Annotated in this window: 44 protein-coding genes, 1 rRNA gene and 2 pseudogenes (1 of these 47 running past the window's edge); 9 read left to right on the top strand and 38 right to left on the bottom strand. The window is 29.4% G+C overall.

Going from position 1 to position 57,671, the window contains the following annotated elements:
* The 3 genes in view from mtaB to prmA are tightly spaced (at most 18 nt apart) and all read right to left on the bottom strand, a layout consistent with a single transcriptional unit that may run on beyond the window.
* Positions 1-86 carry the 5' portion of a tRNA (N(6)-L-threonylcarbamoyladenosine(37)-C(2))-methylthiotransferase MtaB gene (gene mtaB, locus KGF48_RS03015; RefSeq protein ID WP_227861031.1) on the bottom strand. It extends 1,213 nt beyond the left edge of the window, so the window shows 86 of its 1,299 coding nt (coding positions 1-86); the start codon lies at positions 84-86; its stop codon lies off the left edge, out of view.
* Between the two features lie 4 nt (positions 87-90).
* Entirely contained in the window at positions 91-846 is a 756-nt protein-coding gene (locus KGF48_RS03010; RefSeq protein ID WP_227840727.1) for a 16S rRNA (uracil(1498)-N(3))-methyltransferase, read from the bottom strand.
* Between the two features lie 18 nt (positions 847-864).
* On the bottom strand, positions 865-1,812 hold the full coding sequence (gene prmA, locus KGF48_RS03005; protein WP_227867735.1) for a 50S ribosomal protein L11 methyltransferase: 948 nt from the start codon (positions 1,810-1,812) through the stop codon (positions 865-867).
* Between the two features lie 338 nt (positions 1,813-2,150).
* Here prmA and KGF48_RS03000 point away from each other — a divergent pair, with 338 nt between their 5' ends.
* Complete coding sequence (locus tag KGF48_RS03000) at positions 2,151-3,260, top strand: sn-glycerol-3-phosphate ABC transporter ATP-binding protein UgpC (protein WP_227840725.1); 1,110 nt, start codon at positions 2,151-2,153, stop codon at positions 3,258-3,260.
* A gap of 29 nt (positions 3,261-3,289) precedes the next feature.
* Positions 3,290-4,057 carry a PucR family transcriptional regulator gene (locus KGF48_RS02995; RefSeq protein ID WP_227842142.1) on the top strand — a complete coding sequence of 256 codons (768 nt, stop codon included), beginning with the start codon at positions 3,290-3,292 and terminating at the stop codon, positions 4,055-4,057.
* Positions 4,058-4,317: 260 nt separating this feature from the next.
* Here KGF48_RS02995 and tnpB read toward each other — a convergent pair whose 3' ends face one another.
* The 4 genes and pseudogenes from tnpB to KGF48_RS02975 all read right to left on the bottom strand — a co-directional run bounded on the left by tnpB (position 4,318) and on the right by KGF48_RS02975 (position 7,864).
* Entirely contained in the window at positions 4,318-5,406 is a 1,089-nt protein-coding gene (tnpB, locus tag KGF48_RS02990; protein WP_227867734.1) for an IS200/IS605 family element RNA-guided endonuclease TnpB, read from the bottom strand.
* Positions 5,407-5,413: 7 nt separating this feature from the next.
* A pseudogene (tnpA, locus tag KGF48_RS02985) lies at positions 5,414-5,793 on the bottom strand (IS200/IS605 family transposase).
* A 468-nt stretch (positions 5,794-6,261) separates the two neighbouring features.
* Entirely contained in the window at positions 6,262-7,212 is a 951-nt protein-coding gene (locus tag KGF48_RS02980) for an SDR family NAD(P)-dependent oxidoreductase (RefSeq protein ID WP_227867733.1), read from the bottom strand.
* A gap of 1 nt (position 7,213) precedes the next feature.
* The gene (locus KGF48_RS02975) at positions 7,214-7,864 is read right to left on the bottom strand and encodes a PadR family transcriptional regulator (protein WP_227840424.1); all 651 of its coding nucleotides are present in this window, start codon (positions 7,862-7,864) and stop codon (positions 7,214-7,216) included.
* Positions 7,865-8,217: 353 nt separating this feature from the next.
* Here KGF48_RS02975 and KGF48_RS02970 point away from each other — a divergent pair, with 353 nt between their 5' ends.
* Positions 8,218-8,826, top strand: a complete 609-nt coding sequence (locus tag KGF48_RS02970) for a TetR/AcrR family transcriptional regulator (protein ID WP_227840425.1) — start codon at positions 8,218-8,220, stop codon at positions 8,824-8,826.
* Positions 8,827-8,852: 26 nt separating this feature from the next.
* The gene (locus KGF48_RS02965; RefSeq protein ID WP_227867732.1) at positions 8,853-9,986 is read left to right on the top strand and encodes a macrolide family glycosyltransferase; all 1,134 of its coding nucleotides are present in this window, start codon (positions 8,853-8,855) and stop codon (positions 9,984-9,986) included.
* A gap of 161 nt (positions 9,987-10,147) precedes the next feature.
* Here KGF48_RS02965 and KGF48_RS02960 read toward each other — a convergent pair whose 3' ends face one another.
* From KGF48_RS02960 to KGF48_RS02940, 5 genes are all read right to left on the bottom strand, one after another.
* Positions 10,148-11,527 carry an MATE family efflux transporter gene (locus KGF48_RS02960; RefSeq protein ID WP_227840427.1) on the bottom strand — a complete coding sequence of 460 codons (1,380 nt, stop codon included), beginning with the start codon at positions 11,525-11,527 and terminating at the stop codon, positions 10,148-10,150.
* A 216-nt stretch (positions 11,528-11,743) separates the two neighbouring features.
* A complete protein-coding gene (locus KGF48_RS02955) occupies positions 11,744-12,310 on the bottom strand; it encodes a CDP-alcohol phosphatidyltransferase family protein (RefSeq protein WP_227867731.1) in 567 nt (188 codons plus the stop codon).
* Between the two features lie 28 nt (positions 12,311-12,338).
* Positions 12,339-13,130, bottom strand: a complete 792-nt coding sequence (locus KGF48_RS02950; protein WP_227840429.1) for an ABC-2 family transporter protein — start codon at positions 13,128-13,130, stop codon at positions 12,339-12,341.
* Positions 13,130-13,984, bottom strand: coding sequence for an ABC-2 family transporter protein (locus KGF48_RS02945; protein ID WP_227867730.1), 855 nt, complete (start codon positions 13,982-13,984; stop codon positions 13,130-13,132). The genes KGF48_RS02950 and KGF48_RS02945 overlap by 1 nt, the downstream gene beginning before the upstream one ends.
* Positions 13,971-14,966: an ATP-binding cassette domain-containing protein gene (locus KGF48_RS02940; protein WP_227840431.1), complete on the bottom strand. Its 996-nt coding sequence runs from the start codon at positions 14,964-14,966 to the stop codon at positions 13,971-13,973. Before KGF48_RS02940 ends, KGF48_RS02945 begins: the two co-directional genes overlap by 14 nt.
* 711 nt (positions 14,967-15,677) lie before the next feature.
* Between KGF48_RS02940 and KGF48_RS02935 the strand changes: the two genes are divergently transcribed.
* On the top strand, positions 15,678-16,634 hold the full coding sequence (locus KGF48_RS02935; protein ID WP_227830020.1) for a diguanylate cyclase domain-containing protein: 957 nt from the start codon (positions 15,678-15,680) through the stop codon (positions 16,632-16,634).
* 521 nt (positions 16,635-17,155) lie between these two features.
* Here the strand turns inward: KGF48_RS02935 and rsgA are convergent.
* The 15 genes and pseudogenes from rsgA to KGF48_RS02860 all read right to left on the bottom strand — a co-directional run bounded on the left by rsgA (position 17,156) and on the right by KGF48_RS02860 (position 35,272).
* A pseudogene (rsgA, locus tag KGF48_RS02930) lies at positions 17,156-17,878 on the bottom strand (ribosome small subunit-dependent GTPase A).
* A gap of 221 nt (positions 17,879-18,099) precedes the next feature.
* The gene (locus tag KGF48_RS02925) at positions 18,100-18,501 is read right to left on the bottom strand and encodes an RNHCP domain-containing protein (RefSeq protein WP_227840432.1); all 402 of its coding nucleotides are present in this window, start codon (positions 18,499-18,501) and stop codon (positions 18,100-18,102) included.
* A gap of 618 nt (positions 18,502-19,119) precedes the next feature.
* Positions 19,120-20,064, bottom strand: coding sequence for an alpha/beta fold hydrolase (locus KGF48_RS02920; protein ID WP_227867729.1), 945 nt, complete (start codon positions 20,062-20,064; stop codon positions 19,120-19,122).
* A gap of 56 nt (positions 20,065-20,120) precedes the next feature.
* Positions 20,121-20,699, bottom strand: coding sequence for a TetR/AcrR family transcriptional regulator (locus KGF48_RS02915; RefSeq protein WP_227840434.1), 579 nt, complete (start codon positions 20,697-20,699; stop codon positions 20,121-20,123).
* Between the two features lie 172 nt (positions 20,700-20,871).
* On the bottom strand, positions 20,872-22,230 hold the full coding sequence (gene rlmD / locus KGF48_RS02910; protein ID WP_227867728.1) for a 23S rRNA (uracil(1939)-C(5))-methyltransferase RlmD: 1,359 nt from the start codon (positions 22,228-22,230) through the stop codon (positions 20,872-20,874).
* Positions 22,231-22,404: 174 nt separating this feature from the next.
* The gene (gene pyk / locus KGF48_RS02905) at positions 22,405-24,165 is read right to left on the bottom strand and encodes a pyruvate kinase (protein ID WP_227830026.1); all 1,761 of its coding nucleotides are present in this window, start codon (positions 24,163-24,165) and stop codon (positions 22,405-22,407) included.
* A 51-nt stretch (positions 24,166-24,216) separates the two neighbouring features.
* The gene (gene pfkA, locus KGF48_RS02900; protein WP_227830027.1) at positions 24,217-25,176 is read right to left on the bottom strand and encodes a 6-phosphofructokinase; all 960 of its coding nucleotides are present in this window, start codon (positions 25,174-25,176) and stop codon (positions 24,217-24,219) included.
* Positions 25,177-25,384: 208 nt separating this feature from the next.
* Entirely contained in the window at positions 25,385-28,954 is a 3,570-nt protein-coding gene (locus KGF48_RS02895) for a DNA polymerase III subunit alpha (RefSeq protein ID WP_227830028.1), read from the bottom strand.
* A gap of 153 nt (positions 28,955-29,107) precedes the next feature.
* Positions 29,108-30,058: a DNA-binding protein WhiA gene (gene whiA / locus KGF48_RS02890; protein WP_227840770.1), complete on the bottom strand. Its 951-nt coding sequence runs from the start codon at positions 30,056-30,058 to the stop codon at positions 29,108-29,110.
* Between the two features lie 16 nt (positions 30,059-30,074).
* Entirely contained in the window at positions 30,075-30,500 is a 426-nt protein-coding gene (locus KGF48_RS02885; RefSeq protein ID WP_003416968.1) for an NUDIX hydrolase, read from the bottom strand.
* 68 nt (positions 30,501-30,568) lie between these two features.
* Positions 30,569-31,675 carry a gluconeogenesis factor YvcK family protein gene (locus tag KGF48_RS02880; RefSeq protein WP_227830030.1) on the bottom strand — a complete coding sequence of 369 codons (1,107 nt, stop codon included), beginning with the start codon at positions 31,673-31,675 and terminating at the stop codon, positions 30,569-30,571.
* 11 nt (positions 31,676-31,686) lie between these two features.
* Entirely contained in the window at positions 31,687-32,544 is an 858-nt protein-coding gene (gene rapZ / locus KGF48_RS02875) for an RNase adapter RapZ (protein ID WP_227830031.1), read from the bottom strand.
* Between the two features lie 52 nt (positions 32,545-32,596).
* Entirely contained in the window at positions 32,597-33,310 is a 714-nt protein-coding gene (locus tag KGF48_RS02870; RefSeq protein ID WP_227840771.1) for a PHP domain-containing protein, read from the bottom strand.
* 3 nt (positions 33,311-33,313) lie between these two features.
* Positions 33,314-34,228: a UDP-N-acetylmuramate dehydrogenase gene (gene murB / locus KGF48_RS02865; RefSeq protein ID WP_227840772.1), complete on the bottom strand. Its 915-nt coding sequence runs from the start codon at positions 34,226-34,228 to the stop codon at positions 33,314-33,316.
* A 273-nt stretch (positions 34,229-34,501) separates the two neighbouring features.
* Positions 34,502-35,272, bottom strand: coding sequence for a formate/nitrite transporter family protein (locus KGF48_RS02860; RefSeq protein ID WP_227840587.1), 771 nt, complete (start codon positions 35,270-35,272; stop codon positions 34,502-34,504).
* Positions 35,273-35,590: 318 nt separating this feature from the next.
* Between KGF48_RS02860 and cls the strand changes: the two genes are divergently transcribed.
* From cls to KGF48_RS02840, 4 genes are all read left to right on the top strand, one after another.
* Positions 35,591-37,072 carry a cardiolipin synthase gene (gene cls / locus KGF48_RS02855; protein WP_227840588.1) on the top strand — a complete coding sequence of 494 codons (1,482 nt, stop codon included), beginning with the start codon at positions 35,591-35,593 and terminating at the stop codon, positions 37,070-37,072.
* Positions 37,073-37,387: 315 nt separating this feature from the next.
* Entirely contained in the window at positions 37,388-37,885 is a 498-nt protein-coding gene (locus tag KGF48_RS02850) for a complex I 24 kDa subunit family protein (protein ID WP_227435580.1), read from the top strand.
* A gap of 16 nt (positions 37,886-37,901) precedes the next feature.
* Complete coding sequence (locus KGF48_RS02845; protein WP_227840589.1) at positions 37,902-39,788, top strand: NADH-quinone oxidoreductase subunit NuoF; 1,887 nt, start codon at positions 37,902-37,904, stop codon at positions 39,786-39,788.
* Between the two features lie 22 nt (positions 39,789-39,810).
* Positions 39,811-41,592 (top strand): NADH-dependent [FeFe] hydrogenase, group A6, encoded by a 1,782-nt coding sequence (locus tag KGF48_RS02840; protein ID WP_227830037.1) that lies wholly within the window; start codon positions 39,811-39,813, stop codon positions 41,590-41,592.
* A 124-nt stretch (positions 41,593-41,716) separates the two neighbouring features.
* Here the strand turns inward: KGF48_RS02840 and KGF48_RS02835 are convergent, their stop codons facing one another.
* The 11 genes from KGF48_RS02835 to rrf form a co-directional block, all read right to left on the bottom strand.
* Positions 41,717-43,513 (bottom strand): MutS-related protein, encoded by a 1,797-nt coding sequence (locus KGF48_RS02835; RefSeq protein WP_227840590.1) that lies wholly within the window; start codon positions 43,511-43,513, stop codon positions 41,717-41,719.
* 145 nt (positions 43,514-43,658) lie between these two features.
* Positions 43,659-44,588 (bottom strand): HPr(Ser) kinase/phosphatase, encoded by a 930-nt coding sequence (hprK, locus tag KGF48_RS02830; RefSeq protein WP_227435572.1) that lies wholly within the window; start codon positions 44,586-44,588, stop codon positions 43,659-43,661.
* Positions 44,588-46,405, bottom strand: a complete 1,818-nt coding sequence (gene uvrC, locus KGF48_RS02825) for an excinuclease ABC subunit UvrC (RefSeq protein WP_227840591.1) — start codon at positions 46,403-46,405, stop codon at positions 44,588-44,590. The genes hprK and uvrC overlap by 1 nt, the downstream gene beginning before the upstream one ends.
* A 228-nt stretch (positions 46,406-46,633) precedes the next feature.
* Positions 46,634-49,459: an excinuclease ABC subunit UvrA gene (uvrA, locus tag KGF48_RS02820; protein WP_227840592.1), complete on the bottom strand. Its 2,826-nt coding sequence runs from the start codon at positions 49,457-49,459 to the stop codon at positions 46,634-46,636.
* An 18-nt stretch (positions 49,460-49,477) separates the two neighbouring features.
* Positions 49,478-51,448 (bottom strand): excinuclease ABC subunit UvrB, encoded by a 1,971-nt coding sequence (gene uvrB / locus KGF48_RS02815; protein ID WP_227830041.1) that lies wholly within the window; start codon positions 51,446-51,448, stop codon positions 49,478-49,480.
* A 187-nt stretch (positions 51,449-51,635) separates the two neighbouring features.
* Complete coding sequence (locus KGF48_RS02810; protein ID WP_227840593.1) at positions 51,636-52,898, bottom strand: ectonucleotide pyrophosphatase/phosphodiesterase; 1,263 nt, start codon at positions 52,896-52,898, stop codon at positions 51,636-51,638.
* A 103-nt stretch (positions 52,899-53,001) separates the two neighbouring features.
* A complete protein-coding gene (locus KGF48_RS02805) occupies positions 53,002-54,306 on the bottom strand; it encodes an extracellular solute-binding protein (protein ID WP_227840594.1) in 1,305 nt (434 codons plus the stop codon).
* 30 nt (positions 54,307-54,336) lie between these two features.
* Positions 54,337-55,197, bottom strand: a complete 861-nt coding sequence (locus KGF48_RS02800; RefSeq protein WP_227840595.1) for a carbohydrate ABC transporter permease — start codon at positions 55,195-55,197, stop codon at positions 54,337-54,339.
* 42 nt (positions 55,198-55,239) lie between these two features.
* Positions 55,240-56,109 carry a carbohydrate ABC transporter permease gene (locus KGF48_RS02795; protein ID WP_227840596.1) on the bottom strand — a complete coding sequence of 290 codons (870 nt, stop codon included), beginning with the start codon at positions 56,107-56,109 and terminating at the stop codon, positions 55,240-55,242.
* A complete protein-coding gene (locus KGF48_RS02790; protein WP_227840597.1) occupies positions 56,093-57,163 on the bottom strand; it encodes an ATP-binding cassette domain-containing protein in 1,071 nt (356 codons plus the stop codon). The genes KGF48_RS02795 and KGF48_RS02790 overlap by 17 nt, the downstream gene beginning before the upstream one ends.
* 393 nt (positions 57,164-57,556) lie before the next feature.
* Positions 57,557-57,671, bottom strand: a 5S ribosomal RNA gene (gene rrf, locus KGF48_RS02785); the annotation flags it as partial.

Below are 57,671 nucleotides of genomic sequence, written 5' to 3'. Positions count from 1 at the left end.
CCATCTTTTTCAAATAGTTCTAGCATAGCTTCAGTTTCGTATTGATTGACTTTACACCCAAGTGTATAAAAAGCTACTTTTTTCAATTTATTATTCTCCTCCTAAGTCACTTAGCTCATACAAAGCTATTGTTGATGCTACAACAGAAGCTGTCTCAGTTCTCAATATTCTAGGTCCTAATGATACAATGCTGCAATTATTTTTTTGAACTTGTTCTATTTCTTCCTCAGCAAAACCACCCTCTGGACCTACAAAAATTCCAACCCTATCTATATTAGAATCACAATTTTTAAGTGCCTGTTTTATTGAGACAGTTCTTTCATTTTCATAAGGGCAGATATTTACATCATTTTTTTTCATATCTTCTAAAGCTTCTTTGAAACTTAAAACACCTCTTAAATTTGGGATTTTACCTCTTTTACTTTGCTTTGCGGCTTCATAAATTATTCTTTCCCAACGCTCAAATTTTTTATCTTCTTTTTTATCATCAACTTTAGCAACACTTCTCTTAGTTTGAACTAATATTATTTCATCTACACCAACTTCAGTTAATTTTTGAAGTATCATTTCCATCTTTGGAGCTTTTGGAAGACCTTGATATAACTTTACCCTAAGTTTAGATTCTCTATTTATATCAACTTCTTCTAAAATTTTTAAATTAACCATATTTTTTTCTATATTTGTTATCTCACAAATGTACTCATTATTATCTTTATCACATATCTCAAGTTTTTCCCCTAGTTTACACCTTAAAACTTTTGAAATATGTTTTACATCTTCACCTTCTATAATGCAGGCTTTGTCTTGTAAATTTATTTTTTTTTTTTCAACAAAAAATCTATCCATTACACTTCACCCTGCCTTTTACTTTTTAAGTTTAGAAACTATTGCTGACCATTCGCCTAGTTTTTGAACCTCAACTATTTCAAATCCATTTTCGATTAAACTTTCTTTAACTTCCTCTACTTTGTCCAAAATTATCCCTGAAGATATAAATATAGCGTCTTCTTTCATAAAATTTTGTACATCTTTTGCAAGTATTTTTATTATATCAGCTATTATATTTGCAACTATAATATCAGCTTTATCCTTTATTACATCTGTTAAATTACCATGCATTACAGATACATTCTCTTCAACTTTATTTTCAAGCACATTTTCTTTTGCAACTTTTACTGCAACTTCGTCTAAATCTACAGCCACAACTTCTTTTGCCCCTAATTTAGCTGCTGCTATTGCAAGAATTCCGCTACCACAGCCAATATCAAATACTTTAGAATCTTTATTTACATATTTCTCTAATTCTCTAATACACATACTAGTAGTCTCATGTGTTCCTGTACCAAAAGCCATACCAGGGTCAAGTTCTATTATCAAATCCCCTTCTTGCATATCATAATCTTCCCATGTAGGTTTTACTACTACCCTTTGTCCTACTTTTGTTGGTTTATAGTATGCTTTCCATGCATTTGCCCAATCAGCTTCATTTACTTGGTCTAGTGACACACTTCCTTCACCTATATCTATACCAAAATCTCTTAATCCTAAAACTTTTTGTTTTATAATTTCGACAAATTCCATCACATTTTTTTCTTCTGACACATAAGTCTTTATTAATACATCTTCTTCTTCGTTCTTTTTAAATACTTCTTCTTCTACATAATCCCAATCTAATTCATTTTTCTTTTGAAATAAGAAATCTTTTGGGTCTTCTATTACAGCTCCTCCAGCTCCTTGTTCATATAGTATATTTGTTATTGCTTCAACTGCTTCTGTTGTTGTTTTTATAGTTACCTCTATCCAATTATTCATAAGTTTACCTCTCTTTTCTATATTAATTTTCCTATTTTTCCATAACTTTTATTATATCATAAATATCATACTTTTTTGTTTTATAAATTTTTTATTAGTTTATATCTATATTATAGTAAATTTACTTAATTTATAATAAATTGTCTAGCTTATTTTTAGCACTTTATTTGATTATACTTTTTCCTTAATGCATTTTAAACAGTGAACATTATATTTATTATATACAAATCACCAAAATGTACATTTTAAACAAAAATTTTTAGTTATTTTATATGTTTCCTACAATAAAATCATCTGATATTATATAATTAAAATTTAAATTATTAAGGAGAACTATAATGTCAGAAGTAATATTAAAAGATATATCAAAACTTTATTCTAATGGATTTAATGCAGTAAAAAATATAAATATAGATATTAAAGACAAGGAATTTATCGTTTTAGTGGGTCCATCTGGTTGTGGTAAATCGACAACGCTTAGAATGATTGCTGGTCTTGAAGAAATATCTTCTGGAGAATTATATATAGGAGATAAACTTGTCAATGATATAGAACCAAAGGATAGAGATATAGCAATGGTTTTTCAAAACTATGCTTTATACCCTCACTTATCTGTTTATGAAAATATGGCATTTGCACTTAAACTTAGAAAAATGCCAAAAGATGAAATAGATAAAAAAGTTAAAGAAGCTGCTAAAATATTGGATTTAGTTCCTCTTTTAGATAAAAAACCTAAAACATTATCTGGAGGTCAGAGACAAAGGGTTGCTCTAGGACGTGCAATAGTTAGAAACCCTAAGGTATTCTTAATGGATGAACCTCTATCTAACTTGGATGCAAAACTTAGAACTGCCATGAGAACAGAAATAACTAAATTACATCAACAACTTGGAACTACATTTATCTATGTAACACATGACCAAGTTGAAGCTATGACTATGGCCGATAGAATAGTGGTAATGAAAGATGGAGTGGTACAACAGATTGCAACTCCACAAGATGTATACGACTATCCAGCTAATGTGTTTGTTGCAGGATTTATTGGAGCTCCACAGATGAATTTTATTGATGTGACATTGATAGAAGAGAATGAAGAAATATATGCTAAAAACGAATACATTAGGATAAAATTAAATAGAGAAAAACACTATGATTTAATAAAAGACAACTATATTGGAAAAGAAGTTATTATGGGTATTAGACCAGAGGATATACATATAGAAGATACTTTTATTAAAGCTAATCAAGATACTTGCTTTAAGTCAACAGTTGAAATAAAAGAACTTATGGGAGCAGAGACTTATGCTCATTTAAAATTAGATGTAAATACAATAACAATTCGATTTGACAGCAAAAATAGAGTTGATGTTGGTGATAACTTAACACTTTCAGTTGATAATAATAGAATACACTTATTTGACAAAGAAACTGACTTAGCTATAAGATAAGAGTATAATCTTATTTCTAAGGAGACTTTATGGAAGACTTGAAAAGTTTTTTTGAAAAACAACTCAATAAAAAAATAAATATTTACCCTTATAAAAATCAAAGTTTAGATGCCAATAGTCATTTAGTTACTTTTAATGATACTGTTTATGTTATTGATTTTTTAGATGAAAATAACTTAGATAATCTAAATGGTCACTTTTATTTAATTTATCAGCCACATATAGATTTTGAATATTTAAAAGGTATTTTTTATAACTTATATGATGATATAAATATAATGCAACATAGTAGTTTTTTTGTAGTAAACTCTAAATATAACTTAGATATTAATGTAACTACACAAAATATAATTGAAACTGAAACTTATCAAAGTACTTATATTTTTTATCTTGGTGAGTTAGATAACAAATCTGATTTTAATTTTAGATTACAGTTATGCTCTGATTTACTATCTCATATTGTAAAAGATAATGCTAAAGATAAATTTTTAAATTTATTTGACCTTATTAGGTATAAAACTTTAGACTTAATTAACAAGGATGATGTACTTAATAGACTGATAGACTTCAATAAGATAAAATCTATTGATGAAGAGCTTCTATCTACAGGAATAAAATTTATAAATAATGACTTAAACATCTCTAAAACATCTAGTGATATGTTTTTACATAGAAATACACTGGTGTATAGGCTGGAAAAAATTAATGAAATACTCAACCTTGATTTAAAAAACTTTGAGAATGCAATGATTTTTTATCTAAGTGTAAAATCTTATTTTCTATATAAAAAAATTTAACTACTAAATTAAGCAGAAATTTTGTATATTAGTTCAAATTTCTGCTTAATTTTAATTCAAAATATTGTATACCTATAAAGTATTCTGTACTTCAAGTTTATGAATATCCAATCAGTCATATTTTGCAAATAGTATTTGTGAACTACCATCCACTTAACTACCTACGGTAATGTTTGAAGTGGTGGCTTCTTGGTCAAGATAACTATTGTTATCAGTATCTCCAAGCTATTAGGCTAGTTCCTAACCCTTATGATTACCATTTATATGGCTAAGTTTAGTAGATTGATACTTGCATTGATATCTCTATCGTGGAATGCTCCACACTCTGGACATTCCCATTCTCTTAGTCCTAAGTTCTTCACTAATGGATTTTTATATCCACATTTAGAACATAATTGACTAGATGCGAAATTCTTATCTGCTACTATTATTTCTCTACCATACCAATTAGCTTTATATTCTAACATTCTTCTGAACTCCGACCAACTTGCTTCGCTTATAGCTTTCGCTAACTTATGATTTTTCACCATATTTTTTACCTTCAAGTCCTCAATAACTATAACTTGGTTTTCGTGTATTAGTTTAGTTGATAACTTATTTAGGAAATCTGCTCTTTGGTCTGATATCTTTTGATGCAACCTTGCTACCTTCAATCTTGCTTTATATCTATTATTGCTTCCTTTTTGTTTTCTTGATAAGTCCTTTTGTAGTTTAGTTAATCTTTTCTCTGATTTTCTAAAGTGTTTAGGATTATCTACTCTAAATCCATCGCTACATATTGCAAATTCCTTCAATCCAACATCTACACCTATTTTCTTATCAATAGTTTTTAGTTTCTCTATTTCAGTTTCTGCTAATATAGAAATATAATATCTATTACCTGGTGTTTTCGATATAGTACAATTCTTTATTTCTCCATCAAACATTCTATGTTGTTTTATCCTAACCATCGATTTTAGTTTAGGTAATTTTATATATCCATTTTCAATCCTTACAGTACCTTTTTGGTTGTTAGTAGTATAACTATGATAGTTTATTTTCTTAGATTTGAATTTAGGAAAACCTACTGATTTATCTCTAAAAAAGTTTTTGTAGGCTTTATCTAAATTCATTTGTTCATTTGCTAGTGCTAAACTATCAACTTCTTTTAGGAACTCATATTCCTTTTTGTACTGTGCAGGTGTAGGATATTTTATTTTCTTAATATCTAAGTCCTTGTTTTCCTCATATGCTTTAATCCTATCGGATAACATAAGATTATATATAAGTCTGCTACATCCAAAAGTTTTAGCAAAATATTCTTTTTGTTCGCTATTTGGATATAATCTATATTTATATGCTCTTAGCATATTATCCCTACTTTCCTTGATTTTCTATGTATTGTTTTACAACATCCAATGGAGCTCCACAAGTTGTTACTAGACAATAACTTTTGCTCCAAAAGTATTCTTTCCATAAGGACTTACGAATACTTGGAAATTCATTCTTTATTCTTCTACTTGATGCTGATTTATAAGCATTTAGCAGTTTAGATATCTCTGTATTTGGTTTTTCTTTGAATAACAAGTGCACATGGTCAATATCATGATTCCATTCTAGCAACTCCACTCCATAATTTTGGGAGATATCTACAAATATATCTTTTAGTCTATCTGATATAGAGTTATCTATTTTATACACATAACTAAGTGATAGTGTAACAAAAATACTGAATGATTATTACTATCTAATTTCATTGTAATTACTTCATTTCAGTTTTTACTACTGTTTTTATAATACAATACATTTTTTGAAAATCAAGTAAAATAAATAACCTATTGGTTAGGCTTACATCCTCCACCTCCTATGGCGAGGAAGAGGAATTTCACCATTATAGGTTAAATTTATTATATCTTTTTCATCATCAACAAGTAATATTTTCTTATTAAAGTATGTTTCCATAGTAAAATCACTCCTAATAAAGAGTTATTATCTTTTATTTATCAATTCTTTAACTCTGTGTATTCTGCTTAAAGTATATTCAAATAATTAAATAAAATCAAGTATATATCAATTATAAATTAAATTATAGTTAATTGTAATTTTTCTCATATTAATTCAAACAATAAAATAAAAACTGAACAGAATTAGCAAAAATACTATATCCTTTTAGCAATATCAATAAGATTATGTTGTTGATATAATAACCTCATGAATTATATGTGTTATGCTAGCAAATTATATTTAGCATTTTCAACATATTGTTTACATATAGCCCACACTTTCTCTATTGTCTCTTTGTTATTGACATAAGGTGGATAAACCTCTATGCTTGTAATGCTTTTTATAAATGATATTGAGTTATTAGCCATTTTAACAATCTTTCCTTGGTGATTTATTAGTTTTCCAGTAATACCTGTATAAACATTAGAAGTGCAAATCGAAAAATAAGCCTCTCCAATAATTTCTGATTTTGGTATAATAATGTTTTGTAAAAATGCAAGTACTTTCCAATACGAATTAAATTTCTTAATTGTTTTTTTACTCATTTTTGTTGCTGGAACCATAATTGCATTTACACTTATATTATAAGGCTTGTATTCTTGTTTCATCATACTTGTAACCATAAGTAAAGCTATTTTGGAATCTCCATAAATTTTATAGGAATTATATTCTTTATCTTCTACAGTTTCACCACTTAAAACTCCAAAATTAATTTTTCTTCTTTCATCAAAAAAATGCTTTATATTTCTACTACATACATTTAGAATTTTAGGATTTTTTGATTTAGCAAGTACATCCAATAATAAATCGGTCATAAAAACTGGCCCAAATAGATTGGTAGCAAATGTTAATTCTATACCATCAATACTTCGTTGAAAGTTTTTTTCTCCATGTTTAAAATGTCCAGCATTATGGATTAAGATATCCAATATACCGTATTTTTTCTTATATGTCTCACAAAAACTACAAATTGATTGCCTCGATGAAATATCCAGTTGAAGCAAATCCACATTAATATTTTTAGTTTTGACTATGATTTCCTGACACACGGGTTCACTAATCTGAATATTACGACATGCCATTATAACTCTATAACCCTCTGATGCAAACTTAAATGCTGCTGCCTTTCCTATCCCTGAATTAGCTCCTGTTATTATTACAGTTCCTTTCATGTTAGCTACCCCCTTTTTCTTGATTCTGACTATTGTTTAGGTACTCATTAATTAGCTTCTTATTTAAATTTTCAAACCATGCTATTTCAAAATTTGTCCTATCAATTCCAAACTGCAAGGTCAATAACTCAAAATCAATTATATCTTTAATATCTCTTTGAATGTTGGAATGTTCAGTATCTTGTAAAAAGTGATTAAACTGTTCTTGATTTTCTTCTATATAGGCAATGTACTGTAATTTTGCAACATCGATGTCTTGTCTTTTGATATTCTCCAACTGCTCTCTTTCCTTTTTGAGGTCAACAATATAAGATTCAATTAATGACAATCTTTTTTGTGTTGGAACAAAGCCCATAAAAAATAATTTGCTTAACTCCATATCCTTTACTTTCCCTGCTACCATAGAGGTCTGTACCCATTCTAAAAAACATGTTTTTCCTTTATCTGTTAGTACATAAAATTTCTTATTGACACTATTTTCAACAAACTCTTCATACACTATCATCTTCTTTTCAAGTAGCTTTTTTATTGCTGCTTGAATACTTCCCATACTGTTGCTACACATAGAAGCAAAATTCATTTCTATAACACTTCTCAGTTCATAAATTGTCAACTTCTTAAGCATAAGTAATCCCAAAATAATTTTATCCATTTTATTTACTCTCCTTTCATATTGCTAATAGCAACATTACTAATAGATAAAATCAAGCACTAGAAAACTAAAGTAACAGCTTCAAAATCACAGTAATAATATTTTGGGAACTTTAGAAAATTAATTTTATATAGACTTTATGATATTAATAAGAAAACAACTATAGTTTTAAAGACAACATGTGCAATATTTTATGATAACTGATTAAATACTTGTATCATTCTGACATATGTGCAAGTCTTAACATTTCATATTATAAGAACAATATTCTGTTTATAATTGACTTTAATTTAAAATTATTATAAGATATAAACAGAACAATATTCTGTTTGTTTAAATAAGGAGGTAAGTTTATGGCAAGAAAACCTATTTTAGAAGGAGGAAAAAGAGAGGAAATACTAGATGCTGCTATTCGATTATTTTTAAAATATGGGTATGAAAGCACTTCTGTTCGAATGATATTAAATGAAGTTAATGGAGAAGTTGGAATGTTTTATCATTATTTTAACTCTAAGCAAGAACTATTTGATAAGTCATTAGAGCATTTTATGAAGAAACAAAGCGAAAACTTTGCACAACTACTAATTCAAAATGAAGACACTTTATCATTTTATGAAATAATTAATAGAATACTAGATTACTATGAACAGAGCATTTCACAATTTCACAAATTAGTTGATAATAAAGTCCATTGGACTATATTGTATGCCTTACATGGTATCACCATAAAGACTATGCTACCTACAATAAAATCTTTTATTGAATTAGTATATTTAAAAACAGAAAATGATAATGTGCTGGATTTGGATTTTTTAACACAATATATATTGAATGGAATAAGTGGCTTGTTACATAGTGAATGTTTCCCAAAATTAAATAAAAGTGAACAACATACAATCATTTCTGAATTTTTAGGTAGAACGTTAAAAGTTCCTACTCTTATATTTACAATGAATACATGATAAAAACACTTTAAGGAGGTTAGATTATGAAAATTTTATTTATAAATTTACCTTTCTCTGGACATATATACCCTACCCTTGGGTTAGTGGAAAAATTAGTGCATAGAGGTAATTCTGTAACATACTTACTAACTGAAGAATGGAAAGATAAAGTCTTAGAAATGGGAGCTGATTTCATTTGTTATGAAGATAGCAAAAAATTTTCTATTCAGATGAAAAATGCCTATCAAATATCTATAAAAGTAGCACATGAATTTGACTTAATTATTTACGAACATCTTTTCTTTTTAGGAAAGCATATAGCAGAAAGATTTAATAAACCTGTTATTAGAGTTATTACATCACCAGCTACTAATGAAATTCTGATGAAAGAATTTATTAACTCTGGCGGAACATTTAGAGTATTTCGTTTCAAATGGGTGTGTCGCAGATGGACTAAAAAAGTATCAAACGGAGTTAAGTTAAAGACTGATTCCTGGTTAAAAGAAATTACTGAAAATCCTCCAGAACTTAATCTTGTATATACTACAAAAAGATTTCAACCATGTGCAGAAGATTTTTCAGAAAAGAAGTTTAAATTCCTTGGTACTTCTATTTACCATCGCAATAAAAAAAATGAGTTTCTATTGCCAGAATTGAAAAATAATTTAGTTTATATTTCTCTAGGTACAATTGTAAATAAAGCAATGTCATTTTATAAAAAATGTATCACTGCGTTTAAAGATGAAAATGTAACTGTTATTATGTCTGTTGGTAATTCGATAAATATATCAGAATTAGGTGAGATACCAAAGAATTTTTATATTTACTCCTTTGTCCCACAACTTGAAATATTAGAAAAAGCAAATGTTTTTATCACTCATGGTGGCTTAAATAGTGTTATGGAATCTCTTTATTTTGGAGTTCCTATGGTGGTTATTCCGTTTATGGCAGATCAACCAACTAATGCCCAGCAAGTTGAACGCTTAAATTTAGGAAAAAAGATTTCGCACAAACACATTACAAGTGATATTCTTAAAAAGTCTACTCTAACTGTTCTTAATGATTCGACCATAACTCAAAGTATATTGCTTATGCAAAAAGAAATTAGAAATGCAGGCGGTAATGAATTTGGTGCTGATTTGATTATTCAGTATATGGATAACAAAATGATAAAATAAAATTAAAATTGTACTGCTATTAAGAAAAGATTTGTAAATGAAGGAATGAATCCAAAAGAAAAAACCCAATAAAAGCCCATAAATAAATGAAAAAGCATTACTTATGGGCTAAATGATATACAGTCAAAAAAGATATATGTTAATTATATTTATTATTGTATTTATATATAGTTATACTTATTCTTATATCTATATATAAAACTAACCGTTAAAAATAAGGTTAAAATCTCAGCAATTGGCACTGCTAACCATATTCCATCTATATTTAAGACACTTGGTAATGTCAACAAACCTATAGTTATAAAAACAAAGGTACGTAAAAAAGATAGTATTGCAGATATCTTTCCATTTGACAATGCTGTAAACATAGATGATGTAAAAATATTGTATCCACAAAAAAGGAAACTAAAAGAAAATATATAGAATCCAGACCTTGTAATCTCATAAACGTTGCTTCCTTTTTGAGAAAAAATCTCTACAATAGTTGATGAACATACCATAGAAAACACAAATACCAGTAATGAGGCCACTGAGATAAATAATATACAAATTTTAAAAATGTATTTTAACTGGATATTATTTCTACTTCCATAATTATAGCTTATTATTGGAGCAACTCCCATTGAAAAACCAATATAAAGTGAGGTTAAAAGAAACTGAGAATAAATAATTATTGTAATAGCTGCAACTCCATCCTCACCAATCAATCTCATCATCATAATATTAAATAAAAAAGTAGTAACTGCTGTTGATAATTGACCCACCATCTCAGAAGAGCCATTAAAACAAATCTCAAATAATACCTTTTTATCTAATTTAGGTATGCAAAATCTAAGTACCCCTTTATTTTTCGAAAAGAAAACTATACCTGCAATAGTTGGGATTAAATATCCTATACCAGTTGCAAGTGCCGCTCCACTAATACCCATTTGTAGTGGTACAATAAACACATAATCTAGAATTATATTAGTGCATCCCGCTCCAAGCACTAACCATAATCCAAATTGAGGTTTACCAGCTGTTACAAATAGACTTTGAAATAATACCTGTAATATATTAGCAGAAGCAAAAATCAAGATAATAAAAAGATACGAACGACAATATTGAATCAAAATATCACTTGCTCCTAGCCATATAATAATATTGTCCATAAATATAAGACCTATACTGGTAATTAATATTCCAATTATAGCTCCAGATAATATAGTCAAAGTAAAAATTTTCTTTGCTCCATCCATATCACCATTCCCCATCTTGCAAGCTACAATAGCACTTCCTCCAGTAGCAAGCATAGTTCCAAGTCCAACAATAATATTAATAATAGGACAGACAATATTAATTGCGGATAAAGCATTTGTATCTACAAATCTAGATACAAATATAGTATCTACAATCGTATATAGTCCCATAAAAATCATCATGAATATAGTAGGAAATGCAAATTTTAATAAAGAAAATAAATTAAATCTCTGCGCAAGTAAATTATCCTTCACATAAATATTATCTTCTTTTTGATTTTTAGAATATAATATATCACTCATTAACATCATTATTCTGTATATTAATTCTATTTAAAATAATACTTAAATTATTATGCATTTACGAACCTCCTCTCTGCATAAAAATTATATCTAATTATTTAAATAGAGTTTTAATATATCTTGCTATTATGACGTCATATACGATAAGGATAATTCCTTAATCTTTAATCTAATTATTTTGAGTCTTTGAGTCAATACTGATGTAAATTTTAGTTTCTATCGTTTAGTATCATATGAAACAGATTTATGAATAAGTACTTCTATAATACTACTAATATCTATTTTCAACTCTTTAGATAATATATGTATTATTACTTCTTCAATGGCTGAGATACTTGCTACAACACAAACTATACTTCCAAGTAAATTTGTATTCATAATGTTATAAAATAAAGGTAAACAAAATAACATAAACCCAGATAATTTATTTCCATATGTATGTAATATAGCAAATGTGTTGTATTTACGAATCACCACAATTATTGATGTAATTCGAATAAGGACAATTATTAATATCCATAATACTATATACTTTGAAACATTTATTACTGGAAGCATAATAATAAACATTGATATTACTAAACATATATCAGCTATACTATCAAGCCTTGAACCAAACTTACTTGTCATATTCATTTTTCTAGCTATATATCCATCAAGAAAATCACTTACTCCACACATAATATAGACCGTAAAAAATAAAGAAGAAAACATATCTATTTTGAGCAAAGCTATTGATAAAATAATTCTAAGTATAGTAATAATATTTGCTATATTTTTCATTCCTTGTCACCTCAAAACTGATAACTTATTAAATACTTGCACTTTTATAATGTTTCATTCCTAGTTTCCAAAATCTCCACATAAATACTGTAAAAACAAATACAATACCAATTGAGTAGATTAACCCTTTTATTTTTAATGTCCCAGACAAAATTTGAGTTGGGATTGTTGACATAATTCCATATGGCAAAATCAAATAAAATAGTAGTTTAAAAATACCTTCATAAATTACACCTGGAATTTTCATATTCATTGGTAGTAAATTACCTTCTAATCTCATTATAGCAGAGGATGATATAACAAAAAATGAAATTGTTCGAAATATAATACACACATCATAAAAAAGCAATGTCATCAATAAAACCATACATATATATGCTATTATCATAATAAAAGTTATTTCTGAATTTAATTCAGATATTCCATATACAACTATAAAGACACTTGCCAAAATTAAAGGTGATGAACCAATATTAATATTCTCAAATGTCAATCTAAACAATGGGTCTATTGGCTTTGTAATATAATAATCTAATTCTCCTTCTTGAATTTTGCGTGGAATATCATAGATTCCAAAACAGAAAATGGTCATATTTATAGCATTTATTAATGAAAAAGTTCCTATAAATATTAGCATATCTCCACGATGCCAACCTCCTATTGAATCTACATGAGAATAAATACCATTAAACATTAACAATTGTAATATAAATAATGAACTATCTACAAAAAATGCTCCAAAGAAATCAAATCTAAACACCATCATTTTTGATAATTTCATTTTTAGTAACATAAATATTATTTTAAAATTTTTTTTCATTATATCCCCACCCCATCAAATAGTATTCTCATCCTTTTATAGACAATTTTATTTAATATAAAAAAGAATAAGACCCATAATGCTATAATAATCAGTCCTTGCACTGCCTCATTACTATTTCTACCTATTAATAACATAGATGGTAAATAGGTTGTGTAATAAAATGGAAAGAACTTCATAATAGTTACTACAACTTCTGGTAAAAGTACAAGTGGTATCATTGTTCCTGTAACAAATTCAGTTATATTATCGATTATCATTCTAAAAAAACCAATCTCTAGAAATTTAAATGATAAAATTCCAATAAAGAAATGAAGCTGAATCATAAAAACAAGCCCTAAGAAAATCATCAAAATTGAAATTAAAATTTGTATTGGATTTGATGTAAAAGCAAAATCTATTTTAAATATAAAAATCCATACAAAAGCAGAAGTTAGATTAAATACTAAGTAAAAAAAGGTCATTCCTAAATTTTTAGCAAAAAAATAATTTTGTGTATCAATCGGAATAATCATGTATTTTGAAAATGTACCCAACTTTACACGATTGCATATCTCCTCACTTGTACTTCTTGACATATCAATACCTGATAAAAATGAACTTATTATATAATAAGACAACATTGAATTAAATGTAAAGCCAGAAACTATGTCATTTTCACCAAAAATTGCCTTCCACAAAATATAAGCAAATAAAATTTTTATAATAGTAAACATCATGTTAACTACTACATCAAACCTCCAAATAAGTTGTACTTTGAAATTAATTTTAGCTATTTCATAGTACTTTCTTATATTTTGTTTAAATTTATAAAACAATGATTGTCTTGAATATGCTTCATTATAGTTGTTCATAATACTCTTCACATCCTTCTTTGTATATTCGTTCTACAACATTCCCTATATCTTCTTCTTCAATTGTTACATCCTCAACATCATACTTATCAAAAATCCATTTAACAGTTTCATTCCCCTTTTCTTTTGGCACAATTACTGATGTTTTATGTTTTGTTTGCTCAATAATCTTACAGTCTTTTGGAAATAAAATTTTGGTTTCATCAGTAAAACTAACTGTTATTTTCTTGTATTTTTGAAAATGGTTAAATAATTCATCTGTAGAGCCATCATATATTTTATGACTATTTTCTATGACAATACTTCGACTACAAAGGCTCTTAATATCTTCCATATAATGAGATGTAAGCATTATTGTAGTACCTTTTTTCTCATTTACTTCTTTCAGAAAATACCTAATTTGTTTTTGTGCCACTGCATCTAGACCTATTGTTGGTTCATCTAAAAATAAAATTTTAGGATTATGAAGAAGTGCTACAATAAGCTCCATTTTCATTCTTTCTCCTAAAGAAAGTGTTCTAACTTGAACATTTAGATAATCAGATACTTCAAACAACTCTATAAAGTAATCCAAATTCTTTTTATACTCTTCATCAGATATATCATATAGTTCTTTAAACAATAGAAATGTATCTGCTGGTGTCAATTCAAAAAATAGCTGACTTTTTTGCCCCATAACAACAGCATATTGTTTTTTAAAATTATTTTCTAACTTATTTGGATAATAACCCATGACAGAAATTTTTCCAGATGATGGCGCAATAATTCCAGTCATCATCTTAACAAGAGTTGTTTTTCCAGCTCCATTTTGACCTATTAATCCGACAAATTCTCCTTCCTCTATTTTTAAATCAAGGGATGATATAGCTGTTTTTTCTGTATATTTTCTATTAAATAAAGATTTTATGCTTCCCATAAGTCCTGGCTCTTTCTCAAATCTTCTATAAGATTTAGTCAGTTCATTAAGTTCAATAATACTCATTTTTATTGCCTCCATATCTTGTATTTTCTACAAAAAAAGTCCACAGGTATTTATATCTGCCTTTTTATGTGGTATACATATTTACCTACACAAAAACAGAAAACTCCTGTGGACTAGAAAATTTAATCTTTTCTATTTCAACATAATTATATTCAAAATAACACTATGTAAAATTAATAAAGGTGTAGCAGATTAAAACCCACTACACCACAATTTAACAAAGTAATATATAATAATATTATTATTTGTTGTCATATGTTAGTTATCTATAAAGGCAGAGCAAGACACAACAATTAAATGTATCAAAAATACACTTAAAAATTCTGATTAAACAGAATACATATGCGTCTCCAACTATTTATTTGTTGGTTACCATTATATATAACTCCGACATTAAGACACTCCTTTACTAATATTATTGTTGATATTCTATCATAAAACTTTTCTATGTTCAAGTATAATTTAAGATACTCATATATTTATCTTATTTATTTACAATTGAAATTTAATTTCATTAATTAGTTTAAGCAAAATTTAAAAATACAGTATTTATATTAGAAATAACACTCCTATACTCCCTTCTTCCAAAGTACACTATTATACAAATCAGATGCAATTTTTTTAATTTTATATTATAATATTGTCACAAGCTTCCAAATAAATAGTACTAACTAAAAGAATTATAAACTAAAAATCTTAAGGGGTTACTCTATGGAAAATAATACAGTACAAGAACAATTATGTGATTTATCAAAAAAAATCTGGCACATTTATACTTTAAATCCAGATGATGATGGCGTACAATTTATCATTTCTTTATTAGATGATAATTTTACATTGTTTGGAACAGGAAAGCATGAATTCTATACATCATTAGAAAATTTCATTATAAATCTTGAAAAAGACCAACAAGAATCAGAAGAAATAAATTTTAAAATTATAGATGAATGGTACTCATGTACTAAAGTTACAAATGAAACTTTTATAGTATATGGAACGCTATGGGTAATAGAAGAAGAGTACTTAGAAAAAGACATATATATAGAAATGGATACTAGATTTACTATGGTATACAAAGTTATAGATGGTAAAATCACACTGCTCCATGTACACCATTCTATTCCAAACTTTGAGCAAGCAAAAGATGAATACTATCCTAAAACAATAACTGAAAAAGCAAAGGAAGCTCTAGCTATGGCTCATGAGTTTAAGTTAAAATCAGAAAAAGACCTTATGACTGGATTATATAATCGTCATTTTTTTGAAGTACATATAAAAGAAATGCTAGAAACTACTTCATGTGGGTATTTTTATATTTTTGATTTAGATAATTTTAAGCAAATAAATGATATATTTGGCCATGTTAGAGGAGATGAAATATTAATACAATTTGCTAATATTTTGACTAAAGTGTTTGCCAATGATGCTATTATTGGAAGGCTTGGAGGAGATGAATTTGCTGTATTTGAATATATCAATCAGTCTAAGGAAGATGTTGAAAATAAGGCAAAAAAAGTTGCAAAGTTATGTTCTGATAGCAATTCTTGCTCTATAGGTATATCAAAACTAGAAAGTAATTTAGATACTTTTCAATCTTTATATAAACAATCTGATTATGCTCTATATTATACAAAACGAAACAACAAAGGAAATTTTAGTTGGTTTTAAGATTAAAGAATTTCAGATGTATAAAATAACCTCCTAACTGGTATGTTATTGCTTTATTCTATCTTTATTTAAACTGATACATCTATATAATTATACATCTATAGTAAGAATCCTATTGGTGATTACAACCACAAACGCCTTTTGTTAGATAAGTAAATGCAACAACTGCTTTTAAGCATTATTTGATGTATTTGTAAATGGATACTAAAAGAACATAAAAAGTATCTAGACACAGAGCCGATAACTGCTACTACTCACAAGTTCATCGGCTCTGTGTCTGTTCCTCTAGCTCTCAGATAACTAAAACTTCAATAAATAAGTAGCTTTTCAATCCATCAACGAATGAATAAATAGGTAAAAATGACTACACTCAGGTTTGAATTATCTTATTTATTTTTTAAATATTTTTGAATTGTTTTATTTATTTTTGCAATGTTTTTGAATTTCTTTTCCTTTTCTGCCAAATAGTTGCCCTTATCTTCTGCAAAGACTGCTTCGGTTTTCAGCCTACGATAAGATTCTCACCTTTTAGGCGAAAGTTTACCCTGCTCAATGGCTGACCAAATAGCACAGCCTGGTTCTGAGGTATGGGTACAGTTGCGGAAACGACATTTTCCGAAATAAACTTCCACATCTGTAAAGCTTTTATCCAGTCCATTTGAAACATCCCACATTCCTAACTCTCGCATACCTGGTGTGTCAATAACTATACCCCCACCTGAGATTAGAAACAACTCCCTTCTAGTCGTGGCATGTCGCCCCTTATCATCATCTATGCGAATTTCCTTTGTATTCAGTCATTCCTCACCCAACAGACAATTAATTAATGAAGACTTTCCGACTCCTGAGGAGCCAAGCAGAGCAACAGTACATCCAGGTTTGATATACTTGAAAATCTGTTGCCATCCATATGGCTCTATAGATGAGGTAACGACTACATCCACACCAAAAGCTACAGAATCAATTACCTGTAGCTTGCGAAGCAAGTTGTCACACAGGTCCGCTTTAGTGAGTATCACTACTGGAATAGCCCCACTTTCCCATGCTAGAGACAGATACCTCTCCAATCGATGAAGATTGAAATCCTTGTTCAATGACATGCACAGAAAAACAATGTCAATGTTAGCTGCAACCACCTGCTCCTCATTTGTCTTTCCAGAAGCCTTACGCACGAACAGGTTTTTTCTGCGGAGCACATGATGAATAATAGCATTACCATTTTTGTCAGTGCAACGATCCAACATAACGAAATCGCCAACAGCTGGAAAGTCAGATGGTATGGTAGCCTCAAAACGTAGTTTTCCTGAAACTTCTGCAAAAAGTTCACCATTTGCACAGATAGCCTGATATATACTCTTTTCCTGTGACACAATTCGTGCAAGGTACAAATCAGGATATTCGACAATCTGAGCAATAAAACTGTCGTCCAGACCATATTCTCTCAAATCAATCTGCTCTGTGCTCTTCATTTTTCTTCCTCCTTCTCCATGATTTCAGTGATTTTTTCCAAAGGGAAAGGTGGCTGTGCTAATGGCTTTAATGCAATCGACATTAATTTCATTGGATTGTCATCTGCTGCCACTCGGTTAGAGCTAAGATGACCACAGCGTGTACAACGATGAATGATTGCCCACTCACCATTTTTTCTTACCCATACTCCAATGGGTTCCATATCACCATCACAATCTGCGGCACGGTCACCAGGAATAATATCCACATGAAGACTGTGTAGGCAATGAGGACAGTGATTTCTATGCTGTGTCCCAGAGCCTTCTGGAATTACAAGGCAACCACACTTTTTGCAAATAAAATTATCTAGACAAGTGTTATCCTGATAATAAGCTCGCTTTCTATTTGTATAATTCATTTTTAAATCCTCCATATCTTGTATTTTCCACAAAAAAATCCACAGGTATTTATATCTGCCTCTTTATGTAGTATACATATTTACCTACACAAAAACAGAAAACTCCTGTGGACTAGAAAATTTAATCTTTTCTATTTCAACATAATTATATTCAAAATAACACTATGTAAAATTAATAACGGTGTAGCAGATTAAAGCCCACTACACCATAATTTAACAAAGTAATATATAATAATATTATTATTTGTTGTCATATGTTAGTTATCTATAAAGGCAGAGTAAGACACAACAATTAAATGTATCAAAAATACACTTAAAAATTCTGATTAAACAGAATACATATGTGTCTCCAACTATTTATTTGTTGGTTACCATTATATATAACTCTGACATAAAGCAAGACACTCCTTTACTAATATTATTGCTGATATTTTACCACAAAATATTTTTATATTCAAGTATAATTTAATGTACTCATATATTTAGGTTTGTCTAATTTCTTTATTCTATAGCATTTAGGGGCTTTTTCAAATCTAATATTCACTCAATATTAATTTTTTATATTAAGTGTTTTTATATTTTTTCTTATGATAATAGATAGAGAGAATAAATATAATTCTATAAATTTGTTATTTTATAACAGTGTCCCAAAAATATAATACAAGTACTACTCATTTTATTCAATCCATTTTCTTCTATTGGAAAATGCCCTGCACCTTCAAGCATAGTAATCCTTTTATCGCCTGTTAATCGGTCAAAAAACAGTTTACTTAATGATATATCTGTCCAACAATCATTTTCAGGATGAACTAATAATACTGGACAATCATTAAAATTTTCTGGCTCTATACTAACAGAAAGGTTCAGCATCCGATATAAAAAAGAGATTGTTACCTTACTTCCAGAAGATTTTTTATCCTTGATAAGAATTTTAGCTAAGTTTTTATTATTTACAATTTTTTTCATATTGCCAACTAGTTTAATTGGTATCTTGAAATTGGGAAATAATTTATTTGCTATAGGTAAGCATTTTTTGCTTACTTTTCCTATGAGTGGTGAAATAGCTGTTTGTTCAATTATTATTGGAATACGTTGGTCTAAAAAGCAAGAAGCCATTAATGCATATATATTTTTACAATTACAGGCCACTTGATATGCTAAAAATCCGCCTGCACTTAGTCCAAATAATGATATTTTTTTACCTTTATCTTGAAAGTAGTTAACCAAAAAAGTCCCACAATCAACCCATGTATCATAAGTAATTTCCAAAACACTTAAAATTTCTGTATTCCCATAAAGTGGCAAATCAGGGCAAATCACTTCATATCCTGCTTCTACTAAAGGTAGAGAAAGACTTGAAAGCAATCGCCCATTCCCACCAACCCCATGAAATACAATAACAGTACCCTTGTGATTATCAACTTTATAGTGGTCAATATGAATGTTTATTCCTTCCCATTTTATAAAATATTCGTTAGGTAAATTTTTTTCTCTTAACTGATTATTTAAAGGTAAATATGGTTGAACTAATTTCCATTCTGTTTGATTGTAATAATATTGCATATTTTACTATGCTCCTCTCATTTTAATTAATGATATTTTATTTTTAGACAATATTGTTATATTTGTCCAATTAATCCCGTACAAAGTATGCGAAATATTTTAGAAAACTGCAAGTATGCTTCATATGAGTCCTCATACTCAATGAGTATGTATTTCATACAATCTATTAACATATTAATTATCATTTTAGAATAATGAAAATCTTCTATGTTTAAATGCCATTGTAAATGCTTACATAAATCATTAATAATTCTTTCTTTGTAAACTACTAAATTAGTGCTTTCTAACTTAAGAAGAATAATCATATTTTTATTTAGAAAATATTTAAATCCACTTTTTTCTAAAAAGTTGTTTAAATCCTCTAGATATAGTAAAGCTGATTCCTTTGTTAACACTTTATTTTCTTCTAAGCAAATGTGCTTTGATAGATTTTCCTCAACTACATTGATAGTTGGCATTATTATAAATTTCAAAAGTGCTTCCTTATTAGGATAGTAATTATACATATTTCCAATAGATGTATGAGCTTTTTTTGCTATAGTTCTCATAGAAGAATTTTCATAACCTTTTTTTAAAAATTCATTTGTTGCAACTTCTGCAATTTTCTTTTTTATTTCTTCTTTTTTTATCTGCATCTTTAGTAATCCTCCTAGAAATATCATACTTGCAAAGAATAATAATTACAATGTATGTTCATTATTAAAAAACAGAACTTTAATTTTGTTCATTATTGAATTATGAAATAGAAAAAAGGCTCCCTAAAGAGCCTTTCCTGTTTTTATTGTTTAAATCTTAATATAAACGTTGCTATTGCTTGATTATCTTAGCTACAGTTTCCACATGTGTAGAATGAGGGAACATATCTACAGGCTGTGCCTCAATACATTTAAATCCATGCATATTTAGATAATCTAAATCCCTTGCTAAAGTAGAAGGATTACAAGAAACATAAACAATTCTCTCAGGATTCATTGAAATAATTGTCTCTAAAACCTTTTCGTCACAACCCTTTCTAGGTGGGTCTACAACTACAACATTAGCAGCCTTACCCTCACTATACATCTTAGGGACAACCTCTTCTGCCTTACCCACATAAAATTCAGCATTATGTATATTGTTTAACCTAGCATTTACCTTAGCATCTTTTATAGCATCTTCTATAATTTCTATTCCATAAACTTTTTTAGCCTTTTGTGCTAAAAATAAAGATATTGTACCTATACCACAATAAATATCAAAAACAGTATCAGTATCCTTTAAATCTGCATATTCAAGAGTTTTATCATATAACACCTTAGTTTGTATAGGATTTACTTGAAAAAATGATAATGGAGAAATCTCAAATACTAAATCTCCTATATAATCATTTATTTTACCATCTCCATACACAACTATATTCTCTTTTCCAAGAATGGCATTCGTATTTTTTTCATTTATATTTACAACTAAAGTCTTAAATCCAGGTATATTTTCCTCTAATACTGAAGCTAATTCTTTAAGATATGGAAGTCTATTTCCATTAGCAACTAATACAACCATTACTTCTTTAGTCGTAAATCCAATTTTTGTCACCAAATGTCTAATTACTCCAGTCTGAGCCTTTTCATCATATATGCTTACCTTATAAGCTCTTATATATGTTTTTATTATCTTAACAATTTTATCATTTAGTTCATGTTGTATTACGCATTTTTCTGTCGATATTACATCGTGAGTCTTCTTTTTGTAAAAACCAATAATAGGAACTCCATTGTTCTTTTGTATTGGAAATTGAGCTTTATTTCTATATCTATATGGCTTCTCCATGCCTATAGTATCATGAACTATCACATCATCCAACTTACCTATTCTTGTAAGTACTTGTTTAACTTCATTTGTTTTCATTTCAAGTTGTTTATTATAGTCTAAATCTTGTATTTGGCACCCTCCACAATTCTTAAGATTGTCACTACACACTCTTTTTACTCTAAATGGAGACTTCTCTATTATTTCAACAATGTCTCCTACTGCATAATTTTTCTTGACCTTATTAATTTTAACTTTAACTTTATCTTGTATCAATCCGCCCTCTACAAAAACTGTAATACCATTGTACTTTCCAACGCCTACTCCACCTTGTCCAATGTCTACTATATCTACAATATACATCTCGTTTTTTGAAAGCATAAATCACCCTCCAATCACCATATTAAATTCAAACCCTTACAAATTTTTTTCTTTAAATTTATATTAAAATCTTGCTATTAACTAAACTATATTTTTTACTAAGCTACAATATTTTATTTTACCAAAAAAAAAGGAGCTTATAAAGCCCCTTGACAAAATAAATTTATTATTTTCTTATAAAACTCTAGTTGAACCTCTATATATTACACCTCTTGATGCATCTACTGTTACAACTTCTCCATCTGTTACTAGATTAGTTATATCATTTGCAGACACAACAACTGGTATATCTAAATTTATTCCTACAATAGCTGTATGCGATGTCATTCCACCATTTTCAGTTACTACAGCTCCTGCTTTTTCTATATAATTGTTCATTTCAGCATCAGTAGTTGTAGAAACTAATATATCTCCTTTATTGAAGTCTACACAAGTATCTCCATTTTTTATTATACGAACTTTACCTTCTACTGTTTGATTACCTACACCTATCCCTTGAACAATTTCTTCACTTATTACATGAACTTTTATTAAGTTAGTAGTTCCGCTCACTCCTACTGGTACTCCAGCAGTTATAACTACTAGTTCTCCATTATCTATATAATCCGCTTGTCTAGCTGCTTCTATTGCCTTTTCTATAACTTCATCTGTATTTCCTGCAACAGAAGATTTAACTGGATAAACTCCCCATGTAAGAGCTAGTTTATTCATAGTTTTTTCATTATTTGTAGTAGCTATTATTGGAGATTTTGGTCTAAATTTAGACACCATTCTAGCAGTATAACCTGAAGAAGTAGATGTTATTATAGCTGATGCATTTAAATCTACAGCTGTTGTACAAGTAGCATGACTTATTGCATCTGTTACTGTAACATTATTAGTACCATTTTCCTTTAACAATCTATCATAATCCAAAGTTTCTTCTGTTCTTTTTGCTATTGTGGCCATCATCTTTACAGCTTCTACAGGATATTTTCCAGCAGCAGTTTCTCCAGATAACATTATTGCATCTGTTCCATCATATATAGCATTAGCTACGTCTGTAACTTCTGCTCTTGTTGGTCTTGGATTTCTTATCATAGAATCAAGCATTTGTGTAGCAGTTACAACTGGTTTTGCTAATTCATTACATTTTTTTATCATCATTTTCTGAACTATTGGCATTTCTTCAGTAGGTATTTCAACACCTAAATCACCTCTAGCTACCATTATACCATCAGAGACTTTTAATATTTCATCTAAGTTTTCTACACCTTCTTGATTTTCTATCTTAGATATAATTTGTATATCAGTTGCATTGTTATTCTCTAAGATTTCTCTTATTGCTAGTACATCCGATGCTTTTCTTACAAATGAGGCAGCTATATAGTCTATACCTTGACTTATTCCAAATTCTATGTCGCTTATATCTTTAGGAGTTATTGCTGGTAAATTTATTTTTACACCAGGCACATTTACTCCCTTATGATTTTTTACTATTCCAGAATTTTCAACGATACATATTATATCTTCGCCTTTTATTTCTTTTACTCTTAAACCAACTAAACCATCATCTATTAGTATAGAATCTCCTACTTTAACATCTTCAGCAAGACCTTTATAACTTACTGTACATATTTCTTTAGTTCCTACAACATCTTTCATAGTTATAGTAAATTTTTGTCCTTCTTCTAAAGATACCTCTGGGTCTGCAAAATTACCTGTTCTAATTTCTGGACCTTTAGTATCTAATAATATAGCAACTGGTTTATTTAGTTTTTCTCTAACTTTTTTTGCCATATCTATTCTTTCCTTGTGTTCTTCATGTGAACCATGGGAAAAGTTAAATCTGCACACATTAAGACCATTTTGCATAAGTTGAGTTAAAACTTCTTCACTTTGTGACGCTGGCCCTAGCGTACAAACAATTTTTGTTTTCTTTACATTATTTAACATATTTGCTCCTCCTGAAATATTATTTCACAGATTTATTTTAAATACTAAGATTTATATAGATAATATTTTTGCCATTTCATAAGCTTCTTTATCAAAAACTTTCTTTTGAGATAAAGCTTCACTTATTTCTAAGTCAATTATTTTGTTTTCTTTTATTCCGACAACTCTAGCCGACTTTCCATCTAGTAATAATTCTACAGCTCTTACACCAAGTCTGCTTGCTAGTATTCTATCAAATACAGTTGGGCTTCCTCCTCTTTGAACATGACCTAATACAGTTACTCTTAAGTCTGCTCCTGATTCCTTTTTAAGCTCCTTCTCTAAATCGCTAGCACTTCCAACTCCTTCTGCCAACACGATTATACTGTGTCTCTTACCTCTTTTTTGAGTAGTCTTTAATCTTAAAGCAACTTCATCTACTTTAATCTCTACTTCTGGTACTATTATAGTTTCAGCTCCCCCTGCAAGACCTGCATATAAAGCTAAATCTCCACAGTGTCTTCCCATAACTTCTACTATATTAACTCTTTCATGAGATGATGATGTATCTCTTATTTTACCTATAGCATCTATAATAGTATTCATTGCAGTATCAAATCCTATAGTATAATCTGTATACGCTAAGTCATTATCTATAGTTCCTGGTATACCTATAGCTGGAAATCCTAAGTCACTAAGTTTTTGAGCTCCTGTAAATGAACCGTCTCCTCCAATTACAACTAAACAGTCAATTTTATACTTTTTAAGAATTTTTACTGCCTTTAATCTACCTTCTTCTGTTTTGAATTCTTCACATCTAGAAGATTTTAGTATAGTTCCTCCTCTGTGTATAATATCTCCAACAGAAGATAAGTTCATTTCAGTTAAATCTTCTTCTAATAATCCCTTATATCCTCTATTGATTCCATATACTTTGCATCCATAATATATTGCTGACCTTACAACCGCTCTAATTGCAGCATTCATTCCTGGAGCATCTCCTCCACTTGTTAGTAATCCTATAGTTTTCATTTTTTACCTCCTTGGATTTTATGTCAAATTTTTATTATAATCATTCTTATCACATCTTAATGGACTTTTTTCGTCCCTATATCATTTTTCAATCCCATCAAGACTAAAAAAATTAAATGTCCTTAAATGTCCATTTTGTGATATTATATCACAAAACGGACAATATTTTTCATATTATTATAATATATTTAGATTTTTATCCAAAAAATTAAGCTTTTATCTTTATGTTATCCTTAGGAAGTAATCTTTCTAAATTGTTTACAAATTCATCACATATAAAAGTCGATACTCCTGTCATTTTATATGCTTTGCGCTTACCATTTATATTTTCGTCCATAGGATATAAGTATATACTGTCATTACCTGGATATTGCTTTGCTATTTCTATAATACTGTAGGTTGTATCTGTGTCAGACATACTATCTATTTTTAAATACAGTTTTTTACCACTTTCTAATTTAACATTTTGTACATTTTTAGTTCTTACTGAATTATATTTTTTAGCTTCAAAGTCAGTATTGTCTTTTATATCTTTTATTTCTCTAGCTATAAGTTTTGCATTTTCGCCTTCTTTTATACTTAATGTTCCTTTTACATAAATTATATTGTCTTCATTCAAAATAACATTATATTTTTGTAATAACTGAGGAAAAACTATTATTTCTATTGCACCATATAAATCTTCCAACTCAATAAATGCCATAATTTCATTTCTTTTTGTGGTTTTTATCGTTTTATTTACAATCATCCCACCCATTATTGCATCTGTTTCATTCATTTGTATATATGACTCTTCATCCTCTTTTAATGAATTTAACTTTCCATTATCTATAGATGTTTTTTCTTGTAATTCTTTTTCAAATTGCGATAAAGGATGCCCACTTACATACATTCCCAGGACTTCTTTTTCAAGATTAAGTCTTTCTCTTTCTTCATATTCTGGTCTTTTAGGTAGATTATATATTTGTTGAAAGTCGCTATCTTCTTCACTATCTCCAAAAGCATCAAATAATGAAATTTGACCTTGAACATTTTTCTTTCTGTCCATAGATACACTTTCTAGTAAAGTTTCATAACCAGCCATCAAACTAGCTCTATTTTCACTTATATTATCAAAAGCTCCACATTTTATTAAACTTTCTATTACTCTCTTATTTGTATCTTTTTGGTCTAATCTCTTAACTAAATCAACTAAGTCTATAAATAATCCATTAGACTCTCTTTCATCAATTATATTGTTTATTATATTCACACCAACATTTTTTACAGCAGCCAGGCCAAACCTTATGTTGTCACCTTCAACCGAGAATTTTGAAAAACTTTTATTTATGTCTGGTGGTAACACATCTATATCTAATGCTTTACATTCTCTTATATATTCAACTACCTTATCAGTATTTCCCATAACACTAGTTATTAAAGCTGCCATAAACTCAACAGGATAATATGTTTTTAAATAAGCTGTCTCATATGCTAAAACTCCATATGCAGCTGCATGTGACTTATTAAATGCATAACGAGCAAAATCTATCATATCATCAAATATTTTATTGGCTATTTCCTCTTCTACACCATTTCTAACACATCCTGCAATTTCTATGTTACCATCTTCATCAAATTTCCCATGAATAAAATATTGTCTTTCTTCTTCCATTACATCCATTTTTTTCTTACTCATGGCTCTTCTAACCAAGTCACTACGACCATAACTATATCCACCTAAATCTCTAACAACTTGCATAACTTGTTCTTGATATACCAAACATCCATATGTAACTTCCATTATTGGTTTTAATTTCTCATGTAAGTATGTTACATCTTTTGGATTACTTTTATTTTTTATATATGCTGGTATAGAGTCCATAGGACCTGGTCTAAATAGAGATATCCCTGCTACAATATCTTCAAAATTATCTGGCTTCAGCTGTTTCATAAAACTTCTCATACCAGCACTTTCTAACTGGAATACTCCTAAAGTATTTCCAGATGAAAGCATTTCATATACTTTTGGATCATCATAGTCCATCTTTGAAAAATCTATATTTTCAGTATAATTTTTTATTGTTCTATTCTTTTCTATTAAATCAAGTGCATCTCTTATAACTGTAAGTGTTCTTAATCCAAGAAAGTCCATCTTTAAAAGACCAAGTTCTTCAAGTGTTGTCATAGTAAATTGAGTTGTGATTGCATCTTGATGCTTGTATAGAGGTACATACTCGTCTACAGGATTTTTGGATATAACAACTCCTGCTGCATGAGTGGAAGCATGTCTTAACATTCCCTCTATTTGCTTTGATATATTGATTATCTCTTTTGTTTCAGGGTCTTGGTCATATAAATCCTTAAGGTTTGGATTTGTATCTAATGCCTTATCTATCGTCATTCCTAAAGCAAATGGTATTTCTTTGGCTATCTTATCAACCTTATTGTAGCCTATATCTAATACTCTTCCGACATCTCTTATTGCAGCTTTTGCACCCATTGTTCCAAAAGTTATTATTTGTGCAACATGGTCATCACCATATTTTCGCTTTACATAGTCTATAACTTCTTCTCTTCTTTCATAGCAAAAATCTATATCTATATCTGGCATAGATATACGTTCTGGATTTAGAAAACGTTCAAATAGGAGAGAATATTTTATTGGGTCTATATCAGTTATCTTAAGTGTATATGCTACTATTGAACCTGCCGCACTACCTCTACCTGGTCCTACTATAATATTATTTTCTTTAGAAAAATTTATAAAGTCCCAAACTATTAAAAAGTATTCCACATAACCCATTTTTTCAATTACGTCTAATTCATAATTTAATCTATCTAGTATCTCACTATCAGGATTATCATATCTCTCTTTTAATCCATTAAAACACAATTCTCTTAAATAAGTTTCTGGTGTATATCCATCTGGTACATCATATTTAGGAAGATGTATAGTATTAAAATCAAACTCTACATTACACATATCAGCTATTTTTACAGTATTATCAATAGCCTCTAGTGCATATGGGAATAATTCTTCCATCTCTTCTCTTGATTTCAGATAAAACTCATCACTTCCAAATCTCATTCTATTTGGGTCATTTACTGTTTTACCCATTTGAATACACATAAGAACATCATGTATTTTTGAATCTTCTTTATTTACATAGTGGACATCATTAGTAGCAACTAATGGAATACCAAGTTCTTTGGATAATTTCACCAAACCAGAATTCACTTCTCTCTGTTCTGGTAAATTGTGGTCTTGAATTTCTAAGAAGAAATTTTCTTCACCAAATATATCTCTGTAATCAATGGCAAACTTTTTTGCTTTTTCATAATTTCTATTCATCAAAGCACGTGCAACATCTCCTGCAAGACATGCAGAAAGTGCTATAATCCCTTCACAATGCTTTCTAAGTTCTTCCATATCGACTCTAGGCTTATAGTAAAAGCCTTCTACATATGAAGTCGAGACTATTTTTATCAAATTTTTATAGCCTTCCATATTCTTAGCTAATAAAACTAAATGTCCTTGATATTTATCATAATTAGGGTCTTTATCTCTTAATCCACGCGCAGCTGTATAAACTTCACACCCTATAATTGGTTTTATTCCTTCTTCTATAGCTGTTTTATAAAAATCTATAACACCAAACATACAGCCATGGTCAGTAATAGCAATTGAACTCATATTTAATTCTTTAGCTCTTTTTATAAGTTTTTTCACCCTCGAAAATCCATCAAGTAAACTATACTCAGTATGTACATGAAGATGAGCAAAATCTTTTTCCATTAAATCACCTCCTGTTTTATAAATTTAATTTTACCACAAATACACGTATTAAAACAAAAACAGAGACTTTTATCTCAAAATAGGAATTAACTTCCACCTATAGCCCTATATGTTGAAATTAATTCTTATTTTGAGATTGTCCCCTCAAATTTATTATAATGATTTTTTTTTCAAGTCTGTTGCGATTTCTTCTATTTTTCTAAGTCTATGATTGACACCAGATTTTCCTATTGGCGGATCTAACATCTCTCCAAGTTCCTTGAGAGTCATATCTTCATACTCAATTCTAATCTTGGCTATTTCTTGTAAATTTTCTGGTAAGCTACTAATCCCTATAGTTTCTTGTATTAGTCTAATATTTTCTACTTGTCTTACGGCTGCATTTACTGTTTTAGAAAGGTTAGCTGTCTCGCAATTTACTATTCTGTTTACATTGTTTCTCATTTCTTTTACTATTTTAGTATTTTGGAGACTTAAAAGAGCGTGGTGTCCTCCTATAATACTTAACAAATCTGATATTTGTTCACTCTCTTTAAGATAAACAACATAGTTATTTTTTCTAGCCACAATTTTACTATTAAAGCCTAAAGAATTTATAAGTTCTTTTAATGAATCTGCAAAATCCTCATTGTTAGTTACAAATTCCATATGATAGTTTTTTTCTGGGTCACTTATAGAACCTGCACCAAGAAAAGCTCCTCTTATAAAGGCTCTTTTACATCCATCATGTTTAACTAAACTTTCTGGAACTCTATTTATAGTAAAAAATCCCTCTTTTTCTTCCAATACACCTAACTTTTTTAATAACATTTCTGAACCCATTTCACTTGTTACCATTAACACATAACTATTATTTCTCTTTAACATTTGATTTTTATTTACAGAAATTGTAGTATTTATGCTGAAATTCTTTTTTAATAACTTAAAGACTTTACGGGCTATTGAGTTTAATTCTGTTGTTATTTTTAAATTTAGTTTTTTATATCCAACAATTTGTATACTTCCCCCTGATTTAACTAGAGCTGACAGTTCAGCTATATTACAACATTCATTCTCAGATACAATTCTCGCTAGTTCATTTTTGGTTTCAGTTGAAAAAGACATATATATCACCCATTAACTAATTTTTCTTTAACCTTTTTTTTATTTCTTGTAAGGCAACCTTTATTATCTCCTTTTCATCATCATACCTAGCTAGGTCTACCACTCTATCTAGATGGATAAATTTAGCATCAATAAAGCCTTCCTCTTTTTGTGGAATAGTATCCATATTTTTCGCTTGCATTAAGTACCAAAAAACTGTTTTATGAACTGCTCTATTTTCATCCCAGTTTTCTTTGAATGTATAATGTATTTCACCTAAATATTTCAATATATCTGCTTTTACTCCAGTTTCTTCACTTACTTCACGTAACGCTGCCTCTTGGTTATTTTCCCCTTCTTCTACTTTTCCTTTGGGTAGCACCCAATCTCCATTGAACTTCCTTAGTAAAAGAATTGTATTGCCAAACAGGACTACACCACCAGCACTAACCTCTTCTCTCATCGATGTTCACTCCTTAAAACTAACATAATGATAAGGATTTCTACACTTTTTTTTAAAATCCTTTTTTACTAACTTTTGTTGTAATTATGACTTAGGGCTAACTCAATAACTATGTTAGATATATATTTTGCATCATGTCTTATATAATTATTTTTTATTTCAATCAAATTTTTTTCTACAGTTTTTATACCCATCTCTTTTAACTTATCTTTTTGTTTTTTATCTAGTAAAACCTGTTCTGCTCCATCTTGTTTATATAAATCAAGCATTCCTTCTGGCAATATTTCGTTATTTGCTATCACATAATCTATCAAATTATTGTCAGTATGCTTTATTATCGCATTAACATGTTCTAATACATTATATCCTTCTGTTTCCCCTGGCTGAGTCATTATATTTGATATATACACTTTTGGTGCTAAAGAGGCTTTAATGGCGTCTACAACACCATCTACAAGTAGATTTGGTATTATACTCGTATATAAACTTCCAGGACCCATAATTATAATATCAGCATCATAAATAGATGCAATAACATCTCCTAATGGTTTAACATCTTTAGGATTTAAGAAAATTTCATCAATAGAACTTTTTTGATTCTTTGATTCTTCAGGTATACTAGATTCACCATTTACTATTTCACCATTTTTTAATTTAGCAACTAAGTTTACATCTTCTAGTGTTACTGGCAAAACCCTACCTGTTATAGCAAAAATCTCACTTAATTTATACACAGCTTTTTCAAAGTTTCCATATAATCCATTCATAGCAGCTAAAAATAGATTTCCAAAACTTTGACCTTTTAAAAGTCCTTCTGTAAACCTATATTGCATAACTTCATTCATAGTTGGTTCTATATTTGCAAGTGCTAATAAGCAATTTCTTATATCTCCTGGTGGAAGCATTCCTAAGTCTTCTCTTAATACTCCTGAACCTCCACCATCATCAGCAACAGTAACAATCGCAGTTATATTCTGTGTAGAGTGTTTAAGCCCCCTCAGAAACACTGATTGACCAGTTCCTCCACCTATTACTACTACATTGGGGTCTCTATTTTCGATAACAGACCTCTGAAATAACCTTACTTTTTCATTTTTTGCTTTCTTATATATAAATAACGATACAATTAATGCAATCCAACCTAAAATTCCTACAATAATAAGTAATTTAGCCATGTTTGCCTCCATTATCGTAACATAGAGTCTCTGTGTTTTTTTACAACTCTATATCCTTTATTAGATAAATCCTCCGCTATAAGATTTGTTATAGTAACTGACCTATGTCTTCCACCTGTACATCCAACACCAATTACTAGATGTTGTTTTCCTTCTTCTATATATTGAGGTACTAAGAAATGAATCATATCTAAAAGCTTCACATAAAATTCTTCACTAATTTTAGAATTCATGACATAATCTCTGACTTCTTTATCATCACCAGTTTTAGATCTCAATTCTTCAATATAATATGGATTAGGAAGAAATCTTACATCGAATACTAAATCTGCGTCAGCAAGTATACCATGTTTAAATCCAAAAGATACTACAGATATAGTTAGATTAGGATTCTCTTCACCAGAAGAGTATATTTTCTTTATTTCTTCCTTAAGGTCTTTCGGTTTCATATTAGTTGTGTCAATTATGCATGTAGAAAATCCCTTTAAAGGCTCCATTATTTTTCTTTCCATTTTTATACCTTCTGGAATTTGCATGTCTTTCGCCAATGGGTGATTTCTCCTTGTCATTTTATATCTCTTTAACAATACATCATCATTACAATCTAAATACACCATTTCATATTCATAATTTTCTTTTTCCAAGTAGTTTAAACTCTCATGAAGAGCTTCAAAAAACTTTCTTCCTCTTATATCTATACCTAAAGCAACTTTATCAATACTTGAGTTTGGTTGATAACATAATTCTGCAAATTTAGTTATCAAAGCAGGAGGTAGATTATCTACACAATAAAATCCCATATCCTCTAAAGCTCTCATTGTTTCACTTTTTCCAGACCCTGAAAGACCTGTAACTATAACAAATTTCATTGCTAACTCCTCCTTTTTATCTTCAGTCTATTACACTTTTATCTTTTGTTTATTACACTATAATATTTTCTACTAATGATATATCCATATTTGAATCATATACAGCTTTCATAGCTCGTTTAAAATCACCCACTCTTTCTGGGCAATGTGCATCTGACCCTATTATAAATTTATTTCCTATTTCTTTTATTTCGTTTATTTGTTTTACATTTAAAAAAGAATGGCTACTATTTATTTCAAGCCTCGTATCTGTCTTTTTTGCTACCTTTGCTACTTCTTCTATATATACATCACCTTTATCACCAGGATGTGTAATTACAAAAATATCATTATTATTCATAGCATTTATTACAGCTTTTGTATTATACTCTTTTGCTTTTTCAGTTTTAAAAATATAGTTATTACAATGATTTAATAAACTTCCAAATGATGTAGGAGTAGAACCAAAATGGTATCCAGCCATGATATAGTCAAGTTCTTTAAAAAATTTGTCATCCATGTCTATATTACCTTTATCATCTAATATGTTACACTCCATACCCAAAAGTATATTTATATCACTATATTTATCATTCAAAGAATTTACGTCTTCTCTCATTTTATGAATATCTTTCGTCTTTACACCATATGCAATATGCTTATAACTATGGTCTGATATTCCTATTGTCTTTATCCCTTTAGCAATGGCCACCTTTACATTATCTTCAATAGTTCCCTTACCATGACTATATAATGTATGTGTATGATAATCAGCCAATATCTTCATTTGTTAATCCTCTCCAAGTATTTTGACTTCTTCTTCCAACATAACCCCAAACTTGGCATATACAGCACTTTTTATAACATATATTAAATCTAAAATATCTTTAGCACTTGCTTCTCCTAAATTAACCACAAATCCACAATGCTTCTCAGATACTTGAGCACCTCTCAAAGTAAGTCCTCTTAATCCAGTTTCTTCTATTAACTTACCTGCAAAATATCCTGTTGGTCTTTTAAATGTACTTCCTGCACTAGCAAAATTTAATGGTTGCTTAGTTGTTCTTCTTGTTGTTAAATCATCCATTAAACTTTTTATTTCATCATAATTTCCTTTTTGCAAATCTATTTCTGCTGATAAAGCTATATATCCATTTTTCGCTATTATACTTTTTCTATACCCAAATTCCATCTGTTCATTTGACAGTTCAAAGATATTTCCTTCCATATCTATTAATCTTACTGATTTTACTATATCTTTCATTTCACCACCATATGCTCCTGCATTCATGGCTAATGCTCCACCTAATGTTCCAGGTATACCTGAGGCAAACTCAAATCCTTTTAGTTCTTGTTTTTGTAGAGCTTTACCTAAAACAGATAATAAAGCTCCTGACTGAGCAATTATTTTAGTACCCTTTATCTCATAAGAATTAAAGTTATCTGCAAGTTCTATTACTATGCCTCTTATTCCACCATCTTTAATTAGAATATTTGAACCATTTCCAATTATTAAATATGGAATAGATTCTTTTTTCACTAACTGAAGTACACTTTTTAGCTGTTCTTCAGTTCTAGGTCTAACCAATATATCTGCTGGACCTCCAACTCTAAATGAGATATGTTTTTTCATAGGTTCATCTATTTTTATATCATCTTTGCTTAATATATTTAATAAATTTTCATATATATCTTGATTATTCATTGCATTTCCTCCCAAATTATACTAAACTTCAGTTGTCAGTATTATCTAAATTATATTAATGTATAGTATTAACTATATTCAATAATATATGATTTTGCTTATCATACAGATTTCATATTTTTAAGTTTTTTAATTCCAAACTATATTCAATAAATATATAATAAAGTAAAAAAAAAAAAATAACAACATATAAAAGAACATAAATAATTTAAAAAAAGCATCAATATCGCTGATATCAATGCTTTAAAAGGCTATTTAATTCGTATTATTTATCTAACTATTTTTCACATAGCAAAGATAATAAATTCCTCCAACTATTATAGAACCTCCAACTACATTTCCAAGCGTTACAAATACCAAATTAGTTATTAATTGAACCATAGTAATATCTGCTCCTAATGCCATTCCCATTGGTATAAAAAACATATTTGCAACACTATGTTGGAATCCACATAAAACAAATAACATTATTACTGTCCAACATGAAGCTAACTTAGATACTATATCTTGAGATGCTGTAGCCATCCATACAGCTAAAACTACTAAAATGTTACAAAGTATTGCTTTTAAAAACATTGAAACTATCGTTGAATTAACTTTAGCTTCTGCTACAGCTATGGCTTTTGTAGCTGCATCCCCTGTTAATGTAGAAGAATAGTATACAAGTGCCACTAAAAGTAGTGAACCTACTAGATTGGCAAAATAAACTAGTCCCCAGTTTCTTAGCATTTTTCCCAATGTTATTTTTTTGTCCATAAGCGGAATAAACATTAAAGTATTTCCAGTGAATAACTCTGCTCCTGCTACCACTACAAGCATAAGACCTACTGGAAAGACCATAGCACTTAAAAAACTAGCTATTCCTGGGTCTATCTTACCAAAAGTCTGGCTAACTATTATACTCCCCAATCCCCCAAAACCTATAAATGCTCCTCCAAATAAACCTAATAAAATTGCATTTTGTGTTGAAATATTCGCTTTTTTAATGCCTGCACTTATAGTTGCTTGTGCAGTTTCCCCAGGTGTCAAGAATCCTTTACTCATAAATCCTTCCCCCTTAAAAATTATACTTTTCCTTGTCTTTTTATGGCAATAATTATATAATAACAATATGATATATAATAAATTTTATTAATATAAAAAATATTCTATATGCTTATATATACTTATGTTTATATAATTATATTATTTATTATATACTAACTTTGTTAATTTCGAAATAATTATATTTAAATTGAAAAATTTACCTTTTGATTATTTATTTTACTTTTTTATTATTGAGGTATTATATATAATAGATATATGTTCGAGTTATTATATATAATTACTGATTTTACTAAATACCCAAAAGGAGGAAATTTTATGTTTAATATATCATTTTTCGAAATGTCAATATATGAAATAGCAGTTACTACAATATATGTAATTAATTTCATGGTTATACTAAATCTCATTTTTAGAGAAAAGAGAAATATAAACACAACTCTAACATGGCTTCTTATATTAGTATTAATACCAGCTCTTGGATTTATACTTTATATGGCTTTTGGTAGAAATATTTCAAAAAACAATATGTTTAGAGTAAAAGAAAAGGACGATAAGATAATCAAAAGCAATATACTAGATACTCAAGTTAAATTACAATCTACATCTGAAATTGATTCAGAAATACATCAACATAAGGATATGATTTATGCATTAGCTAATTCAAATAATGCTCATTATACCAATAATAATGATGTGTGGATTTACGCTGAGTCTAGTCAATTTTTTAACACTCTTCTTGAAGAACTTAAGAAAGCAAAGAAATATATAAATATACAGTTTTACATTTTCAAAGATGACAAAATTGGAACTGAAATAATTGACATTCTAGTAGATAAGGCCAAAGAAGGTGTAGAAGTAAGACTTTTATTTGACGCCGTCGGTGGTAGAACACTAAAAAATAGTACACTTTCTAGATTAAAAGAAAGTGGTGTTAAAGTTGGAAGTTTCTTTCCATCATTCTTAAAAATTGTAAACTTTAACTTAAACTACAGAAACCACCGAAAAATTGTTGTCATTGATGGAAAAGTAGGATTTGTAGGTGGATACAATGTTGGAGACGAATATCTAGGTAGAAATCCAAAATTTGGTCTATGGAGAGATACACATACTAAACTTACTGGTGATTGTGTAATTGACCTAAATATGAGATTTATCCTTGATTGGAGATATACAACTAAAGAAGATTTAGATTTAGAAAAGTACTTCGCAGAAAGTAAAACACCTTCTGATTGTCCTTCTGAAAATATTGGGATTCAAATAGTATCAAGTGGTCCAGATATATCAGAGCTCGATGAAATTAAATATGGTTACCTTAAAATGATTCAGAAAGCTAGAAAGTATATATATATACAGAGTCCTTATTTAATACTTGACTCAACATTTATAGATACTTTAAAAATAGCTTGCTTATCTGGTGTTGATGTAAGAATTATGATTCCTTCTAAACCTGACCATCCTTTTGTATACTGGGCATCATATTCATATGCTGGAGAACTTTTAAAATTTGGAGCTAAAATCTACACTTATGGTGAAAATGCATTTTTACATGCTAAGACAATAGTTATAGATGACTCTATATGTTCTATAGGAACAGCTAATATGGATATAAGAAGCTTTGAGCTTAATTTTGAAGTAAATGCCTTTATGTACTCTTCAAAAAAAGCACTAGAGCAAAGAGTTATATTTGAAAATGATATTTTAGATTCAAAAGAAATAACATTAGATGTATATAATTCTAGGTCTACTTATATAAAAATCAAGGAATCAATTTCTCGACTATTATCATCAGTTTTATAAATCTTTTATTTTATAAAAATTTTACCTTTTGGTTTATTTTTTAAAGTTTTTTATATGTATTATTTTTTTTTTATTGAATTCAGTCCATTTTTTTTATTTTTTTTAACTATTCTGAATTATTTTATATTATAATAGACTAGTATAGTTTTTTTTTAATAGGTAACTTTTTTGCATTGTTTTTATGAATAAAGAAATTGTTGTATATTATTCTTTCTTTATTGTTTTGGTTTTGTTCACCAACATAATATTGGTGTCAACGCATGGTTAATTATTTTATGAAAAATAATAACTTTAAAAAGAAAAGGGGGATTTGTTATGTGCGATTTTATTTCACACAACAAGCAGTTATTTGACGAATTAGATATATTTATTGACTCTCTTGCAACAAAAGAAGGTGCTTTGATACAAGTTCTACATGAAGCTCAAGGTATATTTGGATATCTTCCAAAAGAAGTACAACTTCATGTTGCTAAAAGACTTGGAGTAGCTCCTGCAAAGGTATATGGGGTTGTTACATTCTATTCTTATTTCACTACAGAACCTGTAGGTAAGTATAAAATAAGTGTCTGTCTAGGTACTGTATGTTTTGTAAAAGGTGCTGATAAGATATTAAGTGCTTTTGAAAAACAGCTTGGTATAAAAGTTGGAGAAACTACTAGTGATTTTAAATTTTCTTTAGAAGGTTTAAGATGTTTGGGGGCATGTGGTTTAGCTCCAGTTGTTACTGTAAATGGTAAAGTTTATGGTAAAGTAAAACCAGATCAAGTAAGCGAAATATTAGATACTTATAGAGAATTAGAATTGAATTGTTAAGAGGGGTGAATAAATAATGCGTAAAGTAAATTCATTTGATGAATTAAAAGTTTTAGCTGATGAGCTAAAACCTAGTCTTAGCCTAAGAAAAAATTATTCTAAGGAAAATGTATTAAGAAGAGAATTACTTGTTTGTTGTGATACTGGATGTACATCTTCAAACAGTATGGAAATAGTTAGTGAGTTAGAAAATGAAATAAAAAAATCAGGAATACAAGACAAAGTTGATGTTCGCTTAACAGGTTGTTTTGGTTTCTGTGCTCAAGGTCCTATCGTAAAAGTTTATCCTGATAACGTTTTCTATGTGAAAGTTGAACCATCTGATGCTGAAAAGATAGTTCAAAATCACTTAATTAGAAATACAGTTGTTGAGGAATTATTATATGAAGAAGAATCTTTAAGTAAAAAAGTAGAAGCACAAGAAGAAATGTCTTTCTACAAAAAACAATTACGTATAGCTCTAAAGAATTGTGGGCTTATAGACCCAGATAGTTTAGAGGATTATATTGCTAATGATGGTTATTTAGCTCTAGGTAAATGTTTAACATCTCTTACTCCTCAAGAAGTTATTGCAGAAGTAAAGACTTCTGGTCTTCGTGGTAGAGGAGGAGCTGGATTCCCTACAGGTTCTAAATGGGAAGCTGCTTCAAAGAATCCTGCTGGCCCAACTGATAAAAAATTCGTTGTCTGTAATGCTGATGAAGGAGACCCTGGTGCATTCATGGATAGATCTGTACTTGAAGGAGACCCTCATAGTGTACTAGAAGCTATGGCAATATGTGGATATGCTATAGGTTCTGATACAGGATACATATATATAAGAGCTGAATATCCAAAATCTATAGAAAGACTAAAAGTAGCTATAGCTCAAGCTGAAGCACATGGCTTACTTGGTGAAAATATTTTAGGTACTGGATTTAACTTCAAATTAGAATTAAAATATGGTGCAGGAGCTTTCGTTTGTGGTGAAGGTACAGCTTTAATGCATTCAATTGAAGGTAGACGTGGTGAACCTAGAATGAAGACTTATAGTTCTTCTAAGAGTGGATTATGGAAATCTCCTACTTGCTTAAACAATGTTGAAACTTTTGCTAATATTCCAGCAATCATACTTAAGGGTGGAGACTGGTTTGCTAACTTAGGTACTGATGATTCTAGTGGTACTAAAGTTTTTGCTCTTGGTGGAAAAGTAGAAAATGTAGGTCTTGTTGAGGTTGCAATGGGTACTACTTTAAGAGATATTGTATTTGAAATTGGTGGAGGAATTCCTGAAGGTAAGAACTTCAAGGCAGTTCAAACAGGTGGACCATCTGGTGGATGTATACCAACTGAGCATTTAGATATACCTATAGACTTTGGTTCATTAAGCTCTATAGGCTCAATGATGGGCTCTGGTGGTATGCTTGTTCTTGATGAATCTGACTGTATGGTAGATATAGCCAAATTCTTCCTTGAGTTTACTGTTGAAGAATCTTGTGGTAAATGTACACCTTGTCGTATAGGTACTACAAGATTATTAGAAATATTAACTAAAATTACAGAAGGTAATGGTACTCTACAAGATTTAGACGACCTAGAAAACCTTGCTGAAACTATACAAACTGCTTCATTATGTGGTCTTGGTAAAGCTGCTCCAAACCCTGTTTTAAGTACTCTTCAATATTTTAAAGATGAGTATATAGCTCATGTTGTAGATAAGAAATGTCCTGCTGGCAAATGTCAAAACTTACTTTCTTACTTCATAACAGATGCTTGTAAGGGTTGTACAAAATGTTCTAGAGTGTGTCCTGCTGGTTGTATAACAGGTTCTGTTAAAGAACAACATGCAATAGATACTTCTAAGTGTCTAAAATGTGGTGCTTGTATAGATAATTGTACATTTAATGCTATAATCAAGAAATAACTTATTTGGAGGAGGAATAACAATGAGTTTAGTTAATTTAACTATCAATGGCAAACATGTTTCAGCACCTAGTGGAACTTCTATCTTAGATGCTGCAAAACTAATAAATATAAAAATACATAACCTTTGTCATTTACATATGAATGAAATAGATAAGCTTGACACTTGTGCTTCTTGTCGTGTTTGTATGGTTGAGACAGAGAGAGGTTTAGTTCCAGCTTGTGGAACAGTTATAAAGGAAGGTATGAGAGTTCAAACTAATAGCGCTAGAGCATTAAATGCTCGTAGAACTATTGTTGAATTACTATTATCAGACCATCCACAAGATTGTTTTATATGTGAAAAAAATGGAGACTGTGAATTACAAACTATAGCTGCTGATTTAGGAGTAAGAAAGATAAGATATCAAGGTTCTAAGTCTTTTGCAGGTAAAGATACCTCTACTAAATCTTTAGTTAAAGACCATTCTAAATGTATATTATGCAGAAGATGTGAAACTGTATGTAATGATATCCAAACAGTAGGAGCATTATCTGGAGTTAATCGTGGATTTAATACTTTAGTTAGCACATTTTTCAACGCTGATATGGTTGAAACAGAGTGTACATTCTGTGGCCAATGTATATCTGTCTGTCCAACTGGAGCATTAACAGAAGTAGATAATGTGCCTAAACTATGGGATGTTTTAAATAAAAAAGAAAAAACTATAGTAGTACAAGTTGCTCCTGCTGTAAGAGTTGCTATTGGTGAAGAGTTTGGATTAGAGCCAGGTTCAATATCTACAGGAAAAATGGTTGCTGCTTTAAAAGCACTTGGATTTGAGCATGTATTTGATACAAACTTCGGTGCAGACTTCACTATAATGGAAGAAGCTACTGAATTTATAGAAAGAATTCAAAAAGGTGAAAATCTACCTATATTAACAAGTTGTTGCCCTGCATGGGTAAACTTCTTAGAACACAATTATCCAGACCAATTAAATCTAGCATCTAGCTGTAAATCTCCTCAAGGTATGTTTGGTTCTATAGCTAAGAACTACTATGCACCTAAAATACTAGGAATTAATCCAGATGACCTTTATGTTGTATCTGTAATGCCTTGTGTAGCTAAGAAGTATGAAGCTTCAAGAGAAGAATTAAGTGAATCTGGAATATTAGATGTTGACCTTTCTATAACTACTAGAGAGCTAGCTAAGATGATAAAAGAAGCTGCTATCGATTTACCTAATCTTCAAGACCAGGATTTTGACAATCCATTAGGAAAATCTACTGGCGCTGCTTCTATATTTGGAGCAAGTGGTGGAGTTTTAGAAGCTGCTCTACGTACTTCATATGAAAAGATAACTAACAAAACTTTAGATAATGTAAACTTTACTAATGTTAGAGGGCTTAAGGGAATCAGAGAAGCAAGTATAGATGTTGATGGAACTACAGTTAATGTATGTATTGTAAATACACTTAAAAATGCTAGAAAGATGATGGATAAGGTTAGAAGTGGAGAGTGTAAGTACCATATCATAGAAGTTATGGCATGTCCTGGTGGATGTGTTGGAGGAGCTGGTCAACCTTACCATCATGGTAATACTGAAATAATTGATAGACGTGCAAATGCATTATATGAAATAGATAGAAACAAGGCTATTCGTAAGTCTCATGAAAATCCTGACTTACAAGCTATTTATAAAGACTTCTTTGGAGATCCAAATAGCGATGTAGCTCATAAATACCTTCATACTCATTACTTTGATAAGAGTTGTATTTATGAAGAATGTCCAAAAGAATGTGCTTGTGAAGAAGCTAAATAAATTTTAATAAATTAAAAAACTAAAATATTCTCAAATAAAAGGATTGTATAAAGTGCTTTTAAGTACTTTATACAATCCTTTCTAATTTAATCATAGATAACCTACTTTTCTACACTTATCTTGGTTAAAGTATTCCTGCCATTTTCATAAGCTGTTTTGCATTTGTAGTCTTACATCTTCCATCTTTTATGGTATAGTCAAAATAGATTTTATCATCAACATAGTACTCTGAAAAATGGTAGTTTACAATCTCTACATCTCCACCACTTGAAAGGTCACATAACTCAAAATCATGTGTTGTAACCATACTTATAACCCATGACTTTGATAGTTTCTTTACTGCCTCACTTGCTCCAATAATTCTATCAGCAGAGTTAGTTCCTTTAAAAATCTCATCAACTAAAACCAACATAGGTAATTCTTTTATGCTATATTGAATCATTGATTTTATTCTGAGAATTTCAGCATAAAAAGTTGATATCCCTTGACTTACATCATCTTGTATTCTCATAGATGTAAATATAGCCATACCTGTTGCATCAAAACTTTTAGCACATACAGGAGCACCTGCATACGCCAATACTAGGTTTACACCAATACTTCTTAAAAAGGTCGTCTTCCCTGACATATTTGAACCTGTAATGATGCAGGTTTGAGAATTTAATTTTATTGAGTTTGCTACAACACTTTTCTCTGCTATTAATGGATGATATACTTCTTCAACTTCTAACCTTGGAATACTTTCATTTTTTATTATTGGAAAGCATGTATTTTCCTTTACTTGACCAATAATAGTTAAACTTATTAAAGCTTCAAACTCTCCAATAGATTCAAGCCATCCTCTAATTTGATTTCCATATACACCTTTCCATCTTTCTAGAGATTCTGCACAGTGATAATTCCACATAAGAACACCACAAGCAACTATATACACTATTTGATTATATCTTAGGTTTACGGCATTACCTATTGAGTTCAATTGTTTAATACCTTTTGAAACACCATTACCTTTAGAAAGTTTTGCTTGTAATTCTTTTAAATATGGGCTTTCGAATGTCTCTTTCTCTAAAACTTCAAACATTTTTTCATATACTTGTATACTTCTACTAAACGAGAATAATGGAGATAAGGTCTGCATAAGCTTTGTATGTCCAAAACCTCCAAATCCTAACTGAAGTACAAAAAGTAAAAAAACAGGTAACACAGGCAAAAAACCTAATATAAAAAATATAAAAGATAGTATTGTTGCAGTAGGTAAACCCCAAGTAAAAATATGCATCCACTTAGGTATATATACATTTTTATCTTCTCCATACTCTATAAATGACTCTATGCTTCCATCAGAGTTGGTTTTTTGCTCTTTACCAATTATATTACTTAATGTCTGAATATGAATAGAAAAATCCTGTTTTGATAAGAGCTCTTTTACTGCTGTTTGTCTTTCTAAGATTATCTTATCGTCTGGATTTTCATTCCATAAAGACTTAGCTAAAGACTGCTTTCCATAGGATGTATTAGCCACACAAATATACTGATATAGTGATGCTCTTCCAAATAGGTCTAAATCTTTTGCTTGTGAATTTTCTTCTTGTATATACTCTTTGCCATCTATTTTGAACTCTTTCCACTCATCACCAAATCTTTTAACATACTTATCTAGCACTTTACCCTTACTCTTAAAATACGATTCTTCATCTTTTATTTTATTATGAATAACTAAAAGTGAAATAAATAGAATCAATGCCACAATTCCAACAAAAATACCTATTGTATTTTTATTGTAAAATCCAATAGCAAATCCTGCTATCAATATTAAAAAAGATATTAACCTAGCTGTACTTACATTATTTGATTTTTTATTTAAGAGCAATTCTTTTTCAGTAGTACTTTCTAAAAGCTTACTAAAATAGTTTATTCCCATAAAGACTCCAACTTCCTTATCATATAATAAATTTAAATATAGTATTAAATTTAATCTAATAACTTTAAACGTTAATTTAAACTCGGTTTATATAATATATATTTTATAAATATTCTATACAACTTTATTTTATATACATTTTCTATTATTTAGTATCAATCAGTTTTGATAGTTTCTTAGTAAATTCTTGAGCTGCATCATACCCCATTCCTCTTTGTCTAAAATTCATTGCTGCTACTTCTAGTATCATAGCAGTATTTCTTCCAGGCTTGACAGGAACAACTAACTTCTCTACATTAACACCAAGTATTTCTTCATATTCTTTATCTAATCCAAGTCTATCATAGTACTTATTTTCATCCCAAGCTTCTAAATGTACTACTAAATCTATCATTTTAGAATTTTTGATAGCTCCTACACCGTATAGGCTTCTGACATCTATTATACCTATTCCTCTTATCTCTAGGAAATGTCTTATTAATTCAGGAGACTGACCCATCAACATACTTTCATCTAGTTTTCTTATTTCTACAGCATCATCTGCAACTAATCTATTACCTCTCTGAATTAATTCTAATGCTGTTTCTGACTTTCCTATACTACTCTCTCCCTTTATCAAAACACCTATACCATAAATATCAACTAAAACTCCATGAATCGTTGTATGTGGTGCTAACTTATTATCTAAATAATTTGATAATCTATTTATAAGTCTAGTTGTATTTCTGTTTGTACTTAAGAGTATTCTCTTATACTTTTTAGCCTTTTCTATTACATCTGGCTTTATTTCTAAATCTCTAGAAATTATTAAAGCTGGTATTTCATATGAAAAAAATCTATTTAGTACCTCTTCTCTAATTTCATTATCCATTAATCCAAAGAAATTATATTCTGTCTTTCCAACTATTTGTATTCTCTCATATGCAAAGTAATCAAAATACCCTGCAAATTGTAAACCTGGTCTATTTATATCTTGAGAGTAGACATAATAATCTACATCATCAGGCATGTATACTACTTTAAGTTTTAAATCTTTTATTATTTCTCTTATTGATACTTTATTGCTAGTTTCCATTAATTTTCTTCCTTCCTAAAAAAATTATAAACATTCTCTGCAATGCTTTTATTCATTCCTTCCACTTCTAAAAGTTCTTCAAAGGTAGCTTCTTTTATAGCTTCTACATCTTTAAAATGACTCAGTAGTGCTTTTTTCCTTTTTTCACCTATCCCTTGTATATCATCTAAGATAGATTTTGTCAAAGCTTTATTTCTTAGACTTCTATGATATGTTATTGCATAATTATGAACTTCTTCTTGTATACTAGCAATAAATCTATATAAACTAGTTGTTTTATCCAACTCGATTTCTTTTTCTTTACATATTAACCCTTTAGTTCTATGCTTATCGTCTTTATACATTCCCCAAAGTGCTATGTCTACATCATTAAGTTCTAATACTTTTTTTACAGCACTAACCTGTCCCTTTCCTCCATCCAACAATATAAGGTCAGGTAAATTCCCATGTTTCAATCTTCTATCTACAATTTCAGCCATAGAATCATAATCATTAGGTCCAATAACCGTTTTTATTTTATATCTTCTATACTCTTTTTTATCTTTTTTAGCATTTGTATAGACTACCATAGAACCAATTGAATCTACTCCTTGTATATTTGATATATCAAAAGACTCTATTCTTATCGGCAATTTTTCTAAGTTTAACAATCGTTTTAATTCTTCTAATGCTCCAATACTTTTTTCATATTTTCTTTTGTTCATATCAGAAAATTTTTCAAGGTACTCTACTGCATTTTTTCTAACCATTTCAACTAGACTTTTTTTCTCTCCTTTTTGTGGTACTCTTATTGTTACTTTTTGTCCTTTTTTAGACGATAGCCATTCTTCTAATATAGAACTGTCTTCTATCTCATCTTCTATAATTAGTTCTTTAGGTATATACTCTTGCTCATTGTAAAATTGTTTTACAAATGAACTTAATATAGAAGCTCTTGGACTATCCATTACCCCTTCTAGGATAAAGTGTTCTCTCCCAACAATCTTACCATTTCTAATAAAAAATACTTGTACACAGGCTTCATTATGAGCTCTTGCCATGGCAACTACATCCTGATTTAAATCGGTTACAGTAGCATCTATTTTTTGTTTTTGTATCATTTCTTCAAGACCCTTTATTTTATCTCTATATATAGCTGCTTCTTCAAATCTAAAATTCATAGAACTCTCATTCATCTTTTCTTTTAAGAGCTCCATCAACTTTTCTTCTTTCCCAGATAGACACATTATAATTTCTTCTATCATCTTTCCATATTCTTCTTTAGATACATTTCCTGTACAAGGCCCCACGCATTTATTTATGTGTAAGTTTAGACAAGGTCTTGTTTTATTTTTTATTGCTTTTTCTATATCTATTTTACAGCTTCTTATTGGATAGGTACTATTTATAAGGTCTAAAGTATCATTTACCGCAGTTATATTGGTATATGGTCCAAAATACTTTGCTTTATCTTTAAGCACTCTTCTAACCTTTAAAATTCTTGGATAATCTTCATTTGTAGTTACTTTAATATATGGGTAAGTTTTATCATCCCTAAGTAGCACATTATACTTTGGTCTATATCTTTTTATTAAATTACATTCAAGTATTAATGCTTCCAACTCTGAATCCGTTATAATATATTCAAATTTATATATATTCTTAACCATAGATTTGACTTTAGATGTATGGTTTTTTGAAGATTGAAAATACTGCCTTACTCTATTTTTTAGAGATATAGCTTTTCCCACATATATTATGTGGTTGTATTTATCCTTCATTAAATATACACCAGGCTCAGAAGGTAATTTTTTTAAGTGGTCTTGTATATCAAACATCTCGTCCTCCAAAACATTAAATTTTATATTAAAATTATACCCTAAAATATGAAAATTAAAAAGTTATTCAATTTCCAGCACTATACACAAGTTAAAGTCCATATCATCTTCTATAATTGATTTAAAAGCAATCTCAAATACGAAGAACAATATGGACTTTATGTTTGGTAATTATCTACAATTTATTTTTATATATTTACAGCTAAAATTTTACACAGTTTGTATAACCTAAGAGAAATATTTCTTTAAAAATTGCCCTGTATAAGAACCTTCAACTTTAGATACTTCTTCTGGTGTTCCAGTTGCAACTATAGTTCCACCTTTATCTCCACCCTCTGGCCCTAAGTCTATTACATAATCACAAGTCTTTATAACATCTAGATTATGTTCTATGACTATAATTGTATTTCCTGTATCTGCTAATCTTTGTAATACGTGAATTAACTTATCTACATCTGCCATATGAAGTCCTGTAGTAGGTTCATCTAATATATATAAAGTCTTTCCTGTTGGTCTTTTACTAAGTTCTGATGCTAATTTTATACGTTGTGCTTCTCCTCCAGACAATTGAGTTGAAGGCTGTCCCAATTTAATATATGAAAGACCTACATCCATTAATGTATCTAGCTTTCTTTTTATGTTTGGTATATTTTCAAAAAACTCAACAGCTTCTTCTACATTCATATCTAGTATATCAGATATAGTTTTATCTTTGTATTTTACTTGTAATGTTTCCCTATTGTATCTTTCACCCTTGCAAACTTCACAAGGAACATATACATCTGGTAGAAAGTGCATCTCTATTTTTATTATTCCATCACCTTTACAAGCTTCACATCTACCACCTTTTACATTAAAACTAAATCTTCCTTTTTTATAGCCTCTTGCTTTCGCTTCATTAGTAGCTGCAAAGATATCCCTTATAAAGTCAAATACCCCTGTATAAGTGGCTGGATTTGAACGAGGTGTTCTTCCAATTGGACTTTGGTCAATATTTATAACCTTATCTATATTTTCAATTCCTTTTATTTCTTTGTGCTTACCAGCTCTTTGTTTAAGTCTATTTACTTTACTTGCAACACCTTTATAAAGTATGTCATTTATTAGTGTACTTTTCCCAGAACCTGAAACACCTGTTATACATGTAAACTTACCTAATGGCAATTTTACATCAATATTTTTTAGGTTATTTTCTGATGCTTTGACTACTTCTATAAAACTTCCATTTCCTTCTCTAGTAGTCTCAGGAACTAATATTTGTTTTTTTCCACTTAAATACTGACCTGTTATTGAGTTTTCATTTTCTATTATTTCATCTAAAGTCCCTTGTGCAACTATCTCACCACCATGTATACCTGCACCAGGACCAATATCTATGACATAATCAGCTTCTCTCATTGTATCTTCATCATGTTCTACGACAATTAAAGTATTTCCTAAATCTGTTAGATGTCTAAGAGTGCCTATAAGTCTGTCATTATCTCTTTGATGAAGACCTATACTTGGCTCATCAAGCACATATAACACTCCAACTAATGCTGAACCTATTTGAGTTGCTAACCTTATACGTTGTGCTTCTCCTCCTGAAAGTGTTCCAGCTTTTCTTGATAAATTCAAATAATCAAGACCAACATCTCTTAAAAACTTAGCTCTTCCCTTTATCTCTTTTATAATCTCATGAGCTATAAATCTTTGCTTTTCTGTAAGAGTTATATTTTCCATAAAATCTATCAATTCATTAACAGATAAGTTTGTTACTTCCATTATATTTTTTCCATCAACTAAAACAGATAAAACCTCTTTTTTAAGTCTCAATCCCTTACATTTTGGACAAGGTCTTTCTGCCATATACTCTTCAATTTTATCTCTCATATACTCTGAGTTAGTTTCTTTGTATCTTCTCTCTAAGTTTACTACTACGCCTTCAAAATATGATTTATAATTTCTAGTTCCTCCAAATTTTGATTCATAAACAAACTCCACCATTATATTATCCTTACCATAAAGTAACTCTTGAACAAAACCTTCTGGTAAATCTTTAAATGGAGTTGTCAAAGATACATTAAAATGCTCTGCTAAACTTTTTATCATTTTGCTATAATAAGTATCGTCGTTGACACCTGTTGAACCCCATGCAGCCACTGCACCTTGTTTTATTGATAAATCTTTATTTGGTACAACTAGTTCTGGGTCAACTTCTTTACTTTCTCCAAGACCATTACAAACATCACAAGCACCAAAGGGAGCATTAAATGAAAACATTCTTGGAGATAATTCTTCTATACCAATTCCATGTTCTGGACATGCAAATTTAGTTGAGAAAAGAATCTCTTCTCCATCTATTATCTGAGCTATTACAAGACCATCAGATAGTTTAACCGCAGTTTCAATTGAATCTGCAAGTCTAGATTCTATTCCATCTTTAACTACTATTCTATCTACTACTACTTCTATACTGTGTTTTTGGTTTTTAGTTAAAACAATATCATCACTTACTTCATAGTTTTCGCCATCAACTCTAACTCTTACAAATCCTTCTTTTTTAATATTATCTAAGACCTTTTTATGTGTACCTTTTTGACCTCTAACAATTGGTGAAAGTATTTGTAGCTTAGTTCTATCTGGAAAATCTAGCATTTTATCAACTATTTCTTGAATAGTCATTTGACTTATTTTTTCACCACAAGTAGGACAATACACATCACCTACTCTTGCAAATAATAATCTCAAATAATCATATATTTCTGTTACTGTTCCAACTGTAGAACGTGGATTCTTTGAAGTAGTCTTCTGGTCTATTGAAATAGCTGGTGATAAACCTTCAATATACTCTACATTTGGCTTTTCCATTTGCCCTAAAAACTGTCTAGCATAAGCAGACAAACTCTCTACATATCTTCTTTGGCCTTCTGCATATATCGTATCAAACGCCAAAGATGACTTTCCAGAACCAGACAATCCTGTAAAAACTATAAACTTATCTCTTGGTAAATCTAAATCTACATTTTTTAAATTATGCTCTTTTGCTCCTCTTATTATAATTTTATCTTCCATAACCTTGTTTTTACCTTTCTATTTTTCCAATTTTTCTTCCAACTGTTTTACCTTATCTCTTAATTCAGCCGCTCTCTCAAATTGTAAGTTTTGAGCAGCTTCCATCATCTCTGATTTTAATTTTTCTATATTATCTTTTATCTCTTCTTTATCATCTGTATCAGTTATTCCATATACAACTTCTTCCTCTGCTACCTTAGTTGCCTCTATACTATCTCTTACACTTTTTTGTATAGTCTTAGGAGTTATGTTGTGTTCTTCATTATATAAATTCTGTATAGCTCTTCTTCTTTTTGTCTCATCAATAGCATTTTGCATTGAATCAGTTATCCTATCAGCATACATAATAACTCTTCCATTTTCATTTCTAGCTGCACGTCCAATAGTTTGTATTAACGCTGTTTCGGAACGTAAGAAACCTTCTTTATCTGCATCTAAAATCGCTATAAGTGAAACCTCTGGTATATCTAGACCTTCTCTAAGTAAATTTATTCCTACAAGTACATCAAATTTTCCTAGTCTTAAATCTCTTATTATCTCTGTTCTTTCTAATGTAACTATATCTGAATGTAGATATTTAACTTTTATTCCTATTTCTTTAAGGTAATTAGTTAAGTCTTCACTCATTTTTTTAGTCAAAGTGGTTATAAGCACTCTTTCATTTTTTTCTATTATTTTAGTTATTTCTCCTACCAAATTGTCTATCTGATTATTTATAGGTCTTACTTCTATAATTGGATCTAAAAGACCTGTTGGTCTTATTATTTGTTCTGCTATAGTTTCGGAATGTTGAATTTCATAAGGACCTGGTGTAGCACTTACAAACAACATTTGATTTATATTTCCTTCAAATTCTTGAAAATTTAGTGGTCTGTTATCAAGTGCAGAAGGTAATCTGAATCCATTTTCTATAAGAGAAGTTTTTCTTGACCTATCTCCTGCATACATTCCTCTTACCTGTGGAATAGTAACATGTGCTTCATCCACAATTATCAAATAATCATCTGGAAAGAAATCCATTAATGTATATGGTCTTTCTCCTTCTTCTCTTCCAGTAATATGTCTTGAATAGTTTTCTATTCCCTGACAAAATCCTATTTCCTTTAACATTTCTATATCATACTTTGTTCTTTGCTCAATTCTTTGAGCTTCTAAAAGCCTATCATTTTCTTTAAAATTCTCGATTTGTTGTTGAAGTTCATCTTCAATTTGAACAATTGCGTTTTCAATTCTTTCTGGTGTTGTTACATAGTGAGATGCGGGGAAGATAACAACATGATTTCTTGTCCCAACAATCTTTCCTGTTACATAATCAATTTCTGTTATTCTATCTATCTCATCACCAAAAAACTCTATTCTTATTGCTTTTTCATCATTACTAGCTGGAAATATTTCTAATATATCCCCTCTAACCCTAAAAGTCCCTCTTGTAAAATTTATATCATTTCTTTCATATTGTATCTCTATTAACTTTTTTATTACATCATCTCTATCTCTTTGCATACCAGGTCTTATAGATAACATAAGTTCTTTATAATCTTTTGGGTCACCCAAACCATATATACAAGATACTGAAGATATTATTATTGTATCTCTTCTCTCTAAAATAGATGCTGTAGCAGAATGTCGAAGTTTATCTATTTCGTCATTTATACTTGCATCTTTTTCTATATAAGTGTCACTGTGAGCTACATATGCCTCTGGTTGATAGTAATCATAGTAACTTACAAAATATTCAACTGCATTGTCTGGGAAAAATTCTTTAAACTCACTATAAAGTTGTGCTGCTAGTGTTTTATTATGAGCCATTATTAGGGTAGGTTTTTTAACTTGTTGTATTATATTTGCCATTGTGAATGTTTTTCCTGAACCCGTTACACCTAACAATGTCGAAAATTTTTCATTTCTATTTATAGAATCCACTATTGATTTAATAGCTTCTGGTTGGTCACCTGTTGGTTTGAAGTCTGACTTTAGTTTAAAATCCATAGTATCACTCCTTCTTTTCGAACATTAGTTCCTAACATGTATTATTATATCATACCTTTCTAGAATTGTTTCAGTTATTTTAAATATTTTACCCATTTAAATTTTACTTAAATCTAAAATATAAAAAAAGACTTCTATCTTTATAATAGAAGTCTATAAGTAATGGAAAATAAATACTTTATCAAGTTTATATAATGAAGTCAAATGCTTCTTTTTCAACTCCGTCTAGTTTCAAATTGAATAGTTTTAATATAGTTGCTGCATGAGCTCTTAAGTCGCCTTCTTCCTCTACTACACCTGTTTTTATTTTAGGTCCAAAAGCTATAAATGGAGGTCTATTACCCTTAGTAGGTAAATGACCATGTGTAGCCACAGCAAACTTGTAATCTTTTATATCGGAATCCTTTATAATATTTCCTTCTAAATCATTTCCAAATGAAATTCCTTCAATTCCTTCAATTACCAGTTCAAAATCGCCTTCAAGTCCAAGATTGGATGCTTCTTCTCTGGTAAATATATTCTCTATAAATAATTCTTCTTTAAACTCTTCAAGCAATGCTCTCAACTCTTCTAGTCTATTTGAGTTATTTACTATTATCTGTGCTGATATGCCTGATGAATTTACATAGGCATCAAAATTCTTAACTTCATCATTTTCTACTGTTATAAATCCATGTGATTTAAGTAAAACATTTGGATTTACGACTTTATCAACTCTAAGATGGCCATGGTCTCCAAGTATTATAAAATTGGTATCTTCATATGTACCCGCATCCTTTGTAGCCTGAATTATATCTCCTAACCATTTATCATTCATTTTCAGGGCTTCATTTACTTCTTCATTAAATAAACCATGATTATGTCGTGTATGGTCCAAAGTTGCTAGATGTATTAACATTAAATCTGGATTATATTCTTTTATTACATCTACCGCACAATTTACTCCAAATAAATCCATATTAGGCTCTAATTTCCAATCAATATAATGGCAATGTCTATCATAAATACTATCCATTATAACCTTACTTGAACTTTTTTCAAAGGTTTCTCTTGGGTCATCTTCTCTATTAGGAGCCCATATCTCTGCAATGTTATAATCTATATTTGGATTTGCACCCATTACAGGCCATAAGATACTAGAAGTGGTCAAATTATTTTCCTTTGCTACATCTATAATTGTCTTTACTTTTATATCTTTTGAATACCAATACCAATCTTTATTTTCTTTATTTGGGTCAAATTTTTCATTATGATATATTCCATGTTTTTTAGGATATACCCCTGTTACCATACTTGTATGACAAGGATATGTTAAAGTTGGATATACACAATTTATATTTTTCACCATAGAACAATTTTCTAAGATAGATTTAAAATTTGGCAGATTCTTTACAAATTCTAAATCTTTTTCAAATAAAGAATCTACTGATAATACTATAACTTTTGTCATTTACATTACCTCTTCATTCATATATTATTGAATACTTTCAATCAAGCTATAATCTATATATGTTAAAAATAATATTTTATCAACATTTTATACATCTCTATAATTATTTATTAGTCTTGTCTATTACTGCTTGCATTGCAGAAGTTCCTTTACTTACTGCATCTTTTGGCGCCACATTTAAATCAGTAAGACCTTTTTTAATCTCATCCATTAACTTATCAGTTGCTTCTTTATATCCATTTAGCATTGGAAGGGCAACAGCATATTGTAATTGGTCAGTTGCAACTTTATATTGTGGCTTTTCTTTATACAATGTTTGTAATTTTTCTGATTTAGTTGCATCTTCAGTTGTTGGTAGATATCCTGTTGATGAACTAAATTGAACTATTTTATCTGTTTGAGTCATCCATTCTATAAATTCTGCACTTGCATCTTTTTCTTTATCTGTTCCACCTTCAAGCATAACTAAGTTTGCTCCACCTGTAGGAGTTGCATATTTTTGATTTTTTGGTAAAAATGCTGTTGATATTTCAAACTTACCATCTGTTTGTTGCATAAGACCTGCTAAATCTGCTGTCGATGTAAATATCATACCAACTTTACCATTTACAAAATCTTGCTTTGCTACATCCCAAGCATTATAATCTTCACCAGGTGGCATTTTCATTACTCCAGATTTCATCATATCTTGCCAGAATTTAACTGGTGCTTGACCTGCTTCATTATTAAATGCTACTTTTTTTCCATCAGTTATTTCTCCTCCACTTTGCATTACCATAGCTTCATAGAACCAAATATCTATTGGAGTTTCAAATCCATAAGTATCTTCTGATTTATTTGTCATTTTACTAGCATATGTTTTAAGTTCTTCCCATGACTTTGGCCCTGAAGGGTCAAGACCTGCTTTAACTGCCATATCTTTATTTATGTACAATATCGGTGTGCTTCTATTAAATGGCATCCCAACAAATTTATTTTCATAATATGAATTTGTTAGAAGACCAGAAAAGAATCTTTCTTGGTATGCCTTATCAAAGTATTTACTCATATCTACTAAAGCTCCTGCTGATGCAAATGTACCTGTTTGAGTTATTTCTAATAATGTTACATCTGGTTGGTCTTTAGAAGTTAATGCAGCTTGTAATTTTGTTGCATTTTCATAATAATCTTTTTGTTTTAGCATATTCACTTGTATATCTTTATGCTCACTATTAAACTGGTCAACCATTTTTTGTGCAGTTTCACCATTAGTTCCACCCAAAGGTGCCCAGAAATCTATCTTTGTAATATTGCTATCTGTCTTTTCTCCTTTAGATGTATTTGAGTCATTAGAATTTGAACACCCAACTAAAGAACCTACTAATAATGTTATTGCTAATCCTGTTGCTAATTTTCTTTTAAGCTTCATTTCCATCCTCCAAATTTAGTTTTTGACTTTTTATTTTATTCCTGAATACATAAAAGCTTCTTTTACTTTTTTATTTGCAAATATATAAACAAGAATTATTGGTAAAATTAAAATTATATTTCCTGCCATTATTACATTCCATGCAGTAATTCCTTCTGAAGATTTAAGAAGAGCTACTCCGATTGGTAAAGTTCTTATTGCATCTGTATTTGTCATTACTAAAGGCCAGAAATAGTTATTCCAGTGATATATAAAATTAAATAATATAAATGTTATTACTGCTGGTTTTGCCATAGGAACCATTATTTTAAACATTATTTTTAAGTCCGAAGTATTGTCTAATTTAGCTGCTTCAATAATCTCATCTGATATCTGCATAAAATTTTGTCTAAGCAAAAATATACCAAATGAAGATGTCATAAATGGAATTATAAGTGGCACATATGTATTTATAAATCCAAATTTACTCATCATCATATATACAGGTAAAAAAGTTACTTGTGGAGGAATCATAAGTCCTATAAGTAATAGTCCAAACAATACCTTTTCACCTCTAAATTTAATCTTAGAAAATGCATAAGCTGCAGGAACCATCACTAAAAACTGTATGATTAAAATACTACCTGTCACAAAGATACTATTTAATAAATATCTAAAAAATGGCCCTGAATTCCATGCTGTAGTATAATTTCCTAGTACTATATCATTTGGTATTATTGTAGGTGGTAGTTGCATCATTTCTTGTGGGTTTTTAAAAGATGTCGACAACATCCATATAAAAGGGAATATAAATATTGCAGATAAAAGTACTAGAATTAATACTTCTATTGATTTTGATACTATTTTCTTTATATCAGCTTTATCTTTTTTAATAGGTCTTATAATATCCATTTTGTCCTCCTTCTTAATACGCCTCATAATATATATTTTTCTTTATTGATAATGAACTTTTTTTGATAATAGTCTGAAATTAGCATATGTAGCAATCATAACTATAGCTAATAAAAACATACTTGCTGCACTTGCTTGCCCTATATCGTAATATATAAATCCAGACTCATATATATAATAAGATAACATGTTGGTTGAACCTAATGGACCACCTTGTGTCATTATGCTTATTTCATCAAATACTTGAAATGATGCTGTTGTTGTTGTTATCATGAGAAAAAATATTGTTGGCGATAATAGTGGTAATGTTACCTTAAAGAAATTAGTTACCTTGTTTGCATTGTCTAGCTTAGATGCCTCATATATATAATTTGGTATCGATTTAAGACCTGATAAAACTATTAAAATATTATATCCCAGAGTTTTCCATATGCCTATTAAAATCAATGACATCAATGCTGAACTTTCACTTGAAAGCCATTTTGATGTTGGTAAGTGTAATACTGACAGTACCCAGTTTAAAAAACCATACTGAGGTTCCATAATCCAAAGCCATAATACGGCCACAGATACAAGTGAAATTACATGTGGTGTAAAGATTATACTTTGTGTTAAATTGTGTATTATAGAGTTTTTGTTTAACCAAGTAGCAAGTACTATAGCTAGTGATATAGATATAATTACCATAAAAAAAGTATAAATTGCTGTATTTGTTATAGTTTGTATAAACTCTGGATTTTTTAAAAGCTCTGTGTAATTATTTAATCCTACATTTTCGAAAGTTGAACTAAGAAGACTTCCTGATTTGAAACTCAGCGATATTGTCTTAATTATTGGATATACTATAAACAGTAAAGTTCCTATAATTGCAGGTGTTATGTACAAATATGCTTTATTAAATTGCTTTTTCATAAATATCTCCTTTGATTTTAGAATACATATTCTTACATTCTTTTATATCATTTATTCTTTGCCCATCTTTATTAAAATAATATAAATCCTTTTCTAATACATTTACTTTCAAAGTTTTCCCTATATCAAATATATCGTTTTCTGTTTTAACCCTTACTTCACTGTCAAGAACAGATAAACAGTATATAGTTTCGTTTCCTAATACTTCTTTAGTTATAACCTTTCCAAGCAAATTAAAAGCATCATCATTTTTTATATCTATATTTATACTTTCTAATACAGCTTTTTCAGGCCTAAATCCAAGTTTGATATTATCCTTCATATTTAATATGTTCATACAAGGATTTCCGATAAATTGTGCCACAAACAAATTTTTAGGGTCTTGATATATTTTTTTTGGAGAACCTATTTGCATTATCTCTCCTTTGTTCATTATAACTATTTTATCCGCCATTGACATTGCTTCGACTTGGTCATGAGTTACATAAACAAATGTAGATTTTAATTTTTGATGTAACTGTATTAATTCTGTCCTCATTTGATTTCTCAGTTTTGCATCTAAATTTGATAATGGTTCATCCATTAAAAATACCTTTGGATTTTTAACCATTGCTCTAGCTAATGCTACTCTCTGTCTTTGTCCTCCAGACAAATTTCCTGGCTTTACATTTAAATATTCTTGTAATCCAACTATATCAATAACCTCTGTTATAAGTTCTTCTCTTTTTTCTTTTGGAACTTTTTTATTCTTTAGACCAAATTCTATATTTTCTCTAACAGTCATATGCGGATATAATGCATAATTCTGAAATACCATAGCTATATCTCTCTTACTTGCATCAGTTCTTGTTATATCATTTTCTTCAATTTTCAAATTGCCTGAAGTTATATCTTCAAGCCCAGCAATCATTCTTAGTGTAGTAGATTTTCCACAACCACTTGGGCCTACCAATACCGTAAAAGAACCATCTTCTATAGTAAGGTTCAAGTTTTCTATAACAGTGTTCTTTTTATCATAAGATTTTGTGACATTTTCTAGTCTTATATCTGCCATTTTTTATCCTCCTCAAAATACTTTGTTTAGTTATACGATTTACTTATAAATTAATAATACTCTTTATTTGTAAAGGATATATTAAGTTAAAGTGAACATATAGTAAATTTATTAAAATAAATGTTAAATCACATATATTTTCTGTTAAATTATACTAAACTTAAATAAATATACTGACTATAAGATAGAATGAAAATAAATAAAATAACGGATATAGAAAATTAGACATAATAAAAAAGACCTCTATGGGGGATAGAGGCCTTTAAGTGGGGGAGATTGAGTAATTTATTTTTGCTATTAAGTTTTACAATTATATTATGTCCCAAATTTGCCATGTCTAAACACAAAAAATAAAACTTTTTTATTTTTTATAAATTTACTCAAAAAAAGATTACGTGGCTACGTCCTACTCTCCCAGGCAGTTTCCCACCAAGTACCATCAGCGCTAGAGAGCTTAACTTCTGTGTTCGGAATGGGAACAGGTGTATCCTCTCTGCTATTGTAACCA

Origin of the sequence: Clostridioides sp. ZZV15-6388 (assembly GCF_020657755.1) — a bacterium.
In the GTDB taxonomy this organism is placed as follows: domain Bacteria; phylum Bacillota; class Clostridia; order Peptostreptococcales; family Peptostreptococcaceae; genus Clostridioides.
The sequence above is the reverse complement of the archived record's forward strand: the minus strand, read 5'-3'. Positions and strand labels throughout refer to the sequence as shown.

Bases quoted from the DNA above. Each gene is read 5' to 3' on its own strand.
- KGF48_RS03010 (WP_227840727.1), bottom strand. From the start codon at position 846: ATGGATAGATTTTTTGTTGAAAAAAAAAAAATAAATTTACAAGACAAA.
- prmA (WP_227867735.1), bottom strand. From the start codon at position 1,812: ATGAATAATTGGATAGAGGTAACTATAAAAACAACAACAGAAGCAGTT.
- KGF48_RS03000 (WP_227840725.1), top strand. From the start codon at position 2,151: ATGTCAGAAGTAATATTAAAAGATATATCAAAACTTTATTCTAATGGA.
- KGF48_RS02995 (WP_227842142.1), top strand. From the start codon at position 3,290: ATGGAAGACTTGAAAAGTTTTTTTGAAAAACAACTCAATAAAAAAATA.
- tnpB (WP_227867734.1), bottom strand. From the start codon at position 5,406: ATGCTAAGAGCATATAAATATAGATTATATCCAAATAGCGAACAAAAA.
- KGF48_RS02980 (WP_227867733.1), bottom strand. From the start codon at position 7,212: ATGAAAGGAACTGTAATAATAACAGGAGCTAATTCAGGGATAGGAAAG.
- KGF48_RS02975 (WP_227840424.1), bottom strand. From the start codon at position 7,864: ATGGATAAAATTATTTTGGGATTACTTATGCTTAAGAAGTTGACAATT.
- KGF48_RS02970 (WP_227840425.1), top strand. From the start codon at position 8,218: ATGGCAAGAAAACCTATTTTAGAAGGAGGAAAAAGAGAGGAAATACTA.
- KGF48_RS02965 (WP_227867732.1), top strand. From the start codon at position 8,853: ATGAAAATTTTATTTATAAATTTACCTTTCTCTGGACATATATACCCT.
- KGF48_RS02960 (WP_227840427.1), bottom strand. From the start codon at position 11,527: ATGAGTGATATATTATATTCTAAAAATCAAAAAGAAGATAATATTTAT.
- KGF48_RS02955 (WP_227867731.1), bottom strand. From the start codon at position 12,310: ATGAAAAATATAGCAAATATTATTACTATACTTAGAATTATTTTATCA.
- KGF48_RS02950 (WP_227840429.1), bottom strand. From the start codon at position 13,130: ATGAAAAAAAATTTTAAAATAATATTTATGTTACTAAAAATGAAATTA.
- KGF48_RS02945 (WP_227867730.1), bottom strand. From the start codon at position 13,984: ATGAACAACTATAATGAAGCATATTCAAGACAATCATTGTTTTATAAA.
- KGF48_RS02940 (WP_227840431.1), bottom strand. From the start codon at position 14,966: ATGAGTATTATTGAACTTAATGAACTGACTAAATCTTATAGAAGATTT.
- KGF48_RS02935 (WP_227830020.1), top strand. From the start codon at position 15,678: ATGGAAAATAATACAGTACAAGAACAATTATGTGATTTATCAAAAAAA.
- KGF48_RS02925 (WP_227840432.1), bottom strand. From the start codon at position 18,501: ATGAATTATACAAATAGAAAGCGAGCTTATTATCAGGATAACACTTGT.
- KGF48_RS02920 (WP_227867729.1), bottom strand. From the start codon at position 20,064: ATGCAATATTATTACAATCAAACAGAATGGAAATTAGTTCAACCATAT.
- KGF48_RS02915 (WP_227840434.1), bottom strand. From the start codon at position 20,699: ATGCAGATAAAAAAAGAAGAAATAAAAAAGAAAATTGCAGAAGTTGCA.
- rlmD (WP_227867728.1), bottom strand. From the start codon at position 22,230: ATGCTTTCAAAAAACGAGATGTATATTGTAGATATAGTAGACATTGGA.
- pyk (WP_227830026.1), bottom strand. From the start codon at position 24,165: ATGTTAAATAATGTAAAGAAAACAAAAATTGTTTGTACGCTAGGGCCA.
- pfkA (WP_227830027.1), bottom strand. From the start codon at position 25,176: ATGAAAACTATAGGATTACTAACAAGTGGAGGAGATGCTCCAGGAATG.
- KGF48_RS02895 (WP_227830028.1), bottom strand. From the start codon at position 28,954: ATGGAAAAAGATTTTGCTCATCTTCATGTACATACTGAGTATAGTTTA.
- whiA (WP_227840770.1), bottom strand. From the start codon at position 30,058: ATGTCTTTTTCAACTGAAACCAAAAATGAACTAGCGAGAATTGTATCT.
- KGF48_RS02885 (WP_003416968.1), bottom strand. From the start codon at position 30,500: ATGAGAGAAGAGGTTAGTGCTGGTGGTGTAGTCCTGTTTGGCAATACA.
- KGF48_RS02880 (WP_227830030.1), bottom strand. From the start codon at position 31,675: ATGGCTAAATTACTTATTATTGTAGGAATTTTAGGTTGGATTGCATTA.
- rapZ (WP_227830031.1), bottom strand. From the start codon at position 32,544: ATGAAATTTGTTATAGTTACAGGTCTTTCAGGGTCTGGAAAAAGTGAA.
- KGF48_RS02870 (WP_227840771.1), bottom strand. From the start codon at position 33,310: ATGAAGATATTGGCTGATTATCATACACATACATTATATAGTCATGGT.
- murB (WP_227840772.1), bottom strand. From the start codon at position 34,228: ATGAATAATCAAGATATATATGAAAATTTATTAAATATATTAAGCAAA.
- KGF48_RS02860 (WP_227840587.1), bottom strand. From the start codon at position 35,272: ATGAGTAAAGGATTCTTGACACCTGGGGAAACTGCACAAGCAACTATA.
- cls (WP_227840588.1), top strand. From the start codon at position 35,591: ATGTTTAATATATCATTTTTCGAAATGTCAATATATGAAATAGCAGTT.
- KGF48_RS02850 (WP_227435580.1), top strand. From the start codon at position 37,388: ATGTGCGATTTTATTTCACACAACAAGCAGTTATTTGACGAATTAGAT.
- KGF48_RS02845 (WP_227840589.1), top strand. From the start codon at position 37,902: ATGCGTAAAGTAAATTCATTTGATGAATTAAAAGTTTTAGCTGATGAG.
- KGF48_RS02840 (WP_227830037.1), top strand. From the start codon at position 39,811: ATGAGTTTAGTTAATTTAACTATCAATGGCAAACATGTTTCAGCACCT.
- KGF48_RS02835 (WP_227840590.1), bottom strand. From the start codon at position 43,513: ATGGGAATAAACTATTTTAGTAAGCTTTTAGAAAGTACTACTGAAAAA.
- hprK (WP_227435572.1), bottom strand. From the start codon at position 44,588: ATGGAAACTAGCAATAAAGTATCAATAAGAGAAATAATAAAAGATTTA.
- uvrC (WP_227840591.1), bottom strand. From the start codon at position 46,405: ATGTTTGATATACAAGACCACTTAAAAAAATTACCTTCTGAGCCTGGT.
- uvrA (WP_227840592.1), bottom strand. From the start codon at position 49,459: ATGGAAGATAAAATTATAATAAGAGGAGCAAAAGAGCATAATTTAAAA.
- uvrB (WP_227830041.1), bottom strand. From the start codon at position 51,448: ATGGATTTTAAACTAAAGTCAGACTTCAAACCAACAGGTGACCAACCA.
- KGF48_RS02810 (WP_227840593.1), bottom strand. From the start codon at position 52,898: ATGACAAAAGTTATAGTATTATCAGTAGATTCTTTATTTGAAAAAGAT.
- KGF48_RS02805 (WP_227840594.1), bottom strand. From the start codon at position 54,306: ATGAAGCTTAAAAGAAAATTAGCAACAGGATTAGCAATAACATTATTA.
- KGF48_RS02800 (WP_227840595.1), bottom strand. From the start codon at position 55,197: ATGGATATTATAAGACCTATTAAAAAAGATAAAGCTGATATAAAGAAA.
- KGF48_RS02795 (WP_227840596.1), bottom strand. From the start codon at position 56,109: ATGAAAAAGCAATTTAATAAAGCATATTTGTACATAACACCTGCAATT.
- KGF48_RS02790 (WP_227840597.1), bottom strand. From the start codon at position 57,163: ATGGCAGATATAAGACTAGAAAATGTCACAAAATCTTATGATAAAAAG.